The organism is Nocardia puris, assembly GCF_003315035.1.
In the GTDB taxonomy this organism is placed as follows: Bacteria; Actinomycetota; Actinomycetes; order Mycobacteriales; family Mycobacteriaceae; genus Nocardia; species Nocardia puris.
The window spans coordinates 57,672-115,342 of record NZ_QNRE01000006.1; the positions used below are offsets into that span (position 1 = coordinate 57,672).

General features: G+C 70.5%; 20 protein-coding genes (2 of these 20 cut by a window edge). 1 reads left to right on the forward strand and 19 read right to left on the reverse strand.

What is annotated here, in order from left to right:
- A protein-coding gene (locus DFR74_RS17545; protein WP_067510807.1) for a class I SAM-dependent methyltransferase crosses the window boundary here: on the reverse strand, positions 1-101 show its beginning. Its footprint begins 1,162 nt before the window's first position; only the first 101 of its 1,263 coding nucleotides appear in the window; it begins with the start codon at positions 99-101; its stop codon lies off the left edge, out of view.
- Entirely contained in the window at positions 98-1,120 is a 1,023-nt protein-coding gene (gene gmd, locus DFR74_RS17550; protein ID WP_067510808.1) for a GDP-mannose 4,6-dehydratase, read from the reverse strand. Before gmd ends, DFR74_RS17545 begins: the two co-directional genes overlap by 4 nt.
- An 86-nt stretch (positions 1,121-1,206) precedes the next feature.
- Between gmd and DFR74_RS17555 the strand changes: the two genes are divergently transcribed.
- Positions 1,207-2,061 (forward strand): glycosyltransferase, encoded by an 855-nt coding sequence (locus tag DFR74_RS17555; protein WP_084537821.1) that lies wholly within the window; start codon positions 1,207-1,209, stop codon positions 2,059-2,061.
- Here the strand turns inward: DFR74_RS17555 and DFR74_RS17560 are convergent.
- The 17 genes from DFR74_RS17560 to rsmH form a co-directional block, all read right to left on the reverse strand.
- Positions 1,943-2,665, reverse strand: a complete 723-nt coding sequence (locus DFR74_RS17560; RefSeq protein WP_198161770.1) for an NAD-dependent epimerase/dehydratase family protein — start codon at positions 2,663-2,665, stop codon at positions 1,943-1,945. The genes DFR74_RS17555 and DFR74_RS17560 overlap by 119 nt on opposite strands.
- Positions 2,665-3,075 (reverse strand): cupin domain-containing protein, encoded by a 411-nt coding sequence (locus tag DFR74_RS17565; RefSeq protein WP_067510809.1) that lies wholly within the window; start codon positions 3,073-3,075, stop codon positions 2,665-2,667. The genes DFR74_RS17560 and DFR74_RS17565 overlap by 1 nt, the downstream gene beginning before the upstream one ends.
- Positions 3,076-3,090: 15 nt before the next feature.
- Positions 3,091-5,058, reverse strand: coding sequence for an acyltransferase domain-containing protein (locus DFR74_RS17570; protein WP_067510810.1), 1,968 nt, complete (start codon positions 5,056-5,058; stop codon positions 3,091-3,093).
- Positions 5,055-17,768, reverse strand: a complete 12,714-nt coding sequence (locus tag DFR74_RS17575) for an SDR family NAD(P)-dependent oxidoreductase (RefSeq protein ID WP_067510811.1) — start codon at positions 17,766-17,768, stop codon at positions 5,055-5,057. Before DFR74_RS17575 ends, DFR74_RS17570 begins: the two co-directional genes overlap by 4 nt.
- Entirely contained in the window at positions 17,765-40,657 is a 22,893-nt protein-coding gene (locus DFR74_RS17580; RefSeq protein ID WP_170160772.1) for a type I polyketide synthase, read from the reverse strand. Before DFR74_RS17580 ends, DFR74_RS17575 begins: the two co-directional genes overlap by 4 nt.
- 1,170 nt (positions 40,658-41,827) lie before the next feature.
- Entirely contained in the window at positions 41,828-43,075 is a 1,248-nt protein-coding gene (gene ftsZ, locus DFR74_RS17585; protein WP_067510813.1) for a cell division protein FtsZ, read from the reverse strand.
- Between the two features lie 368 nt (positions 43,076-43,443).
- Complete coding sequence (locus DFR74_RS17590; RefSeq protein WP_084537822.1) at positions 43,444-44,175, reverse strand: cell division protein FtsQ/DivIB; 732 nt, start codon at positions 44,173-44,175, stop codon at positions 43,444-43,446.
- 34 nt (positions 44,176-44,209) lie between these two features.
- Positions 44,210-45,649: a UDP-N-acetylmuramate--L-alanine ligase gene (gene murC / locus DFR74_RS17595; RefSeq protein ID WP_067510828.1), complete on the reverse strand. Its 1,440-nt coding sequence runs from the start codon at positions 45,647-45,649 to the stop codon at positions 44,210-44,212.
- Between the two features lie 73 nt (positions 45,650-45,722).
- Positions 45,723-46,853, reverse strand: coding sequence for an undecaprenyldiphospho-muramoylpentapeptide beta-N-acetylglucosaminyltransferase (gene murG, locus DFR74_RS17600; RefSeq protein ID WP_067510814.1), 1,131 nt, complete (start codon positions 46,851-46,853; stop codon positions 45,723-45,725).
- 253 nt (positions 46,854-47,106) lie between these two features.
- Positions 47,107-48,597 carry a putative lipid II flippase FtsW gene (gene ftsW / locus DFR74_RS17605; protein ID WP_067510815.1) on the reverse strand — a complete coding sequence of 497 codons (1,491 nt, stop codon included), beginning with the start codon at positions 48,595-48,597 and terminating at the stop codon, positions 47,107-47,109.
- Complete coding sequence (gene murD, locus DFR74_RS17610) at positions 48,594-50,057, reverse strand: UDP-N-acetylmuramoyl-L-alanine--D-glutamate ligase (protein WP_067510816.1); 1,464 nt, start codon at positions 50,055-50,057, stop codon at positions 48,594-48,596. The genes ftsW and murD overlap by 4 nt, the downstream gene beginning before the upstream one ends.
- A 50-nt stretch (positions 50,058-50,107) precedes the next feature.
- The gene (mraY, locus tag DFR74_RS17615) at positions 50,108-51,181 is read right to left on the reverse strand and encodes a phospho-N-acetylmuramoyl-pentapeptide-transferase (RefSeq protein WP_067510817.1); all 1,074 of its coding nucleotides are present in this window, start codon (positions 51,179-51,181) and stop codon (positions 50,108-50,110) included.
- Between the two features lie 76 nt (positions 51,182-51,257).
- Positions 51,258-52,820, reverse strand: coding sequence for a UDP-N-acetylmuramoyl-tripeptide--D-alanyl-D-alanine ligase (locus DFR74_RS17620; RefSeq protein WP_067510818.1), 1,563 nt, complete (start codon positions 52,818-52,820; stop codon positions 51,258-51,260).
- Positions 52,817-54,430 (reverse strand): UDP-N-acetylmuramoyl-L-alanyl-D-glutamate--2,6-diaminopimelate ligase, encoded by a 1,614-nt coding sequence (locus DFR74_RS17625; RefSeq protein ID WP_113975163.1) that lies wholly within the window; start codon positions 54,428-54,430, stop codon positions 52,817-52,819. The genes DFR74_RS17620 and DFR74_RS17625 overlap by 4 nt, the downstream gene beginning before the upstream one ends.
- A 217-nt stretch (positions 54,431-54,647) precedes the next feature.
- On the reverse strand, positions 54,648-56,540 hold the full coding sequence (locus DFR74_RS17630) for a peptidoglycan D,D-transpeptidase FtsI family protein (protein ID WP_113975164.1): 1,893 nt from the start codon (positions 56,538-56,540) through the stop codon (positions 54,648-54,650).
- Entirely contained in the window at positions 56,537-57,424 is an 888-nt protein-coding gene (locus DFR74_RS17635) for a hypothetical protein (protein ID WP_195126533.1), read from the reverse strand. Before DFR74_RS17635 ends, DFR74_RS17630 begins: the two co-directional genes overlap by 4 nt.
- Positions 57,421-57,671, reverse strand: the end of a protein-coding gene (rsmH, locus tag DFR74_RS17640; protein WP_067511072.1) for a 16S rRNA (cytosine(1402)-N(4))-methyltransferase RsmH. 736 nt of this gene lie beyond the right edge of the window; the window shows 251 of its 987 coding nt (coding positions 737-987); the start codon falls outside the window, past its right edge; its stop codon occupies positions 57,421-57,423. The genes DFR74_RS17635 and rsmH overlap by 4 nt, the downstream gene beginning before the upstream one ends.

A 57,671-nucleotide genomic window follows, 5' to 3' on the forward strand; every position in this document is an offset into this window, starting at 1 on the left:
GGGAACACCCCGGTCAGGGCCATGGCACCCAAGTCGACCACGGTGTCGAGCCGGGGGTTCGCGCACACCCGGCAGCGCTCGACGCGCTCGGCGGTACTCACGCGTGCTCCAGATCGTGGGCCACCATCAGCTCCACCAGTTCGGGGAAGCTGGTGCGGGGCCGCCAGCCGAGCTTGGCGCGCGCTTTGCTCGGATCGCCGGTGAGGTGGTCCACCTCGGCCGGCCGGAAGTAGCGCGGATCGACCTCCACCAGCACCCGCGCGGTGCGCCGGTCTATCCCCTTCTCGTCGAGACCCTCGCCCTCCCAGGCCAAGTCGATCCCGACGGCGGCGAACGCCAGCTCGCACAGCTCACGCACGCTGTGGGTGCTGCCGGTCGCGATCACATAGTCGTCGGGCTCGGGCTGTTGCAGCATCAGCCACATAGCCTCGACGTACTCCTTGGCGTATCCCCAGTCGCGGCGGGCCTCCAGGTTGCCGATGTAGAGGCGGTCCTGTTTGCCCTGGGAGATCCGCACCGCCGCGCGCGTCACTTTCCTGGTCACGAAAACCTCGCCACGGCGCGGGGATTCGTGGTTGAACAGGGTGCCGTTGACCGTGTACATGCCGTAGGCCTCGCGGTGGTTGACGGTGATCCAGTAGGCGTAGAGCTTGGCCACCGCGTAGGGCGAGCGCGGATGGAACGGCGTGTCCTCGCGCAGCGGAGCGCTGCTCAGCCCGCCGTACAGCTCCGAGGAGGACGCCTGATAGAAGCGGGTCGCGATGCCGGTCTTGCGGATCGCGTCCAGGATGCGCAGCGTACCGATCGCGTTGGTCTCGGCGGTGAACTCGGGGATCTGGAACGAGATGTGCACGTGCGACTGCGCGCCCAGGTTGTAGATCTCGCCCGGCCGCACCTCCTCGAGCACGCGGTTCAGGCTGCTGGAGTCCATCAGGTCGCCGTAGTGCAGGAACAGCCTGCGCTGGGCGTGGGAATCCGGATACAGGTGATCTATACGTTCGGTGTTGAAATTGGACGCCCGCCTTATGATGCCGTGTACTTCATAACCCTGTTGCAGCAGGAATTCGGTCAGATACGAGCCGTCCTGACCGGTTATCCCGGTGATCAAAGCCTTTCGCATGAGCCCTCCACGCAGAGAGTAACTTCCGCTCCCGAAGCGGGTCAATATCTTTCTTTCCAGCCGGGCCGCCGGTAATATCGGGGCGCATGAATGCGGCCCGTAACCGAACCCTGGTGATGATTCCCACGTACAACGAACGTCGCAATGTCGGGCCGTTGCTCGATCAGATTCTCCAGCAGGGAGACGACTTCGACATCCTGTTCATCGATGACAACTCACCCGACGGCACCGGCGAGATCCTCGATGAACTCGCAGTTCAGCACCCTAAAAGAGTGCGCGTACTGCACCGTGCGGGCCGGCAGGGCGTCGGCTCGGCACATAAATTCGGTATTCGCTGGGCGTATGCGAACGGTTATTCGGAACTCATCACCATGGATTCCGATTTCGCACATCCGCCGCTTTATATTCCGCGGCTGCGAGCAGCCGCGGAAAATTATGACGTGGTCGTGGGATCACGATATATCGAGCCGGACAGCCTCGCCGACTGGACTCCCTTCCGCAAGATTCTCACCCGAGTCGGCCATTTCCTGACGGTGACGTTGCTTCGCATGCCCTACGATGCCACCGGGGCATTCAGATTTTACCGGCTCGACCATGTTCCCGCGAGCGCTTTCACTCTGGTGCGCTCGGAGGGCTACTCGTTCTTCTTCGAAAGTCTCTACCTCCTGTCGGCGAACGGTTTCGGGGTCGGGCAGATCCCGATCCACGTGCTGAACCGGACGGCGGGCGAGTCCAAGATGCGCACCCGCGACGTCGCCACCAGCGTGCGGTTCCTGCTGGTGCTGTGCGCGGAGAAGTACCTGCGCCCGTCCCGCCATCGGATCACCGTCCTCGCGCGCCGCCGGCCCGCCACCGGGCCAGCCAATCGACGACGGCTTCGGCACGCGGCCAATCCGTTTCGGTACCGGTCGTCGGATACTGGTCGTCCACAACGTCTTTGACGAACTCCGATCCCGAGCCGGCGCGGTCGCGGACCTCGGCCAGGGTCACGTGGGTCCGCGCGCCGATCTCGCGGAGCCCGGACCCGTCCGCGTGCGCCGCGATCCAATCGGCGCACCACCGCACCGGAGCGAAGCTCTGCCGCGACCGGCCGCTGGCGTAGACCGGCAGGTCCGCCGCCATATCGGCCAGCACCCCCTTGCGGTAGTCACCGCCGTACATGGGTCCCAGCCGCACCACGAAACATCCCTCGTCCGTGCACAATCGCTCGGCCTCGGCCCGGTGGCGCCCATACACGGTGCCGGGTTGCGTGCGGGCCGACATGCTGCTGATGTGCACGAAATGCCCGGTGTGCCACTCCTTGCGCAACCGCGCGGTGAGGGTGACCGTTCGCGCGTGGTCGTCGTCCGGATGTTGTTCGGCCCAGAACCTTTTCGACGGGCACGCCGCATTGACCAGCACGTCGTACTCGCCCTCGCGGTGCCGCTCGTAATCGGCGCGCACCACGGGCACGACAAGGTAGCCGCCGTGCGCGCGGAACGCCTCGGTGAGCGCCGACCCGACGTAGCCGCGCGCGCCCACGATGGCCACCCGTGGCGGCGACATCACTTGCCTTCCAGCGTGTGTGGCAGCGGCGCCACCTGCACGATCGGCGGATCGCACTCGTCCCACGGCTTGGTGAGCATCGCGATGAAGGTGAGCGAGGTGATCGAGTACACGGTGTGCACCACCCCGATCGGCGCGCGTGTGCAGATCCCCTTGGAGAGGTGGATGAACTCCTCGGGGCAGTCGGGGTCGGTGTGGTCGTCCTTGGAGACCAGCACGCCCTCCCCCTCGACGATCAACAGGTACTCCACGAAGTGCGGGTGATAGTGCAGGCCGCGGACTTTGCCGGGATGCATGTAGATGAGGTTGAACTCGAGCAGCGGCTCCGGGGGAACCCAGGTGAATATGCCGCCACGGCCGTCGCGGACGGTGTCCAGATTGCACGAGGGCTTGAGGACTTCGACCTTCATGACTGCATCCCTTCGTCAGGCGGGTGTTCGTGCGGTGCGTAGTGCGGTGAGGGCGTCGGTGACGGCGGCGGCGAGCCGCGCGCGCTGCTCGGTCAGGTAGAAGTGGCCGCCGGGCAGCAGCCGGCTGGACCGCGCGCCGGGCAGCACATCGCGCCAGGCGTCGAGTTGGGTGCGGGTGACGGTGGGGTCGTCCGTGCCGCCGAAGAGGTGAGCGGGACAGTGCGGCGGCGGTAGCGGCATGAATCGGTAGTCGTCGTAGATCTCGAAATCGGTACGCAGGGCGGGCAGGAACAGCGACATCACTTCGGGGCTGTCGCGCACCTCCGCGGGGATTCCGTCGTAATGCGCGATGGCCGAGAGGAATTCGTCGTCGGCGAGCGTGGACAAGCGGCCCGGACGCGGGAGATGTGGTGCGGCCGAACCCGACAGGAACAGGGCGTGCGGGGGCGTCCGGCGCGCGACCTCGTAGGCGGTGAGCGCGCCCAGGCTGTGCCCGAAGAACGCGCAGGGGAGGTCGAACAGGTCGCCGGTCGCGCTCAGCCCGGCGGCCACCAGATCGGCGAAGCGGCGGATCGGCGCGCCGTCGCCCGTCCTTCTGCGGGCGGGCAATTCGACGATGATCAGTTCGGCCCAGTCGGGCAGCAGATCCCGCCACGGCGCGTACGCGGCCGCTCTGCCGCCGGCGAAAGGCCAGCAGACGAGGCGGACCTCCGGAGTTCCCAGGGGTTTCCGGTGCAGGCGCAGACCGTCGCGGTTGCCCTCCTGGCCACCGGGTATCGCGCGCCTGTTCGCGGCGGGCTCGAACGCCTCGGATGTCGGGAACGACTCGACTGTCGCCGAAGATGCACAAGGTCCGCGTGTCGCTGACCGCGATGCCGGGCCGCCGGGCGCAGCGTCCGGAAGTGCGGAGCGAGCATCGAGGGAACCGGCGACGGACATGGGCTGCGGTACCACGCCCCGGTCCGCCACCGGAGAGCCAGGACCTGGTGGGAACTTCGCCGCTGCCCCCAGCTGCCAGGGCTCCCCGACAGGAGCGGCCATCCCCTGCACACCGAGTCCGCCGCCTGCCACACCGCGCGGGAGTGTGCTCAGGTCAGTCACTTTCGAAATCGCTGTGACCGGAGTTCCGATCGCACCGAAGAACTTCGACAACGGGCTGGAGGGGCCGATCTCGCAGATCTCGCCACCGGTGGCGGTGAGCACGCGCATGTTGTCCGTCCAGCGGACCGGAGCGCTGATCTGGCGCACCAAGTGGTCCACCAGGGTCTCCGGGCGATGGAACTGCCCGGTGTAGTTGGAGGTGACCACGGTTGCCCGGTCCGGACGCAACCGTGGGACGCAGTCCGCCAGATGGGCGGCGAATTCCGGCTCGATGGCGCTCATGAGACGGGAGTGGAACGGCGCGCTCACCCGCAGCGGAACGAACCGCAGCGCGGGCAGCCGTTCGGCGAGCAGGCCGCGGGCGGCGGTGACGGACTCGGCGGTGCCGCTGATCACGACCTGGTCGGGTGAGTTGTCGTTGGCGATCTCGGCGCCCGCCGCAGTGACCAGCTCCGCCGCGTCCGTGGCCGCGATACCGGGGAGAATCAGCGCGGCCATCGCGCCCTCTCCCTCCGGCACGGCCCGCTGCATGAGCCTGCCCCGGGTGCGGACCAACCGAACCGCGTCCGCGAGGTCGAGCACGCCCGCCGCGACCAGCGCGGTGTACTCACCCAGGCTGTGTCCACCGAAAGCTGCTGGGCGCAGACCGGTTTCGGCGACAGCGACCCGATACGCGGCGATCTGCATGGTCAGGACGCACGGCTGGGTGTACTCGGTGCGGTGCAGGCGCGGATCCCGCTCGGCGCAGATCGCGTAGAGGTCTTCGCCCACCGCATCACTCGCCTCCGCGAACACCGCTCGCGTCGCGGGGAACTCGGCGTAGAAATCGACGCCCATGCCCGTGCGCTGCGCACCCTGCCCGGGGAACACCACCACCGTCATCGCGCCACCTCCACGGGTGCGGGCAGGTATCCGACCTCGGCGCAGTGCGCGAGGTACACGCGCACCAGATCGGCAACGGGCGGACACGTGATCCCCGCCGCCCCGAGTACGCGCCGCGTGTACGTCGAATCCGCGTAGGAACTCTCCTCGTAGTGGATGGTGCCGAACAGCTCGATGCCGTACTTGAACATCTCCAACGTCTGGCTGTCGTAGGTCTCCTCGGTCCCGCGCCTGCGGATGCGGCGCTCGGTGGCCTCGCGGTGGAACTGTTCCAGCGCAACGAGTTCCACGTCGTAGCCGGCGTCGCGCACGTACTGCACCACGTCGTAGTAGCGACGGATGTCGGGGTTGGTGAGGTGGTAGGTCTCCCGATAGGTGGGGCGCCGCAACGCGATGTGCACAATGGCGGCGGTGACGTAGTCGACCGGGGTGATGTCCCAGTGCACCGGTGTGAGCATGGTGCGCCCGGTCTCGATCATCGTCTTGAGGATGTCGTAGTAGGCGCCCTTCACGCTGACCTCGGAGAAGGGGTAGCGCCCGGTCACGCTGTCGCCCATGATGTTTCCCGGCCGCACGATGTCCCAGAGCAGTCCGCGCGCGCTCGCGGCGCGGATGAGTTTCTCCGACTCGTACTTCGTCCGCTGGTAGGGCAGGTGGTCGTAGCCCTGGCCCAGCTCCAGATCCCGTTCGGTGAACGGCGGATTGTTGAAGTTCAGCCGGTCGCCGAGGGCGCTGAAACTGGAGACGTAGACCAGGTACTTGCCCCGGCTGCCGAGCGCGAAATCGACCGCGCGCCTGGTCCCTTCGACGTTGATCGGCGCGAGGGCGTCGTAAAAGGTGACCAGCGTGGTGCGTCCGGCGGCGTGGATGGTCAGATCGGTGCTCTCGGCGAGATGCCGCCAGGTGTTCTCGTCCAGGCCGAAGCGGTCCTCGGACACATCGCCCAACACGGCGGTCACCCGCCGCGCGAAGGCCTCGTCCAGCGTGCCGCCGGGGTCGTAGGTGCTCAGGAAGTGTTTGATGCGGCCGGTGGCGGTGTCGACCGAGGTGCCGCGCACCAGGCAGGTGATCCGGACGGTGCTGGTGGCCAGCAAGTCGTGCAGCAACTTTCCGCCGAGCACGCCCGTGACGCCGGTGACGAAGACGGACTCCACCGGGACCGGGGCGTCGAGCGTGAGCGTTTCGACCGACTCGACTGGTGCGGTGGTCTCGCTCGCTGCCGACGGCGCGGGTGCCGCCGCCGTATCGCCCACGATGATGCCCTCGTCCACCAGGTGGTCGGCGAGCGACCGGATCGTCGGATACGCGTCGGTCGCCTCCGCGGGGATCTTCACGCCGTGCGACTTCATCAGCCGGTTCACCATGCGCACGGTCGCCACGGAGTCGAATCCGAAGTCGAGGAACTCGGCGTCCACGTCGAGGTCGGTGATCTCGGATTTCGTGATGTCGGCGAAGATTTCGCGGATCTCCTCGCGCAGGCGGACGCGGAGGTCGGTGGTGTCGGGCGCCGCCGTGCCTGATCCGTGCGTGGAATGCGACTGCCTGACAACCTCATTCGAAGACGGCGCCGGATTCACACCGTTCGCAGGCGCCGAGGCATGTCCGTTCGTGGTGCTCACCGGGACCGCTCGCGTCTCGGCGCTGGGCACCGCGCGAGAGTGAATGATGCTGGTGGACAGCGGCCTCGATGCCTCGGGTCGCGCGGGCCGGCGGTAATCCTCCGGCACGATCCAGTGCCGGGTGCGGGCGAAGGGATACGTGGGCAGACCGACAATGCGCCCGAAGGGCCGCTCGGACAACTCTTCCCAGGGCACGGTCCAGCCCGACGCCCACAGTTCGGCGACGCCCGGCAGATTGCCCGAGCGCAGCAGCGCGCGCACATGCGCACGGTCGGCCTCGGATTCGCCGGGCAGTTCGTCCACATCGCGGTGCGTGCGCGCCACGCCGCGGAACACCGCCAGACCCGCCGCGGCTTGGTCGGCGGCGGCGTCCTCGAGCAACCGGACGAGTTCGGCGGTGTCGGCCGCGACGACGGCTAGGCGATGGGTGAACGCTTCGCGCCCCACCGCGAGGGTCCACGCGACATCCGCCAGCGGGAGCGGGTGCTCCCGCAACCGGGTCGACAGACGCACGATCGCCTCGCGCAGACGGGTCGCGTCCCGCGCGGACAGCACGACGATGTGCGCGGATTCCTCGGGAACAGAGGATGATTCGCGCGGCTCGGGTGCGTCGGTCAGGACCACGTGGGCGTTCGATCCCCCCGCACCGAACGAGCTGACGGCGGTGATCCGCGGGCTCCCGTCGGCCGGGCGCAGCCACGGCGTGGGCTCGCGCACAACGCGGAACGGCGTCGACGCGAAGTCGATGGCCGGGTTCGGCGGGTCGCCGTGCAGGTTCGGCGCCATCGTGTCGGCGCGCAGTTGCAGCAGGGCCTTCACCACGCCGGCCGCGCCCGCCGCCGCTTCCAGATGTCCCACCGACGATTTCGCCGATCCGATCCCGCAGCGCGCGCCGCCGGCACCCGACAGGCCGAAAGCGCGGGTGAGGGCGGCGATCTCGATCGGATCGCCCAACGCAGTGCCGGTGCCGTGCGCCTCGACGTAGCCGATGTCGCGCGGGTCGACGCCGGCCTGGTCGAGCGCGCGGCCGATCACGGTCGCCTGGGCGGCCGGATTCGGCACCGTGAACCCGTTGGTGTGGCCGCCGTGGTTGATCGCGCTGCCGCGGATCACCCCGTAGATGCGGTCGCCGTCGGCCCGCGCGTGCCGCAGCGGCTTCAGGACCAGCGTCACCACGCCCTCGCCGGGGACATACCCGTCGCCGCCGGCACCGAAGGTGCGGCACCGGCCGTCGGTGGACGCCCATCTACCGTAGCCGAGCAGCAGGTATTTGCCCGGATGGATCGACACGTTCACCCCGCCCGCCAGCGCGTAGGCCGATTCGCCGCGCCGCAGGCTCTCGCAGGCCAGGTGCAGTGCGGTCAGCGACGCCGAGCACGCGGTGTCGACCGCGAGGCTCGGCCCCGTGAATCCCAAGTGATACGAGACGCGGTTGGCCACCGCGAAATAGCCGGAGATCGGCACGCCCACGAACGCCTGGTACTCGGCGTAGCCGACCCCGGCGAACACCCCGGCGTCGGCCAGTCCGCGAGCCCGCGCGCTCGCGCGCAGCCGCTCCGGCGGGTAGCCGGCGTCTTCCAGTGCGGCCCAGGATGTTTCGAGGAACAGGCGCTGCTGGGGATCCATCTCCTCGGCGTCCCTCGGCGTGATGCCGAAGAACTTCGCGTCGAACTTGTCGACGTCGTCGAGGAATCCGCCCCACCGCGCATAAGTGGTGCCCGGCTCGTCGGGATCCTCGGACAGGAACTCCCGGTGGTCCCACCGCTCCGGCGGCACCTCCACGATGCAATCGCGCCCGGCCACCAGATTCGCCCAGAACTCCTCGATATCACCGGCCTGTGGGAACTTCCCCGCCATCCCGATCACCGCGATCGCGTCGGCGTCGGGGTGGACTCCGTCGGTGCGGGCGGGCGACACCTCCCCCATCACGTCCGTGTCCTGTGCCGAGTACACCCGCACCACGCTCGCGGAATCATTCGACCGCCCGGCGACAGTGTCGGCAGCGGCGTCCAGTTCGGCGCTGACGACCGTACCCCGTCCCGGTGTGGTCGCCGACAGGGATGCGCTCGCGATGCCCGGCGCACCGAGAGATCCGGCGTCGACCACACCTGCTCCCGGCGAGACCGCGTTCGGCACGGTTGCCGCAGCGGCTGCGCCGGTCGAGTTCCCCATCACGCCAGGCGCCTGCGAAGCACCCGCCGACGCCTCCAACTCACTGTCCGGTTGGAGCGCGACAACAGCCGCGTCCGGCGCCACACTCATCGCCCGGGTCGCGCGGACTCGGTCCGGGTATTCCTCGGCCAGGTAGCCCGCCAGATCGCGCACCGTCCGGTAGTCGAAGAACAGCGTGCTCGGCAGCGGGCCGAAATGGTCCTGCATGCGGTCGGTCATGGCGCTGATGAGCACGGAGTCGATGCCGAAGTCCGACAGCGGGATCCGGGTGCGGATCCGCGCGGGCTCCAAGCGGCAGTGCGCGGCGAGCAACGACTTCAGATAGGTCTCGGCGACCGCCCGCAGGGATTCCGCGCCGGAGGGCTGCACCTGTTCCGGGTTGGGTTGGGCATCGAGTGTCGTGGGTTCAGCGGGTGCTCCACCCGCCGCCGAGAAGTCCTGCGTCCCGAGTTCTCCAGGACTCCCGCTCGGGGATCCCGGCTCTGCGGTCGCACGGGCGGCGCGATAGCCCCGCGTCTGTCCGTGTGGTTCAGGGGCCACTACGCCTTCCGCGCGGGCATCCCGCATCCGAGTTTCGGCGAGCTGCCCATTCACCGCACTGGGGGCCGCCGGGGACTCCTGCGCGCCACGCTGTTCAGGAATGCCGGCGCGACCGGTGGGCGCTCCACCTTCGTGAGCCGCCTGTGCCGTCGGCGGTGCGACCGCGTCCGGGGCCCAGCACCGTTGCCTGTCGAATCGGTAGCCGGGCAGGTGAATTCGACGCACGCGGGGATCGGACCAGGCTGCAAGACGCACGTCCGCTCCGGTGACCCACTGGCGGGCTGCGGCTTCCGGGTCGGTGTGGAGTTCCGGGGCACCCGATTGCCGCGCCTCGTCCACCTCACCGACGAAGACTCCGGCAGGTTCGGCACCCACCGCCGCGGCGGCGAGCCGCGACAGCAGGGTGGCGCGCGAGTCGGCCACCACCGCGAGCCGGAACTCGAAGCGGGCCCGGCCCACCGCCAAGGTGTGGGCGACATCGCCCAGTCGCTCTTCGGGATTGCGGTCCAGGTGCGCGTGCAGTGCCGCCGCCGCCCGGCGCAGGCTCTCCGGGCTGCGCGCCGACAGCACCACGGTGTGCGGTCCCGGCGGGCCGGGCTCGGTGGGTGCGTCGGCGGGTGGTGCCGACACCACGAGATGGGCGTTCGTACCGCTGAATCCGAAGGAGCTGATGGCCGCGGTCCGCAGCCCCTCGGGCCAGGGCCGCAGTGCGGTGTTCACTACGAACGGCGAATTATCCAGTCCCAGACGCGGATTCACGGTCTGTACGTGCAGTGTGGGCGGGATGAGTCCGGCGCGCAGGCCGAGCAGCACTTTGAACAGGCTCGCCATGCCCGCGGCGTGCGAGGCGTGACCGATGTTCGACTTCACCGAGCCGATCGGGATCGCGGGGCCGGTGTGCCCGGCGAACGCGGCGGTCAGCGCTTCCACCTCGATCGGGTCCCCGAGCCGGGTGCCGGTGCCGTGCGCCTCGATGTAGCCGATCGAGGAGGGATCGATGCCGTTGCGGCGGTACACCTCTCGGTGCAGCTCGGTCTGGGATCGCACGCTCGGTGCGGTGATGCCATTGGTGCGGCCGTCGTGGTTCACACCGATTCCGCGAATCACCCCGTGTATCCGGTCACCGTCGCGTCGCGCCGCCGCCAGCGATTTCAGGACCACCGCGCCGACGCCCTCGGCGATGACGAACCCGTCGGCGTCGGCGTCGAAGGTCGCGCACCTCCCCTGGCGCGACAGCATGCCCATAGAAGACGCCAGCAGGTGGTATTCCGGCGTCACGAACACCGCGACCCCGCCCGCCAGCGCGAGCTCCGATTCCCCCGACGCGATGCTGCGGCACGCCTGGTGCACGGCGACCAGGGCCGATGAGCACGCGGTGTCGAGGCCGAAACACGGCCCGGTGAGGTCGAGATGGTACGCGACGCGCGCGGGCAGGATAGCCGGGCTGTTCCCCGTGAACGCGTGGTGCGAGCCGACGCCGACCTGATCCCGCAACAGCGTCGCGTAATCCGATCCGGGCGATCCGGCGAACACGCCGCATCGCTTGCGTCGCAACGACGTCGGATCTATCGCGGCGTCCTCCAGCGCCAACCAGCTGTGCTCCAGGAACAGCCGCTGCTGCGGATCCATGTGGTCCGCTTCGGCGGGCACGATATCGAAGAAGCCGGGATCGAAACGATCGACGTCGTCCAGGAATCCGCCCCACCGGGAGTAGGTCTTGCCCGGCGCCGGCGCCCCCGGCCGATAGTGCTCGCCCAGCGACCACCGCGACCGAGGCACCTCTATCACCGAATCCACACCCGATTCGAGGTTGTGCCAGAACTCCTCGAGATCCGCGGCGCCGGGGAATCGCCCGGACATCCCGATGATCGCGATGTCGGTGCGGGAGTCGGCGACACCGTGCGCGGGCTCGGCATTCGTGTTCGCGTCCACATGCTCGCGCCGGTCGGTGGTGGTTGGAGAATCGGCCTGCGCACCTGGCCGGCCGTCGGAACCTCCAGCGGATTCCGCCGCTGATTCGAGCCCCGGCTCCCTCCCGTACGCGTGCTCACGATGGACGCTCCCCTCCACACGTGCGCGCGTATCGGCTCTGCGGCCCAGAGGAGCCTCCGGACCCGTTTCGGCATCAAAGTGCCGTGCGAACACGCGCGCCGGGCCAGCGGGTAGACCGGCATCCGCGGCAACGCGCGCCACAGTGCGATCGGCCGGCGACTCGGCACTCGGTTCCGCGACACGCGAACCGTCCCGTGGCCCGGCAACAATAGTTGAACTCGAAACTGTTGGGCGCGCGCCGGATTCAATCACGGTCGCACCGAGTGGGCGGGCACCGTCGGCAAACATCCGCCCGGTCAGCTCGCGAACCGAGGGATGGTCGAACACCACTGTGGGCCGAAGCGCGGAACCGTAACGGGCGTTGAGGGTTTCGATGATCTTCACGGCGAGAATGGAGTCGACGCCGTACTCGGAGAACGGGAGATCCGGTCGAATCTCGGTGACGCGCACATCCATCGCGGCGGCCACGACGGCGACGATCTCGCGTTCGAGGCTGCCGGCAACGGCACCGGGCACCGACTCTGGCTGACCGGCGAATCCGCGCCCCAGCCCCTCGCGATCGACGTCGGCCACGGTTGTCACCGCGGACGCGCTCGCGAATCCCACAACACCTCCGCTGTTTTCGCCGACGACCGTCGCCGGCGACGCCTCCCGCGCGCCCGCCGCTTCCCTTTCGGGCGCCAGGGCCGCGAAGAGACGGAAGCCGAGGTTCGGGTCGGTGGTCAGGCCCGGCCCGTAGGCGTGCGAGTCGGTGAACCCGGCCGCCGACAGGGCCGAGCGCCAACCGCTCTCGGACAGCAGCGGCGAGTCGGGCAGGCGCAGGTGCGGGTCGGTGCAGGCGTGCCAGCCGTCCAGCAGGCCGAAGGTCAGGGCCAACGCTTCCCGGTCGGCCACGGCCTCGGTGCAGGCGAGCAGCCCGCCGGGAGCAAGCAGGAAACCCGTGTGGCGCAAGGCTGTTGCGATGTCGCGGGCTGCGTGCAGGACATTCGCGCACACCACCAGATCGGCGGAGCCGGCGGCGAATCCCTGTGCGGCGGGGTCACGTTCGATGTCCAGCACGTCGAACCGGATGCGGTCGTCACCGCCGAAGACGCGACGGCCGTGCGCCACCGGACCGGCCGACACATCCGTGTACCGATATTCGAACGGCGTGCCCGCCGCCGTCAACGCGTCCAGCACCGCGCGCGTGGTCCCACCTGTTCCCGCGCCGATCTCGAGCACGCGCAGCGGTGCGTCGACGCGTCGATCGAGCACCACCCGGGTCACCAGATCCGCGACGAGGTCGTTGGCGAAGTCGTAGGCGGGATTGCCTCGGTAGATCGCCGAAACGAGCTCGAACTCCCCGCCGGGGAACAACACTTCGGTGGCCGTGAGCTCCCCGCGCAGGACACGTGGATACGCGTCGAGGCAGGTGTCGAGCAGGCGGGCGTAAGGCTCCGTGGCCGGGAACCGCGCGAGCAGATCGGCCCGCATCCACTCCGTTCCGGGCGGCGGCCCGGCCACCACCAGGGTGTCACCCGCACGATCCGCGAGCCCGTGATCCACGAGCACGCGCACGCACCTGTCGAACAGGCGGGAGAACTTCCGCTCGATGGACAGCGTATCCAGCAGGCCCGGCAGTGGGTGTGCGCCCGGGCCGAGACCAATACGCGCCAGGGTGCCGAACAACCTCAGTGCCGCGTATCGGGCGAGTTCGAGTTCCCCTGCCTCGACGGCGATCTGGCGCCGAGCACGGTCCCCGAAGCGCCGGAGCAGGTCCTGTCGGTCGTCGAGCGCGGTGATCCAGTACCGCGTCTCCTCGAACGGATAGCCGGGGAGCGGACGACGACGCACGGGGCGGCCGAGTGCGGACCAGTCCACCTCCGCACCGCGCACCCACCGCCGGGCGACCTCCTCGGCCGGCGCCGTCGCCGCGTACACACCGGCGTCCGTGGACGCGGTGCCGGTCACCACGGCGTTCTCGTGCCCGGCGACGAATCCCGCCAGCTCGTCCGCGATCTCACTCGGCGTCCGCGCGACCATCGCGAGACGGACCGGCAGCGCGGGCCTGCCCTGTCGCAGCGTGCGGAGGGAATCGCCGAAGTCGGCCTGATCCAGATCTCGCAAGTACGGCACCATCCGCTCGGCGTATCGGCGCAAGCGCTCTTCACTGTGCGCGGAGAGCACGAAGATCTCCGGGGCGCTGACAGTTTCGGGTGTGCGGGAAAGACCGGCCCGGTCCGGCAGATACTCCGACAGCACGACGTGCGCGTTCGCGCCGCCCGCACCGAATGCGCTGATCCCGGCCCGGCGCGGCAGCGGTCGCCCGGTGTCCGGTGCGGTCCGGCGCGACGGCCACGGCTCGGCGCGATCGGGGAGCCGGAAGGGCAGCGCATCGGCATCGATCGACGGATTCAACTGTGCCGCATACAGTGTCGGCGCGATGCGCTCGTACTTCAACTGCATCAGGATGCGCACCAAGCCCGCGATCCCGGCAGCAGCCTCCAAGTGCCCTATGGCGGACTTGGTCGATCCCATGAGCCGGTTCGTCCCGACGCCCCGGCCGAAAACCGTGGCGAGTCCGGCGATTTCGATCGGATCGCCCAATTCGGTTCCGGTGCCGTGCGCCTCCAGATAGTCGATGTCTGCGGCCTCGAGGCCCGCTTCGCGCAGCGCCGCGCCGATGACCTCGGCCTGGGCTCCCGGGTGCGGCACGCTGTAGCCCGCGGTGCGGCCGCCGTGATTCACCGCGCTGCCGAGGATCACGGCGTGCACGGTGTCGCCGTCGGCGAGCGCGGCCGACAGCGGTTTGATCAGGACCGCGCCGACCCCTTCACCGGGGACGTACCCGTCCGCGCCCGCGCCGAACGGCCGGCACCGCCCACCGGACGACAGCATGCCCAGATCGCCCAGCAGCGCGAACTTGTCGGGGTGCAGCAGCAGGTTCACCCCGCCCACCAGTGCCGTGTCGCAGTCGCCCGCCAGGATCGCCCGCCGGGCCAGGTGCAGGGCGGTCAGCGACGCCGAGCACGCGGTGTCCACGGCCAGGCTCGGCCCGCGCAGACCGAGCGTGTAGGAGACGCGGTTGGCGATCGACGACGGAATCGACGCCACGGTCGCCGGCGCACCCGCGCGCGTCGAATCCACGCCCAGCAACCGGTAGTCGCTCCAGGTGACTCCGGCGAACACCCCGACTCGGCTGTCCCGGATGTGCGGGTGGCCTGGGTGATAGCCGGCGTGCTCCAGCGCCGCGTACGCCTCGCGCAGGAACAGTCGCTCCTGCGGGTCCAGCAGCGGCGCGTGCGCGGGTGGGATACGGAAGAACCGGGGGTCGAATCCGGCTACGTCACGCAGGAATCCACCTACGGGGCGTGGCTCGGCGGCCGGCCACGGGTGCGAAGCGGGCATCTCCCCGACCGCGTCGACACCGTCGCGCAGGTTGACCCAGAACTCCTCGGCGTTCTCGGCTCCCGGGAAGCGCCCGCTGAAACCGACGATGGCGAGGGATGTGTCGTCATCGGGAACGCCTGCTGTACCCGAATTCCCCTGTCGATCGCCGAGCGACGAAGCCCGGCCTCGCTCCCCGGAGTGCGACACGACGTAACCTCGCTGCGGCACATCGTCATCCGCATGCGGACTCGACGCGAGGTCCTGGTCACGCGGCGCGTCGTTGGCCATCTCCCCAGGGTCGGGATGGTGCACGGCGGGAAACAGCCTGTGCCGCAACGAGTCCGGATCGCCCCAAGCGAACGCGAGGTGCGGGCGGTTCGATGCGATCGCGGCGAGCAGCGCACGCACTCCCGTTTCGACAGGGAGCAACCCGATTCCGTTGGCGCGCAACGCATCGATCTGTGCGGCGGGAGGGCGCATTCCCGCGCCGTCCCACACCGGCCAGCCGAGGGACACGACCCGGCGCCCCGCTCCCGTGAACGTCTCGGCGAACGCATCCAAGAACCGGTTGGCGGCCGCGTAGTCGGCCTGACCCGGGTTTCCGAGCACGGCGGATACCGACGAAAACAACACCAGCAGCGGAGATTCCGGGATGGCTCGCGTCAGATGAACAGCACCGGAGAGCTTCGGAGCGAGGACGGCGCGGGCATCGTCCCGGTCCGTGGTCACGAGCAACCCATCGCGCAGGACACCCGCGGCGTGGAAGATCGCGTCGACACGGCCGAAGGTCGCACGGGCGATCGAGGCCACCCGTTCGGCGTCGGCCGCGACACTCACGTCGGCGCGGACATGGACGGCTTCCCCACCCGCCGCGGCGATATCGGCGAGCAGCGCAGCGGCGGGGGCGTCGAGGGGCCTGCGCGAGACCAACACCAAACCCGCGCCGTAGGTGCGGGCCAGCCGGAGTGCCAGTTCTCTTCCGATGCCACCGAATCCCCCGCTGATCACAGCCACCGCACCGGCGTCGAAGCGCGGGAGCGACTCCGCGGGCGAAATCTCTTGTGGCGAAATCTCTGTGGGTACCCGTACGTGCCGATACCCATCCGCGTACCGGATCTCGACGTCCGAGTCCGCTTCCTCGAGTTCGGTGGCGACAATAGCCGGGATCTGTGCCGAGTCGGCGCAGACGATGGACCGCAGCGTCGGGCGCGGCTGCTCCAAGCGCAGGGTGCGCGCGAGTCCCGAGAACAGCGCGTGGGACGCCCATCCGGCCGGTTCCTCCAGCGTAACGGCCAGCAGCAGACGGAAAGGTGCACCGTCGCGGGCGGCCGCGCGGACGAGATCACGCAACGGCAAGTAGACGTTCTCGATCGAATGGGCGGTGTCGAGATCGGGGCCGGTGGACGCGATCGCCCCGAGAGCGTGGGCGCCCCAGAGATAGACCGCCGCGTCGAAAGAGAGCCGGCGGACGGTGAGGTCGTCCAGGAGCGCACGCAGGTGGTCCGGTCGAGCCGGATCGATCACATAGCCGTCCGGCTCCGCGGCGTAGTCGGTTCCCGGGCGCACGCGTACGAGGTTCGCCGCAGGGTCGGGATAGGCCGCGGCGTCGGTGTCGAACACGAGCAGACGCGTGGGCTTGCGTGCCTCCGAGACCGGTTGGTCCCGCCGCCATTCGTAGGCGAAGGCGATCAACTCGTCCGCGCTGCCGTCGGGCACGCCCGAAGTCGTGTTCGAGCCGGCGGACGAGACTGGTTGCGACTCCGCATCATCCAGCGCGGGGTCGACGGTCGAGACGGCACCCGATCGGTAGCGCTCACCCACCTGCTCCGCCAGGTACCCGGCCAGCGCCTCGATGGTCTGGTACTCGAACAGCAGTGTCGGATAGAGCGGTTCCCCCGCGCGCGCCTCGAGCGCCGCCGTCAGCCGCAACAGGCGACCCGAGTCCAAGCCGAGTTCGTAGAAGCCGACATCGGTGGCGATCGTCGCCGGGTCCACCGCCAGCTCGGCCGCGAGCACGGCGAGGAGGTCCGCCGTAATCAGTGCCCGTGGATCACCACCCACCGCGGGTCCCGAGGGCGTAGCGGACGGCACTCGCGGTCGGTCGCCGAGTCCGGTCACCGCCCCGAGCCCGAGGATGCGGTGGATATCGGCGGCACCGCGCACTCGCTTCGAGGTGAGCCGGTACTCCACCACGGGCGCGCCACTGGGATCGTCCAGGCGCACATCGGCTTCCAGTAGGTCACCGCCGCCCGCCGCCGCGCGCACGGATGCCCGCACGAGGACTTCTTCGGGCGTGGACCCGTGCACGCGCACGTCACGGAAATGGATGGGAATGAAGGCGCTGTCGTCATCGATGCCGAGTCGCGCGGGATCGATGAACGGCACGATGGTGGACGCGTCGAGGAACGTCGGGTGCAGAACGAAAGCGCCGAGGTGGGCGCGCGCCTCCGGCCCGAGCCACAGCCGGGCGCGGACGTGATCGCCGTCCCGCGTGAATTCCCCTCGGGCGCGCATGAAGTCGCGATGTTCGATGCCCCGCGCACCGCTCTGGGCATACATCTGCTCCAGATCGCGGGGCTGTACCAACGCGGTGCCGTCGAAGGGAACCGGCGAAAATCCCGGATCATCCACGGACACCGTGCATTCGGCCACCAACTGCGCCGCCCCGCCGTCGGCGCCCACCGGACGCGACGTGATCCGCACGCTCCCGCTCGCCGTGTCGACGTGGAACTCCAAGCGGGCGGCGGCGCCCGGCGCCAGCCCGACCGGACGGTGGAACAGCGCCTCGGAGATCGTCACGCGCTCCGGGGAGTATCCGGCCGCCGCCGCCGCGCGCAGGATCAGGTCGAGATGAACTACGCCGGGCAGGATGCGCACACCGTGCACCCGGTGGTCGCGCACCACGGGATCGTCGGCGTACAGGGTGGTCGCGAAGCCCGGGAGGGCGAGGCCGGTCATGACAGCGACTCCAAGCGTAGGAATGACGCCGCGACGGGCGCGGCGCTCTCGAGCGGCGCGGGACGCGGCACCCGCTGAGCGACAAGCGATCCCGAGGGGGGACCTGTCGGCGGCTCGGCGGCCGGCTGCCCGGTGGCCGATTCCACCGGGCCCCGTGCCTCCACCGGAACATCCTCCGACGACAGTGGCGCCGTCACCGATTCCCCGCGCGGCCGATCCACCGGCACGCCGAGGGGCACGCGTGGGTCCGCCGAACCAAACGGTTCCACGGACCCGAACCCCGATGTGACCGGCACCGGTCCGGCGGACTCCGCGCGCGGCAGCAGGAAGCTCCGCTTGCGGAAGGCGGGCGCGGGCAGCGGATTGCGAACCGCGTGGTGAGCCGGAGCCTGCGCGACGATGAGATGCGCGTTGGTCCCGCCGAAACCGAAGGAACTGACCCCCGCCACGCGCGCACGCCCATCGGCCGGTGACCACGGGCTCAGTTCTCGAGTGACCCGCAGCGGCGACCCCGCGAAGGCGAAGCGCGGGTTCAGATTCGGGCAGTGCAGCGAGGGCGGCAGTGCCGCGTGATGCACAGCGAGCACGGTTTTCACCGCGCCCGCGATACCGGCCGCCGAAAGCAGGTGCCCGATATTGGTTTTCACACTGCCGACCGCGCACGGGGGCAGGTCGCGGCGCTCACCGAGCACCGTGGCGAGGGCTTTCAGTTCGATCGGGTCTCCGATCATGGTCCCGGTGCCGTGCGCCTCCACGTAGGACAGATCGTCCGGCGAGAGCCCCGCCGCCGCCAACGCCGCGGTGATCACGTCGATCTGGGCCCGCATGTTCGGCGTGGTGATCCCCATGGTGTGCCCGTCGTTGCCGACCGCCGACCCGCGCAGCACGGCGTAGATGCGGTCACCGTCGGCCACGGCGTCGTCGAGGCGTTTGAGCATCATCAGGGCCGCACCCTCACCCGGGACGAAACCGTCGGCGGTCTGGTCGAAGGTGGCGCACCGTCCGTGCGGGGACAGCACGCCCGCGGCCGCCAGTGTCACGTACGGCATCTCGTCCAGCAGTACTTCCACGCCGCCGGCCAGCGCCGCGTCCAGTTCCCCGGAGCGCAACGCCTGGCAGGCCAGGTGCACCGCCACCAGCGAGGACGAGCAGGCACTGTCCAGCACGACATTGGCGGCGTGCCAGTCGAAGTGGTCGGAGATGCGGGCCGCGATGAAGTTCTGCCCGATACCGACGATGGTGTGGCGGTCGGCGACGGGGATGCGGCCGAAGTAGTTGGCCGTGCGACTGCCCGCGTACACCCCGATCCGCCGCCCGGCCAGTTCGTCGCGGTGATAGCCCGCGTCGTGGGTGGCGAGTACCGCGGATTCGAGCAGCAGTCGTTGCAGCGGGTCCATCTGCCACGCGGCCTCGTCGGTGATGCCGAAGTAGCCGGGGTCGAAAAGGTCTATCCCGTCGACGAATCCGCCCCACTTGCTGTTGGTGGTGCCCGCTCCCCCGCCGTTCGGGCGATAGAACCGCGCGGGGTCCCAGCGCAGCGGATCGACCTCCCGCACCGGGAATCCGCCACCGGCGAGCATGCGCCAGAACGACTCCGGATCGTCGCCACCGGGCAATCGGCAGCCGATCCCGACCACGGCGATCGGCTCGGCGGCGCGACGACCGGCGTCGGACTCGAAGGTCCGGAATCGCTGGCGCCCGGTCACATTCGGGGTGGATGGCTCGGACGCACTTGGCGAACCGTTGCCGTGCTCCGTCGAACGCCCGCCGCGAAGTCCGTTCGAGCCTCCTTCCGCCGGAACCGAATTCGTCCCGTAGCGCGCTGGATAACGCTCGGTGAGCAGGGCGGCGAGGTCGTTCAGGCTGGGGTATTCGAGGACGAGCGCCGGGTCGAAGGGTTCGCCGAGGAGCTCTTCGATGCGGCGGACCGCGGAGGCGATGAGGACGGAATCGGCGCCGTACTCCTCGAAACGGCGGTCGCCCTCGAAGCGCTCCGGGGGCAATTTCAGCTCGTCGGAGAAGACGGCTACCAGATCGGCGTACGCGCCGGATGGTGTAGCGCGCGATACCGTCGGTGCGACACGGTGTTCCGAGCGGGACACGGCGGGCTGCGCGATGCGGGCGGTCCGCGCGCGCACCGGAAGGTTCAGCGGTGCACCTGTATACGGCATCGCGACCGGAAGGGTTCCGGAGCCGAGCAGCGTGTCGAGCAGGTCGAAGCCCTCGGCCGCGGTGAGGGTCGGCAGACCCGTCGCGCGGTAGGCGGTGGTCTCGGCCGCGCCGAATCCGGTGTCGCGGAACGACGGCCAGTTCACCGAACGGAACCACGGGCGGCCCGCCAGGTGCTGTGCCTCGGCGAAGCGATCCAGCCAGGCGTTGGCCATCGCGTAGTCGGAGAGACCGACCGCCAAGCTCGGCAGGACCGCCGACACCGACGAGAAGAGCACGAAGAAGTCGGGGCGGTCGGCCGCCAGTGTCTCGGCAAGCGCCCGGGTGCCCGCCAGTTTCGGCGCGAGCACGGCGTCGATGCCCGCCGCCGTCTTGCGCACGAACGCCGGACTCTCGGTGGAGACGGCGCCCGCGCAGTGCAGCACACCGCCGAACGGTCCCAATTCGGCGCGAATACCGGCGAAGAACTCCGCCAATGCCGTCGCGTCGGTGAGCGGGCCGAAGTACGTGCGCACCGTCGCCCCGCGTTCCCGCAGCCGCAGCAGTGCGCGCACCTTCTCGGCGACCGGACCCGTCTCGGTGGAGATCCGCGCCCAGTCGGATTCCGGGGGCAGCGGGTCGCGGGCCAGGATCGCCAGCCGCCGCGCGCCTCGTTCGACAAGTTCGGCGGCGAACTCGGCGCCGAGACCTCTCGTCCCACCGGTGATCACGTACGTGCGTGCGGGATCGATGACGAAACCGGGTCGTCCAGCCGTGATTTCCGTCAGATCGGCGGCCTCGCGGACACCGTGCCGGTACCGCACCCGCACCGCGCCGTCGTCGGTCGCGTACTCGGCGCCGAGCAAGGCGCGCAACCGCTCCGGGTCGAGCGTGGCCACGGGGTCGGCGGTCAATTCGACCGTGCGGGTGCGCACGTCGCGTGACTCCTCGGCCAGACCGGCGACCAGACCTGCCAGTGGTGCGGTGGACGGGTCGCCGGCGGAGAGGTGCACGAGGACCAGAGGTGCGGTGCGTGCTTCCAGCAGGCCGCGATACAGGCCGATTCGACCGAAGTCGACGGACGGAACAGCTTGTGCGGGAACGAGATCACACAGGTCGATGACGTAGTCGGGTCCGTCGGCGGTGGCGGCGCGACCACGCTCGACGCCCGCTGCGAAGTCCGCGCGATCCACGCCGTGGGTACCCACCCGGATCATCCGCGCCGGATTCGCGGTCGCGGCCAGGGCCGTCACGATCGCGGCCGGGGTGTGCTCGTCGTAGACGATCACGGTCGCGGCCGGTAACGCGCCGGGGGTCGCGTCGGCGCGAGTCCAGTGTGGAACAAGTAGCCGGTGGGGCGCCGACTGAGCGGAAGAGGTACCGTTGTGCGCTCGCGGGACCGATTCGTTCTCCATGCCATCGGCGCGAGCGGACAACACCTCGGCCGCGGGCTCGGTGCCCACCACGTCGGGGATCCAATAGCGTTCCCGCGCGAACGGATAGGTCGGCAGCGAGATGCGCCGACGTGAACCGCTGCCGCGCACGGCTTCCCAATCGACGCGCTCGCCACGCAACCATCGCGCTACCGTCGGATCGGCGGCCGCGCGGGCGGAATCTCGTGCACCGTCGCGGTTTTCGATCCAGGCGCGCAACTCGGCGCGCAGTTCGCCCAGATCACCGGCGACGAACGCGGCCCGAGCCGTGCCCGGCGCCCGCCCGACCTGCATCGTGAAGGCGAGATCGCCCAGATCGGGTTGCCGGTCGGCGAGGAATCGCTCCAGATCCGCCACATAGGCGGCGAGACGTTCGGTGTCGCGCGCCGACACGGGCACGATCTGATCCCCGTGCCACGCCGTGCGGGGGCGGCGATCGACATACTCTTCGAGCACGACGTTGGCGTTCGCGCCGCCCGCGCCGAACGAGCTGACGGTGGCGCGGCGCGGCCCACCGGAGACCGGCCAGGCCAGTGCGCGGTCGGGGACCACGAACGGCGTGCCGCCGAAATCGATGTTCGGGTTCGGCGGCACGCTGTGCAGCGACGGCACGATGGTGTCGTGGCGCAACTGCAAGAGCACCTTGGTGAGCGCCGCGACGCCCGCCGCCGCCTCCAGGTGCCCGATGTTCGACTTCACCGATCCGAGCGGGATCGTGCTCGGCGCACCACCGAATACCTGTGCCAGACCCGCGATTTCGATGGGATCACCGAGCGCGGTGCCGGTGCCGTGCGCCTCGATGTAGGACACCGTCGCGGGATCCACGCCGCCGGCACGCAACGCGCGCCGGATCACCGCCGCCTGCACCGTGGGGTTGGGCACGGTGAAGCCGTTCACCCGGCCGCCGTGGTTGACGGCGGTGCCCTTGATCACAGCGTGGATGGTGTCGCCGGCCGCTTCGGCATCGGCCAACGGCCGCAGCACCAGTGCACCGACACCCTCGCCCGCCACATAACCGTCCCCGTCCGCGCCGAACGAGCGGCAGCGCCCGTCGGTGGAGGCGAACTGCCCCTGGCTGAGCGCGACGAACTTGTACGGGTGCAGCGACAGGTTCACCCCGCCGACGACAGCCAGCCGCGTCTCCCCGGTGCGCAGGCTCTGGCAGGCCAGATGCAGCGCGCTCAGCGACGACGAGCACGCCGTGTCGACCGCCATACTGGGCCCTTGCAGGTCGAGGGCATGCGAGACCCGATTCGGGATGCTCCAGAACGTCGAAGCGGGCAGCGTGCCCCGGCCGAGCCGGGACTCCTCCGCGCCGAACATCTGGTAGGTGCCCCACATCACGCCGACGAACACACCCGCGTCCTCCGGGCGCAGACCCACGCGAGCCAGCTCGCCGCGGTGGTAGCCCGCGTCCTCCATCGCCGCCCACGCCGTTTGCAGGAACAGGCGCTCCTGCGGGTCCATCACCTCCGCCTCGCGCGGCGAGATGGCGAAGAAGAGCGGATCGAAACAGTCGACGTCGTCGAGGAATCCACCCCACTTGGTGTAGGCGGTGTGGGGGTGGTGCCGCCCGGGGTGGAAGTACCGGCTGTGATCCCAACGCTCAGTGGGTATCTCGGTGACGCAGTCCCGCGCCTCCGCGAGCACCCGCCAGTATGCGTCCAGGTCGGGCGCGCCGGGGTACCGGCCGCTCACCCCGACGATGGCGATGTCGCCGCTGCCGACGGCGGGAGTCCACAGCGCTGCCGCCGACGCGGCCGTCGCGAAGTCCGGGGTCGCGTGCATCCCTGCGGCAGAGGGGATCTCACCGACAGGATCGCTCTGCCGGTGGAACGAGACAGAGTCCGAGCGCAGATGTGTCGCGCCGATGCTCACCGTGTCGGATTCCGCCCGGGGTGGCCTGACGCTCGCGCCGGGGGCGGGCGTGCTGTTCCGGTGCGATCCCGGAGCCGCACGGGTGCCGAGATCCGCGAGGTGGTCGGCTACCGCGCGGGGAGTCGGGTACTCGAAAGCCAGGGTGGCGGGGAGGCGGTGGCCGGTGGCGCGGGAGAGGTCGTCGCGAATCTCCATGGCGGCCACCGAATCCAGGCCGAGCTCGTGCAGCGGGCGGTCGAGGTCGGCGTCCGGGGCCAGCCCGAGGCAGCGGCGGACCAGTGCCTCCAACTCCGACCGCAGATCCGTGGACGCGCCGGCGGGATCGGAGGCCGGGAGGCGGAGTGGATCGGGTGCGTCACCCACCGGGTTGTCCACCGGTCCGAGCAGGTCCAGAAGTACCTCAGGCAGGTCCGGTGTGCGCGCGGCGGCGGGATCGATCGGGAGAACGGTGAGGGTGCCGGAAGCAGCGGAATCGAGTGCACCGCCGAGTGTTTCGAGCGCGTCACGCGCCAGCAGCAGACCGTACCCGCGCGCGGCGAGCCGGGCGACATCGGTGTCGGACAGCTGCCGCACCATACCCGTGTCCGCCCAAGGTCCCCAGGCGAGCGCGAGCGCGGGCAGCCCCGCCGCGGCCCGCGCCTCGGCGAGTGCGTCGAGGTAGGCGTTGGCGGCGCCGTACGCGGCCTGCCCTGGCAGGCCGACCACACCGGCGGCGGAAGAGAACAGGACGAAGAATCGCAGCGGCAGGTGCGCGGTGAGATCGTGTAAGTGCCGCGCGCCGTGCAGTTTCGGGGTCAGAACGGACCGCACGCGGTCGGCGTCCAAGCCGGTGAGCATGCCGTCGTCACGCACGCCTGCCAAGTGGACGACACCGTCCAAGGGGGCCAATTCGCGTGACACCCGTTCCAGCACCGCGGCGAGGGCGTCCCGATCGGCCGTGTCGGCGGACCAGACCTCGACCCGGGCGCGTTCGCGCAGGCGGTCGATGGTCGCGTTGTCGGTGTCGGACGCACCGCGGGATAGCAGGACGAGGGTGCGGGCGCCGCGGTTCACGAACCATTCGGCGAGGGTGAGGCCGATACCACCCGTGCCGCCGGTGATCAGGATCGTCCGATCGGGAGCGGGTGCGGGCGGTGCGAATCGCGCGGGTTCTATTGGGGCAAGCGCGGTTTCGGGGGCGAGCCTGGGCACGTACCGGCGTTCACCTCTGAGGGCCGTCTGTCCGAAGGGTTGGGTGCGCTCCCGCAGAGCAGACGGTGGAGCCGAATGGCCGGCCCCGATCGACGGCAGGCTCTCCAGTGGCCCGACCGACGTATGGCCACTCCCGGCAGTCGACAGGCTCGCCAGCGGCTCGAGCGACGAATGCCCGCTCTCGGCAGTAGGCAGGCCCCCCGGTGAGGCGGAAGGGGTAACGGAACCCTCGGACCAGGTCTTCGGCACACCTTCCGGTAGGTCGGACTGTACCGCCGGACCGCCGAAAGCCACCTCGTCCACGAGCCGTGACATCGGAGTGTTCGCGTCGTAGTCGATTACATGGCAACCGATTTCCGGGTGCTCCAGTTGCACCGAGCGGGCGAATCCCCACAGAGCCGCGCCGTCGGGAAGCACATTTTCGACGGGTTCGACGGGTTGCGCGTTCCGCGTCAGTACGCGCAACGCCCCGACACCCGCCCCCACCGCCGCCTGGGTGAAGTGCAGTGCGCCCACTACGGCGTCGGTGGCTTCATCCGGTCCGAACCCGGTGATGCCGGGCGCGTAGACGATTCCGCTGATCGGGGTGTGTCCGTCGCCCGCCGCGGCGAGCAGGGCCCGCACGGCCGCCGGAGAAGCAAGGTCGACTCTCAGCTCACCGTTAGGTTCGAACGACAGACCACGACCAGGTCGGGCCACGGCTACTTCCGCACCGCGAGAACGCAATTCGGAGGCGATGTCCGAGCCGAGCGGCCCGTCCGAAACCACCAGCCAGCGGCCGGATACCGGCCCGGTCGGCGCGGGATCGACGGCCCGCCAGATCATTCGATACGAGCCGCGAGCTGTGGTGATCCGGTCCGAACGCTCTGTCGTCCGCATGACGCGGACCCCGTCTGCCGTCAACACCGGCCCACCTTCCTCGTCCAGCAGTCGCACCCGCGCGACCACCACCCGCTCCCCCTGCTCGAACACCCGCACGTGCGCGTATCGCGTGCGACGGAGGGTGGCGGCCGCGATGACGCGGTCGATCGCCACCGGAACCCACGTGTGGGCCCGGGATTCGGGCGCCATCGCGGCGTAGAGGGTGTGCAGTCCGGCGTCGAGCAGCACCGGATGCGTTGGTGTTCCGTCGAATTCGCCGCACGACAATGTGGCCAGGGCTTCGCCGTCGATGCGGCGGAGACCGATGATGCGCCGGAATGCCGGGCCGTAGTGGAGGCCCGAATCGGCCAGAGCCGCGTAGAAGTTCGACGGATCCTGGTGGTCTTCACATCGGGCCTGAAGGTCGTCGAGCGACGAACGCTCCGCCGCGGAAGTCTCGTGGGTCAGGCGAGCCCGCGCATGTACTTGGCGGCCGTCCGGGTTCTCGCTCGACACCGCCACCGCGAAACCGGCCGCCTCCGGAACGAAACGGAGGTGTACCAGGTGTCGTCCGGTCAGGGTCAGCCCGGTGACTATGACGAAATCATCGAGCGCGAGCGGGTGGTCGACAGTCAGTTCCTGTGCGGCGGTATAGATCGTCGTGACGAACCACGCGCCGGGCACGACGATATCGCCGCCGAGTCGGTGGTCGCCGAGGTATCCGGGGGCGGCCGCGTCGAGCGTGAGGGTGAATTCGATCTCCGGCCCTGAAGTAGCGGCGCGCACTGGGCGCGCCATCCCTCCCTCGAACAGACCAGACCTTGCGCCCGCCGAGGGGGCGGCGTCGATCCAATAGCGTTGCCGCTGGAACGGATAAGTCGGGGCCGGCACCGACCGGGCGTGGTGGCCCCGGAACACTCGCTCCCAGTGCAGCGCCGCCCCTGCGGTGTACAAGTGGCCGAGGGACGTGCTGATCGCCGTGGCGTCGTCGGTGCCCCGGTGCAGGGAGGGCACGAAAGTGGCGCTCTCGGGCAGGGTTCGACGGCCAAGGACCGATAGTGTCGCCGAGGGCCCGACCTCGAGGAACAACCCGATCCCGCGCTCCGACAACGCTTCCAGGCCCGGCGCGAAACGCACCGGCTGCCGGGCCTGATCAGCCCAGTAGCGCGGGGTGAACGGTCCGGTCATCAGGGTCCCGGTGACCGAGGAGACGAGGGGTAGGGCGGGTTCGGTCGCGGGTAGGTGGGCGGCGGCCGCAGCCAGATCGTCGAGGATGGGATCCATGCGGGCGGAGTGGAACGCGTGCGATACCGGCAGCGGAGCACAGCGAATTCCCTCGTGCCCCAATTCTTCTCGCAACGCGGCTAGGTCGTGGCGACCGCCCGCGACGACGATCTGCCGCGGGCTGTTGTACCCGGCGACCGACAGCGCCGGGTATCGGCCCAGGTGGGATTCGACCTGCGTGGCCGAGGCGTCGACCGCGAGCATGGCGCCGTCACCGGGCAAGCTCTGCATCAACCTGCCCCTCGTCGCGACCAATCCCAGCGCGTCGTCGGGGTCCATCGCGCCCGCCGCGCAGGCCGCCACGTACTCCCCCACGCTGTGGCCGAGCACGGCGGCGGGCGTCAGGCCCCAATCCCGCCACAGGCACCACAGCGCCCACTCGACGGCGAAGAGGGCCGGCTGGGCGAACACGGTCCGCTCCAGTCGATCCGCAGCGGGGCCGTAGAGGGCGTCGAGCAGGCCGATTCCATCTTCGATCGGGCCCAGCACGGTATCGCAGTGCTCGAGGGCTTCGCGGAACACCGGTTCGGATTCGAACAGGCCGCGAGCCATTCCGGGGTACTGCGAGCCCTGTCCGGTGAACAGCACTCCGATCGCCGGAACGGCGGCGCGGTCGACTCGACCGCGCAGGACAGTGCCGGAGGTGAGTTCGCGCGCGGCAATCTCGGCGTCCTGTGCGACGACAGCGATGCGGTGCTCGAAATGGGTGCGCGCCACGGCCGCCGTGCACGCGAGATCCTCGAACCGTGATTCGTTGCTATGCAGCGTGTTCGACCATCGGTCGGCCAGCTCGGCAAGGGCAGTCTCGGTGCGGGCGGACAGGACCAGCAACCGGGCCGCACCAGACCCGGTCGGTGTTGCGACGGCAGGTCCGGCGCCGGATGCGCGCTCGTACGACGGTTCCGGCGCGGACAGGATCACGTGGGCGTTGGTGCCGCTCATGCCGAACGAGCTCACTCCGACCGCCCGTGGTCCCGTCGTGTCCGGCCACGGGTGTGACGTGGTGGCCACGCGTAACGGCACGCTGTCCCAAGGGATGTGGGGGTTCGGCGGGTCGGCGTGCAGGGAGGGTGGGATGTGGCCGTGCTCCAGCATGAGCACCGCTTTGATCACGCCCGCCACCCCGGCGGCCGCCTCGGCGTGCCCGATGTTCGACTTCACCGAACCGATGAGCAGCGGATGGGTCCGCGCGACCCCGTAGACGTCCGCGAGCGCGCCCGCTTCGATGGGATCTCCCAGAGGCGTTCCGGTGCCGTGTGTTTCGACGTATGCGATCTGATCCGGATCCATACCCGCCCGGGACAGCGCGTCGGCGAGCACCCGGCGCTGAGCGGACCCGTTCGGGGCCGTCAGCCCGTTGGAGCGACCGTCGTGGTTCACCGCGATGCCGCGCACCACGGCCAGTACCCGGTCGCCGTTGCGGCGCGCCGACGAAAGTCGGGTCACCACGAGGACGCCGCATCCGTCGGCGCGGACGTATCCGCTGGCGGCGGCGCCGAACGCCCGGGAACGGCCGTCGGGTGACAGTGCGCCGATCCGGCAGAACCCCAGGGTGGTCTCCGGGGCCAGTTGCAGGTTGACACCACCGACCAGCGCGAGGTCGCATCGACCGGCGCGCAGGCTGTCCGACGCCGATTGGAGCGCGACAAGCGACGACGAGCACGCGGTGTCGAGCGTGAGCGCCGGACCACGCAGGCCCAGCGTGTAGGCGAGACGGCCCGCAGCCACGCTGGGCGCCGAGCCGATCACCGAATACGCCCCGACCGCTGCCGGATCGAGTGCGGCCGTGCGGGTTCCGGGGTACTCGCTGAAGCACAGCCCGACGAAGACACCGGCGTCGCTGCCGGACAGGCCACCCGGCGCGCGACCGGATCGCTCCACCGCCTCCCACGCCGTTTCCAGCAGCAGCCGCTGCTGCGGGTCCATCGCCCGCGCCTCCGCCGCGCCGATCCCGAAGAACTCGGCGTCGAATTCGTCGACACCGTCGAGGAATCCACCCCACCGCGTGTACATGGTGCCCAGCGCGGCCGGGTCGGGATCGAAGAAGCGGTCGATATCCCACCGTTCCGGTGGCACTTCCGTCACGGCGTCCCGCCCGTCGCGCAACAACTGCCAGAACTGTTCGGGGGTGCGTACGCCCCCGGGGAATCGGCAGGCCATGCCGACGATGACAATCGGGTCGTCGTCGGCCGAGTCAGCCGCACGATGCGGTGCACTACCGGCCGCGCGATTCCGCTCGCCTCGATACCGCTCACCCTCATCCGCGCTCGGCTGGTTCAGCGCGAACGACCCTGCCGCACCAGGTTCCGGCGTCCGTGGCCGCGAATCACCCCGCGGGGGCACAGGTGTCACCGAAGTGCTGACGATGCCATCCAGCGGACCAGGTTGCGGCACAGGGTGCTTCGACGATCCCATCACGTCGCCCAGGGCGCGGCTCTTGCGTTGCAGTAGGCCGGCGATTTCGCGGACCGTCGGGTAGTCGAAGACCAGGGCGGCGGGTAGTGGGGCTCCGAGTTCGGTGGCCAGCGCGGCGCGCAGTTCCATGCCGGTGAGGGAGTCGACACCGTTGTCGTGCAGGGGCTGGTCGGGGTCCAGGGGTGCGCTGCGGTCGAGGACGCGCATGGTGACCTGTTGGACCACGGTGATCCAGTGATCTATGCCGGGTTCTCGGTGGTTGCTGCTCAGGGACCGGGGCTCCCCGGGTGACTGGTCGGCGGTGCGCGTGGCTGCGCCCCGGCCGGAGACGTCATCCACCGATCCGCCGGACGCACGCGTAGTCGACGGGTCCGCGCTGGGCGAGGGTTGTGCGGGATAGTTCGCGTACCAGCGGTCGGGGACGAAGTCGAACACTCCCGGCGCCGTCGCGGCCGTCGTCAGGAAGTGGTTCAGCGCGAGAGTGGCGTCGGGCGCGGTCAGGGGCGGTAGGCCCGCTCGGGTGAGGCGAGCGAGGAGGGCGTCCTGCCCGGCAGCCATGCCGACATCGGCGAACGGGCCCCACGCGACGCTCAGCGCGGGAAGGCCTTCCGCACGGCGTCGCCATGCCAGGGCGTCCAGGGCAGCGTTGGCGGCGGCGTAGTTCGCCTGGCCCGGGGTGCCGAGGACGCCCGCGACGGACGAGTACGTGAGGAAGAGGCGGAGGCTGTCGCCGCGCGTGAGCTCGTCGAAGTGCCTTGCGGCGGTGTACTTCGCGGCGAGCACCGCCTGGAACCGCTCCCAGGATTGTCCGGTGAGCACACCGTCGTCCAGTACGCCCGCGCAGTGCACGATGCCGTGCAGTGGCGGGAGCCCGGCGGCGGGCAGGCCGCCGAGCAAAGCGGCCACGGCGGCGCTATCACCGACGTCGGCCTGCCGCGTCACGACGCTGATTCCCTTGTCCCGCAAGGTGTTGACCAGCGATCTGCCGGTCTCGTCCGGCGCGCTCCTGGCGACGAGCAACAGGTGCCGGGCGCCCCGCTCGGCCAGCCAGCGCACGGCCGCCGCACCCAGCCCGCCGAAAGCCCCGGTGACGATGTAGGTTCCGTCATCGGTGATCGTCGGCAGGACTGCGGCTTCGGAGCGCACGACCACCCGACCGGGATGGTCGCGCTGCCACACCTTGCGCAATGCGGTAGCCGCCTCGGCCGCCGGGTGCACGGTGTGCGGCAAGGGACGCAGAACTCCTTCGTCTGCCAGCGCCGCGATCCGCGCCAGCGCGACGCCGAGACGGTCGGTTCCGATCTCGGCGAGATCGAGCCTAGGGAGCCCGGCACGGTGAGGACCTTGGTGCGGTGCATGATTCGCCGCGCCACCAGCCCGGCCGACACCGGAGTAGGTCTGGCCGTCATCAGGGCCGGAACGCATCAGCCGGCCTTCAACGGTGGCGCGTAGCTCGGCCTCCGTGCGAGGGCGCACTCGCTCGGCATCGCTGAGACCAGGCCGCATCTCCTCGACCTCGCCGACGGGCACGTTCACCCCCTCGGCGACAGGGCGCACCTGTTCGGCGTCGAACACCTCGACAAGCTGTCCTCGCGGGTTCAGCAAAGCCAGCCCGGTGTCGGCGAATTCCGGGGTCACCGCGCTCAGCACCACGTCGAAACCTGCGCCGCCGGAGCGGTCCCACATGTCCGCGACGAAATCTCGTGCACGCCAATCCGGTACGGCCCCCAGATCATGTCCGTGCTCAGCGGCCCACCGGCGCAGCGCGGGGGTCACGACCAGTTCGGCTCCCAGGTACACGGCGACCTGGACGGCGGCGATGCCGAATCCGTCGGCGGGGGCGTGCACCATGACCCGGCCGCCCCGGCGCAGGTTGCCGAGGTCGACCAGCGCGCACCATGCGGAGGCGAAAGCGATTGGCAGGGTGGCGCATTCGGTGTCCGAAAGGTGCGCGGGTGCCGGGGCCACCAGCGTGCGGGGGACGTTCACCCATCCCGCGAGGCTTCCGTCGGCCAGTGCCACCACCCGGTCGCCGATCGCGAGGCCGGTCACCTTCGCGCCGACCGCGCTGATCCGGCCCACGCATTCGCGCCCCAGCGACGCGGGGCCGCTGGTGCGCAAGCCGCGCGCCGACCACACATCCGAGGAATTCACTCCCGTAGCGGTGACCTCGATCTGGACTTCGCCCGGCTCGGGTGAGCGTCTGGGGGCGGAAACGATCCGCACGCGGTCGAGCTCTCCCGACCGATCGGCCTGAATCCGGTAGTCCGTGTCATCGGACGCGAGGCCGGGAGCCACCCGCGCGGACAACACCCGGTCATCGCGGAGTGCGAGTTCCTCGCCGGAGGACGAGAACAGCGCGGCGGCAAGCGAATCGGTCGACGGCAGCCGACCGTGCTCCAGATCGAGAAGGCGGCAGCGCAGTTCGGGGTGTTCGGTGCGCAGCACCCGGCCGATGCCCCACAGCAGTGCCTGCTCGGGGTCGGGGCGGTCGCCGGGCACCACTCGCTGCGCACCGGTCGTCACCAACCAGAGTGCTCGTGGGGCGGCGCCGGATTCGGCCAGGTGCGTGACCAGCCGCAGAACGGTGGAGACGAGCACAGGGATAGGGGTGCCGGTCCACGCGACCACTACTCCGACCGGACTCGGAGGGGAACCGGGGAGGACGCGCTCGTCACGTCCCGCGACCGCATCCAGAAGGCCGGCGAGGGGTGAGTCGGACGGCGGATCATCGGATTCGGTGGGCGTCTCGATGAGCACGGCGTCGGCGTCGCGTGCCGTGAGGTGGTCCGCGATGGCCGCGCCGAGTGTGCCCCCGCCCAGTACCCACCACCGTCCGGTCGCCTCGACGGACTGCCGCGCCTCGGCCGGCTCCCAGGCGATGTGGTGGAGGAGATCGGCAATGCGGCTGGCGGGCGAGGAGATACGCGTCGCGTCCGAGTTCGTGGCGTCGAAACGCACGAGTGGGTTCCGGCGTTCGGTGCCGGCGACGCCCTCGGGGTCAACGGCCGCCATGAGGCAGATGCCGTCCGCCCGAACCAGGACATGCCCCTCGGCGTCACTCAGCGTGAGATCACCGACGACGACACGATCTCCCGGCTCGGTGATGCGGACCCGAAGAGTGAGCCGGTCGGTGCCGGACGCGGGCTGGGCCAGGATCTCGAGCCGGTCGATGGCCGTCGGCAGGAAGAGGTTTCGTTGCGTCCCGTCGGCGGTGAGGGCGAGGCCGTGCAGGCAGCTGTCCAGCAGGGCGGTGTCGACGGTCGTGGGCGCCCGCAGTACGGCGGTCGCCTCGTTCGGTCCCGAACGGTGGAAGCGCAAGCCGCGCCGGTGATCCGGGCCGAGCGTGAGTCCGTGCGCGGCGATTCGATCGTAGTAGGTGCTCCAGGGGTCCGCGACGGTGCCGAGGACGGTGTGCCGCCGATCGGAGCCGAGGTTGCCGGCAGCGCCCCCGGGTTCCTCCCGCAGACCTCCGACAAGGTAGGGGACCACCTCGATTGCACTGGGGCGCAGAACAGCTCGGGCCACCACTCCGCCGTCGACGTTCTCCGACCGGAACACGACCGCATAGCCGGTGTCGTCCGGCGTCAGCTCCAGCCCGACAACGGAGGCTGCGCGCACGGCCAGGGGTGTCACCAAGGTGAGCCGCTCGATGCGCCACGTGCCGGGCAAATGCGCCGCCACATCCCCGAGCCGCGCACACATCCACGCGGCGGGAACGGTGGGAATGCCGTGCAGCCTATGGTGATCGAACGATTCCGGAACGATCGGCAGTTCGTACACCTCGCCCGACGCCGCCGGCCTCCCCCGGACCTGGCGCACGTCCTCGAGGTCGAGCCAGTGCCGCTTGCGCTGGAAGGGGTAGTGCGGCAGGTCGAGCGAACCGCCGCGATAGTCGGGATACTCGCCTGCCCAGTCGATTTCGTCGCCGCCTAGGTATCGACGCGCCAGCGCGTCCTGCGCCTCCGAAGGACTCGCACCGAGCCGGAGCAGCGCGCCGGGCTCCGCGGCACCGGACCCCACCGCGCGCAGACCGGCCGTCGCCTGATCGAGATCGTCGAACAGCAGCACGACCCGTTCGGCGAAGTGCGTCCGCCCGGCGTTGGCCGCCGCACACAGTCGACGCGGATCGGTGTCGGGGTGGGCGTCGAGGAAGTCCGCGTATCTGGACGAGAGTTCCTTCAGCGCGGGCACATTCACCGCTGATACGGCTAGCAGATGAGACCCCTTGTGCAACACCGGGACAGCGGCAGTCTGCTCCCGTGCCTCGTCCGTAGTCGATGGCGCCTCTTCCAGAATGATGTGCGCGTTCGTGCCGCTGATGCCGAACGCGCTGATCCCCGCGCGCCGCACCCGCTCTCCCCGCGCCCACGCGCGACCGGTATCCGCCACCCGGACACCGAGGCGATCCCAATCGATATGCGGGTTTCCCGTCCGGAAGTGCAGCGACGCCGGAATGTATTCATGGCGCAGGGATTCGACGACCTTGACGATATTGGCGATTCCGGCCGCCGCCTGGGTGTGGCCGAGGTTGGATTTCACCGAGCCGATCCACACGGGCCGATCCGCAGGCCGGTGTTCGGCCAGTGTCGCCGCGATCGCCTCCACCTCGACCGGGTCGCCGAGCGCTGTCCCGGTGCCGTGCGCCTCCACGTAATCGACCGTGTCACCGTCGATTCCGGCGTCGTCGAGCGCCGCGCGGATGACGCGCTCCTGCGCCGGACCGTTCGGGGCGCTCAGGCCTTGGCTGCGGCCGTCGGAATTCACCGCCGTACCGCGGATCACCGCCAGCACCCGGTCACCGTCGCGGCGGGCGTCGGCGAGACGCTTCAGTATCAGCGCGCCCGCACCGTCGCTCCACACCACGCCGTCCGCGCGGGCGTCGAAACTCTTGCAGCGCCCGTCGGCGGCGAGACCCCGGGCGCGGGCGAAATAGATGTCCAGCGACGGCGTGAGAACCACGGTGGCGCCGCAGGCCACGGCGAGATCGCTCTCCCCGGCGCGCAGGCTCCGCGCCGCGAGGTGGACCGCGACCAGCGAGGACGAGCAGGCGGTGTCCACCGTCAGACTCGGCCCCTGCGCGCCGAGGAAGTACGACAGCCGCCCCGACGCCACGCTCGCCAGATTGCCGGTGCCGAACCACGCGTCCGGCGCGATGTTCGCGCGCGCCATCCGCTCCGCGTAATCCTGCGACATGAGCCCGGTGAACACACCGGTGCGACTGCCCGCCACTGCGTGCGCCGGAATTCCCGCGTGCTCCACTGCTTCCCAGGTGACCTCCAGCAGCAACCGCTGCTGCGGGTCGAGCATCCTGGCCTCGCCCGCGCTGATACCGAAGAACCCGGCGTCGAAATCCTCGACACCGTGTACGAATCCCCCCCACCGGGTGTAGGTCTTGCCGTCGGCGTCCGGGTCGGCGTCGAAGTACGCGTCCACATCCCAGCGGCTGGGCGGGACCTCCGACACCGCGTCGGTTTCGGAAATCAGCAACTGCCACAGATCATCCGGGCCGTGAACGTCGCCGGGATAGCGGCAGCCGACACCGATGATGGCGATGGGGTCGGTGACCGATGCCTCGGGCGCCTCCGCGGAGACAGCGGCGGTGACGATGCGGGGAGCGGCAACGGCACCCGCCGTAGTAGCTGTGCCGGTCGCGGCAGCGGTCATGCCGGTAGTTCCGGTGTCTGCTGTGTTGGCGACGGCGGCAACGTTCGCGGCGTCAGGCTCGGCAATGTGAGCAACTTCGGCGGCGGGGGGTGCGGTGGCAGCCGGCTGGAGTGCGGCGGCGAACGCAGCAGCGGCGGGAACGGCGACGGCAGCGGCCGCTGCGGATTCAGGGACGGCGCCATCGGCCGCGTCTACGGTGTCGGCAACAGCGGCGCCCGGGGCCGCGGCGGTGAGTGAGCTGGCAGCAAGAGCGGGCGGGTGGGGCGCGAGTTGTGCTCCCGGCTTGAATGATTCAGCGCTCCCGGCAGCCACGAGCTTGGCGAGTTCACTCGCGACGGCGGTGACCGTCGGGTGGTTGAAGAGCAACGTCGCGGGGAGGCGGACGTGCAGCTCATCGGAGAGGGTGTTGCGGAGGTCGACCGCCATCATGGAGTCCATGCCGAGGTCCCGCAGCGGGGTGCGAGGCGGGACGCCGTCGGTGCGACCCAATGCGGCGGCGGCGTGGCGCTCTACCAGGGCGGTCAAGTCGGCGTGTGCGCGTACCGGGGCGGATTCGGGGTGCGGATCAACCTGACGGGTCGTGTCCGATCCGGCGACAGGGTCCTGTGCCGGACGCAGCCTCGGCAGAGTGACCGCCCCCGTCTCCATGGCGGACTCTGCACCAGCCAACCGTCCCGACGGGTGGGTCGGCTCCGTCTCCATGGCGGACTCCGGGACGGCGCCCTGTGCCAGCGACCGGACCGCACCCGGTGCGGCCGAAGACTCCGACTCCACGGCGAACCCCACCTCGGCCCCTTGTGCCAGCGAAGGGACCGCATCGGGCATGGCCGAAGGCTCCGATGCAGCGGGCCGATCCAGCTCGCATTCGAAGCGCGACTCTGCTCGAGAAGGGCGCGAAAGTGATTCCTCAGCAGTCGATTCAGTCGCACCGATCATCGGTGACGTGCTCGAGACTTGGGGGGTGGGAGTCGGGGCGAGTAGTCCGCTCGGGTCCGGGTGGACCGAGTAAACACCGCGGGCGGTGAGTAATCGGTGGAGGATATGTCGGCCCGCGACGGGGTCGAGCAGGCCGACACCTTTGCGGTGCCAGGCCGCGACGGCGGTGGGGATCAGAGCTGCCGCCATGCCGGTGGCTGCCCAGGGTCCCCACTGGATGCTGACGGCCGGGAGTCCGTCGGCCAGGCGGAGTTCCGCCAGACCGTCGAGGTAGGCGTTGGCGGCGGCATAGTTGGCCTGACCGGCCGTGCCGATCACCGCGCTCACGGAGGAGAACAGGACGAACAGGTCCAGCGGCAATCCGGCGGTGAGTTCGTGCAGGTGCCAGGCGCCGCGGGACTTGCCCGCGAACACCGCGCGCACCCGTTCGGGGGTCTGCTGGATGAGCGGCGCGTCGTCGGTCACGCCCGCGCAGTGCAGGATCCCGCGCAGCGGGGGCAGGTCGTTGCCGAAGCGGGCGATCAACGCCGCCAGCGCGGAGCGGTCGCCGAGATCGAGCGTCACGGTGTCGATGCGGACGCCCGCGGCGCGCGCTCGCGCGATCGTCGCCGACGCGCGCTCGCCGGGAGTGTTCCGCCCGACCAACACCAACGTCCGGGCCCCGCACTCGACCAGCAGCTCCGCGACGTGCCCACCGAGCGCGCCGAATCCGCCGGTGATCAGGTAGGCCGCGTCCGGACGCACGGCGGCGTCAGGCGCGGGCGGGGAATGCTGGACGCGCACAGGGACGTAACGAACTCCGGCCCGGAGGGAAACCTCGGGTGTCTCTGCGTCCGAACGGAGTTCGTCCACCAGGTGCGCGGCACCCAGTTCGTCACCCGGCACATCGATGGTCCGGCACCGGAGTTCGGGAAGCTCGGTGCGTACGACCGCGCACAGTCCCCGCAATGCGTCTGCCGCAGGCCGGACCCGATCGCCGGGCAACACCGCGGTCGCGCCCGTCGTCACCACGAACAGCGGACCCGCGTCGACGGTGTCGGCGGCGGTGCGGACCAACGTCAATAGTTCCGACACCGCTGTGGCGGCTGTGTCGGGATCCTCCGCGTCGCCCGACAGGACGTACACGAGGGCGTGGCCGCTCAGGTTCTCGGGACCGAAGGAACTTCCCGGCGGGGTGAGTGAGGGTGCCGCGTCGCCGGATTCGTGGGCGGAACCCGGTGCGACATATCCGGCACCTGCTCCGCTTTCGGTTGCCGGAGCCGCCGAATCCGCGAAACCACCCGCCACCGCCCCGTGGACGAGAACGCGGGAGGTCGGCCGGTCAGCTCCCCGTGCGGCAATCCGCACGGCTTGACCGGCCGAACACAAGCCTGCGGCAACGGTTTCCGCGCCGGTGCCGAAGACGAGCCAAGAGCGGGTGGTCGCGGCGCCAACACCTGCCATCCGCCGCCATCGCACCGTACGGATCGGAACCGCGTTCGTGGTGCCGGTCGCTGAATCGGGCGCACTCTCATCACGCGGCAGCTCGACGGCGAGTGCAGTCCGAGCGGTTTCTGTTGCCGCGTAGGTAATTTCGTCCATCTCGGCGACGAGGTTTCCGAACCCATCGAACAAACGCACACTCACCGTCGGACCGGTCCGCGTCGCCACCGCACGAGCGATCGACCCCTCGAACGCACCGTGGAGGCGCAGCCTGCCGATGCCGATCGGAAGGTGCGCCGCGCCGCCGCGTTCATACAGCGCGAGTCCCGTCTGCACCGCCGCGTCCACCAGGCAGACCAGTGTCGCGGTCGGGTCGACTGCCAGCGCGGCCGGGCGCTCGAGCTGGGCCGTGATTCGCGCGCCGTCGCCGCGCAGCCCGGTGATCCACCGGAACGCCGACCCGAACTCGAGCCCGAATCCCGCACACCACCGGTAGAACTCGTCGGAATCGCGCACCGTCGATCCCCCGGCCCGCGTCGAATCCTCGCGATCCGCAGCATGATCCGCTCCGGATCGGACGAGCAGAGCGGTGGCGGCACCGGCGTCGAAGGCGACCTCGATGCCGTCAGCCGCTGCCGAAAGCCGCGGCGGGGTGAGCTGTTCCACGGGGAGCGCGCGCGTGACAGCGAAGTCCCTCAGCTCGTGCCCTTCGCCCACGGCCCGCAGCGCCGTCACCGCCAAGTAGGCGGCGGGGACGATCGCCCACCCCCGATATCGATGTTCCGCCAGGTAGGCCGGGGCTGCTGCGCCGCCGATCGGTACGGACGCACGGCCGACCTGGGCAGTAGCGCTGTCGACCGGAACAGGAGCACCACGGGCTGGGCCGGTGACGCTGCCGGCCGGAGCAACAGTGTCACCTACCAGGTCGAAGGCACTACCGACCGGAACATCGCCAGCCGGAGCGGCGGCAGCAACGGCCGCACATCCTACCTCCGCCGCCCGATCGGACACCACGTAACGCCGACGTTCGAACGGATACGTCGGCAGACCATGCCGCCGCCGCACCTCCCCGGGAAACACCGCACCCCAATCGATTTCACCCCCGCGCCGATAGATCTCCCCGAGGCTCGTCAGAGTCGGCGTCTCGTCGACGGCGGCGCGATGCATCGTCGCGAGCCACCGGGCCGGATCACCATCGAGAACTTGCCTGCCGAAACCGAGCAGGACGGGGTGTGGCCCCACTTCGAGGTAGAGGTCGGTATCGAAACCCTCTGCGGCTCGGAGCGAGTCGGCGAAGCGCACCGCCGAACGGGCATGGTCACGCCAATGACGCGAGTCGAGCGAATCGACCTGTACCCCCGCGATATTCGAGACAAGGGGGATCGCCGGAGTACGCGGAGAGCCGAGCACATCGGCGGCGGCACGTTCGAACTCGTCCAACACCGGATCCAGCAGCGGCGAGTGGAACGCGGTATCCCCCGGAAGCTCCACCGCGCGCACGCCTCGAGCCTCGGCCGCATCCCGCAACCTCCGCACACCGGACGCCGACCCCGAGACCACGAACTGGCCGGGTGCGTTCACCGCGGCGATCGCGACGGAATCCGCCAGCTCGGCAAGCCCTTCCGCGAAATCCTCCGGTGCCGCGAAGAGTGCCGCCATCGCCCCGCGCGGGGCACCCTGCATCAACCGTCCGCGCACGACGGCCAGCCGCACGCCTTCCTCCGGACCGAACGCACCCGCCACGGCGGCGGCGACCAACTCACCCAGGCTGTGCCCGACCACCGCCACCGGCCGCACACCCCACGACTCCCAGAGGCGTGCCGCCGCCCACTCCACCGCGAACAGGACCGGCTGCGCGTACTCCGTGCGCGCCAGCGCGACATCGTCGGCGTCGAACAGCAAGTCCCGCAACCGAAGTCCGCCCGCGAGGACACCTGCCGCACGGTCACAGCGCTCGAACTCGTCGCGGAACACCGGAAATCGCCCGAACAGCGCCCGTCCCATCCCCGCGTACTGCGATCCCTGCCCCGTGAACAGCACCGTGATGCGCGGCGCGCGTTCGTATTCCGGCACGGGCACCGCCGCGCCCAACGCATCGACGGCCTCCTCCACCGACCGCGCGACCGCGACGCGCCGCCGGGAGAAATGCTGCCGCCCCAGCGCGGCGGTGGCCGCCACCTCCGGCAACGGGAGATCCCCTGACACCAACCGCGCACGGTAGCGCTCCGCCGACGCGGCCACCGCGGATTCCGTGCGGGCCGAGAGCACAAGCAGTTCCGGCCGTTCCGGCACCGCTTCCCCGTCCGGAAGCGCGGGCGCCTCCTCCAGCACGACATGCGCGTTGGTGCCCGCGAACCCGAACGAACTCACCCCGGCCCGGCGCGGCACCGCACCCGACGGCCACGGCACATCCTCGCGTGCGATCTCGAACGCGCTGCCCGCCAACACGATCCGGGGGTTGACCGTTCCGAATCCGGGCTGCCGAGGGATCGTCCCATGCTCGAACATGAGCACCGTCTTGATCAGCCCGGCGATACCCGCGGCGGCCTCCAGGTGCCCGATCTGCGCTTTCACCGAACCGATCCGGACCACCGACTCGTCGAGGCGCGCGGGGAACACCTGCGCCAGCGCCTCGATCTCGATCGGATCACCCAAGGGTGTGCCGGTGCCGTGCGCCTCCAGGTAGTCGATCTGCTCGGCCACGCATCCGGCGTCGGCGAGGGCGGTGCGCACGAGTTCGGTTTGCGCCACCGGATTCGGCGCGGTCAGCCCGAGGGAACGGCCGTCGTGGTTCACCGCGGAACCCCGGATCACGGCCCGGATGTCGTCGCCGTCCGCGACGGCGCGCGAGAGCCGCTTCAGCACGACCACCCCGGCGCCCTCGCCGCGCACGTAGCCGTTGGCGGCGGCGTCGAACGGGCGGCAGTGCCCATCCGGGGAGAGCGCGCCCATGCGCGCGAGCGCCTCGGTGGTGAGCTCGGATTGGAGCAGGTTCACGCCACCCGCGAGCGCGACCTCGCACTCCCCCGCGCGCAGACTCGTCACCGCCTGGTGCACGGCGACCAGCGACGACGAGCACGCGGTATCGATCGCGACCGCGGGACCGCGCAGGCCGAGCAGGTACGACACCCGGCCCGCGACGATGCTCGGCATGGTTCCGGTGAGGGTGTGCGCGTCGACCGAGCGCACCCCGTCCGGGGTGATGGCGCGCTGGTACTCCTGCCAGCTGACGCCGAGGAACACCCCCGCGCGCGACTCGCCGGCACCGGGCGCCAGGGCCGCGTCTTCCATCGCCTCCCAAGCGACTTCGAGGATCAGCCGCTGCTGCGGGTCCATCGCGGCGGCCTCGCGCGGCGCGATGCCGAAGAAGTCGGCGTCCAGCACGTCGACCGGTCCGGCGAGCAGTCCGGCCCGCCGGTTCGCCCCGCGCGGCGCATCGTCGGCGACGGGCACACGGGCGGACGGCGTTTCGACGATGGCGTCGGCGCCCGCGGCCAGCAGCGCCCAGAATCGGTCCGGATCGTCGACGCCGCCGGGGAATCGGCACCCCATGCCGATGATCGCGATCGGCTCGCGCCGGGCGGACTCCAGTTCCTCGATGCGACGCAGTGCCTTGGTCAGTACGACGCGTAGTTCATACTCCCCGTCCGACATGAAGCACCACCACACTCTCAGGCCCTGCTTTGTGATCCGCAACATACTTCGAGCCCTTGTACAGCGTCAACCGGAAGACACGTGCCCGAAGTTTGCCCGCGCAGCGAACCGGTCAACCGACCATGGCCGAGCGGAATTGCCCGCCTCTCGAAATTGATATCGAAACCTACTCTGCGCCAACGCAATACGGACATTTTGGACGCGGACGTAGGTACTGCGCAGTACTCCGGCGCGCCACCCGAGCGAGACCAACCGGCATGTGCCACAGCCGACTCCGAGCGCTACCGATCGAATAATCGTACGGTCGAACCACTTTCGAGCAATGCTATATGCACATAACTCACATACCGGACTCGGGTGCGCTCTGCATATGAGACAGCTCGGACACTCTGTGCGATATGTCCGGAATAAAGTTCCCCAGATGATCATCGGAGCGCCAAGTCTTTTCACACCGAACGCCGAATCCCACACGTCTCGCCCGGCCGGCAAGACGAGCCCGCGACCGATCCCTCCCCTGCCCGCGACGAATACGTCACCACCTGCTCCACAACCGGGACACCGCGACTCCCGAAGTCGCCCAACGCAATATCGACGCACGTCCGATCGGTCGATCAGCCACCGCCGCGATCACACCGCGAGGCACAGGTTTTCCGCACCGCTGCGGTCACGGAGTCACCAATCCGCGCCACGCCGGACTCCGCACCGAATGGCAGGGATCGGACGGAATCAGCACCCGCCCCGACAGGTGTACCAGACTGTCGATCCGCCGGGCGTCCCGCCGAATCTCCTTCGGCAGTGCGAGAACCCGCGACTCACCGCGTGATGCCCCAATGTTCATGGGCACCAGCAGCCCTAGGGATCCGCCCCTTCTCAGGCAGTCGAACACCCACCGCGGTCACCTCCACGGCACCGCGAATCCGCGCTCACGGACCGGAAATACGGACCGTCGACCACGGGCGAGACGCCGGCTCGCGGCCTCCGGACAGCGCGGCGGCGCGAAGTTTACTGAGCCCCCGGAATCGACCCGTGCCCGACATCACCGCAACCGAGGACACACCGCAGTCTCACCGCTTCGGCAAACACGAAAGTCCGGCCCGGTGCCCCCTCGCCGGAGGGGTACACGAGCCGGACCATAGAACACCTCTCCCGGAGCGCCGGGAGACAGCGCACTCAGCGCTTCATGAAGATGGGCACATCCACATCGTCATCGTCATCGCCACCGTTGTCGGGCGGCTGGATGTGGGACCGGTTGTTCTGAGCGACGGTCGGTTCGGCCATCCGCGCCCGCTCGGAATCGCGGTAGCTCGGCACCGCGCTGCGGGTGGTGCTGGTCTGCGAACTCGCACCGATATCGGCGCCGCGCGTGGACGGCGCATCGCCGGCGCGGCCGCTCTGCCCGATCTCACCCGCACGGCCCGCGCCGATCTGACCGCGCGTCGTACTGCGGTCGTACACCTGGTTTCTGGAAGGTCCGCCCCCGTCGAAGCCCGCCGCGATCACGGTGACGCGCACCTCGTCGCCGAGCGAGTCGTCGATGACGGTACCGAAGATGATGTTGGCCTCGATGTGCGCGGCCTCCTGCACCAGCGAGGCGGCCTCGTTGATCTCGAACAGACCCAGATCCGAGCCGCCCGCGATCGACAGCAGCACACCGTGCGCGCCGTCCATGGACGCCTCGAGCAGGGGCGAGTTGATCGCCGCCTCGGCCGCTTTCACCGACCGGCCCTCGCCGCGCGCCGAGCCGATGCCCATGAGCGCGCTGCCCGCGCCGGACATGACGCTCTTGACGTCGGCGAAGTCGACGTTGATCAGACCGGGAGTGGTGATCAGGTCGGTGATGCCCTGGACACCGTTGAGCAGCACCTCGTCGGCGGAGCGGAAGGCGTCCATCAGGCTCACCGCGGCGTCGCCGAGCTGGAGCAGCCGGTCGTTGGGGATGACGATGAGGGTGTCGCAGGACTCGCGCAGCAGGTTGATGCCGACCTCGGCCTGGTTGCCGCGGCGCTTGCCCTCGAACGAGAACGGCCGCGTCACCACACCGATGGTCAGCGCGCCGAGCTTGCGCGCGATGCTGGCCACGACGGGCGCGCCGCCGGTGCCGGTGCCGCCGCCCTCACCCGCGGTGACGAACACCATGTCGGCGCCCTTGAGCACCTCTTCGATCTCGTCCTTGTGATCCTCGGCGGCCTTGCGGCCGACCTCGGGATCGGCACCGGCGCCGAGACCGCGGGTGAGCTCACGGCCGACGTCGAGCTTGACGTCGGCATCGCTCATCAGCAGCGCCTGCGCGTCGGTGTTGACCGCGATGAACTCGACTCCCTTGAGTCCCTGTTCGATCATCCGGTTGACGGCATTCACGCCGCCGCCGCCGATACCGACGACCTTGATCACCGCAAGGTAGTTGTGCGGGGGCGTCATGGGCTCTCGCCTTCCTTCGATCTAAAGCCTGTCATGTGCGAATACTCGGCATGTCCGCCGCGGGCACCCTTTCGGATGCCGTGCCCGGGACCGTTTCTCTCACGATCCGCGATCCGGGCAAACCCTAAACCTCAACCATAGGGTTAGCGTAATGTCAAGTATCCGACTGGTGCGGAACGCTATTCGCAGCCGCGGCGATACGGGCGCAGGCGCGCCGAAACGAGTGACAGAATCTTGTGTGATCCCTCTCGTTCGACCCCGTGCCCACCGTAAAGCCGGTCGGTTGCCCCCCGGACCCGTTTCCGGCGGACACGACCGAATCGCCGGCCGCGGTCCCCCGAAATTTCCCCGGGCGCAATGGGTATTGATCACTTTACCGTGACCAGATTCGGACTCGAAACGTCGAACACCGTTCCCTCCCGCGTGAGCAGCGGCATCACCACGGCCGCCTTGCGTTCGGCATCGTTCGCACCACCCCACACTACCGTGCGCCCGTCTTTCAGGGTCAGCGAGATATCCGAAATCGACCGTGCGACAACCTCGCCCACCTGGATGTTCAGCGCGGGCGGCAGCGCGCTCACCACCTGCACGGCCGCGACGGTCACCGGATCGGCGCCGCCGGGATGATCGGTGATCAACTTCGGCACCCCCACCGGCGGGGGCTCGATCGCGAATTCCACGCTGTCCGAGTCGAGCAGGTGCGCGCCCTGCGGACTCTCGAAGAACAGCACCGCGATCCGCTCCTCGACGGTCACCCGGACCGTCGACGGATACACCCGTTGCACGCGCACGGAATGCACCTTCGGAATGGCCGCGATGCGCCGGGCGATCGCGTCGGTATCGATGCGCAGCATGGAACGGCCGTCGGGAATCTCGAGCCGCTCGCGCACTTGTTCCTCGGGCACCGCGGCGATCCCGGTGATCTGCACCTCGCGCACCGAGAGCACCGGGGTGAACCACGCGACGACGAGTGCGATCGTGAGCACGCACATCCCCAGCAATGCCCAGATCCGGACCCGGCGCAAACGTCCGGGCCCGTCGGGCGTGCGCCAGCGTTCGGCGTCGAACAGTTCGGCGGCCCACCGCGTCGCCCGGCTCATGTCCGCGCCTTCGCGACCGGCGGCACGGCGACCCTCACCGCCCGTACTGGGGCCGCGCCCGTAGCCCGTCGAGAATCTGGCTGCCGAGCATGGTGACATCGCCCGCGCCCATGGTGATCACCACGTCGCCGGGCAGCGCCAACCCCGCCACCTCACGGCCGACCCGCGACATATCGGGCTGGTAGTGCACCGGCACGGTGACCGACTGCGCCACCAGCGCGCCGTTCACGCCGGGCAGCGGTTTCTCCCTGGCGCCGAACACGTCGAGCACCATCACCTCGTCGGCCAAGCTCAGCGCCGCGCCGAACTCCTCGGCGAAGGTGGCGGTGCGGCTGTAGAGGTGGGGCTGGAAGACCACGATCACCCGGCCGCGTCGCGAGCGGGCGCCGTCGCGCGCCTCCTGGCGGACCAGTTCGGCCGCCGCGCCCAGGACCGCCCTGACCTCGGTGGGGTGGTGGGCGTAGTCGTCGAAGACGCGCACGCCGTGTTCGCGGCCGACGAACTGGAACCGGCGGTGCACGCCGCCGAAACCCTCCAGGCCCTGGATGATCTCGTCCACGTCAGCGCCCGCCGCCCGCGCCGCCAGCAGCGCGGCCAGCGCGTTGAGGGCCATGTGTTTGCCGGGGACCGAGAGGCGCAGGGTGCGCGGCGCGGGTTCGTCGTCGAGCTGGAACTGGGCCAGGCCGCCCACGTCGCGCGGCTCCCAGCTGTGCAGGCGCACACCGACCGGCACCGGCGCGTCGGCGAGTTCGCCGGAGCCGTAACCGAGCACGCGCACGTCCTTCTCCGCCAGGCGCGGCCCGACTCGCTCGGCCAGGGCGCGCGAACCCGGATCGTCCAGGCACACCACCAGCAGCCCGCCCTCGGCGAGCCGGTCGGCGAAATCGTCGAAGACCTGCACGTAGGCCTCGTCGGAGCCGAAGTAGTCCAGGTGATCGGACTCGATATTGGTGACGACCGCGACATCCGGGTCGTACTGGAGCAGCGACCCGTCGCTCTCGTCGGCCTCGGCCACGAAGATCTCACCGGTGCCGTGGTGGGCGTTGGTGCCCGCCTCGTTGAGTTCCCCGCCCACCGCGAACGACGGGTCGAACCCGCAGTGCTGCAACGCGACGATGAGCATCGAGGTGGTGGAGGTCTTGCCGTGGGTGCCCGAGACCAGCAGGGTGCGGTGCCCGCGCATGAGCGAGGCCAGCACGGCGGGGCGCAGCAGCACCGGGATGTCGCGCCGATTCGCCTCCATCAGTTCCGGATTCGTCTTCGGGATCGCGGCGTAGGTGGTGACGACGGCGGTCGGGCCGCCGGGCAGCAGGTCCAGGGCGCTCGCGTCGTGGCCGATGCGCACCTGCGCGCCGCGCGCCCGCAGCGCGAGCACGCCGCGGCTCTCCTTGGCGTCGGACCCGGACACCGCGCCGCCCCGCGACAGCAGGATGCGCGCGATGCCGCTCATTCCGGCGCCACCGATGCCGACCATGTGCACGCGTTCCAGCGCGGGCGGCAGGCCGGAGCGCTCCTGGTCCTCCGGCGCGCCCGCGGCGCTCGTCCGGTCAGCGGGCACGCGCCACCTCCAGCGCGATGCGCGCCACCGCGTCGGCGGCGTCGCGATGCCCGGCGCCCGCGGCGGCGCGGCCGGTCTCGGTCAGGCGTGCTTGGTCCATGAGCAGCGGTATCACCTCGTCGATCACGTACTTCGGTGTGAGTTCCGAATCGGGGACAATTCTGCCACCGCCCGCGGCCACCACGGGGCGCGCGTTGAACTCCTGCTCACCGTTGCCGTGCGGCAGCGGGACGTAGAAGGCGGGCAGCCCGACCGCCGACACCTCCGCGACGGTCATCGCGCCCGACCGGCACACCACGGCGTCGGCGGCGGCGTAGGCCAGATCCATCCGGGACAGATACGGCACCGCGACATACTTTGCGGCGCCCCCGGATTCGGTCACGTCCAGGGTGTTCTTCGGGCCGTGGGCGTGCAGGACCGAGATCCCGGCGGCGGCCAGCTGCGGCGCGGCCCCCGACACGGCCTCGTTCAGGCTGCGCGCGCCCTGTGATCCGCCGAACACCAGCAGGACCGGTCCCTCGGCGGGCAGGCCGAAGTGGGCCCGCGCCTCGGCGCGCAACGCGGCGCGGTCCAGCGAGGTGATGGCCTCGCGCACCGGGATGCCGATCACCCCGGCGCGCGGCAATCCCGAATCCGGCACGGCCGCGAGCACCCGGGCGGCGCGGCGGGCGCCCACCTTGTTCGCGATGCCCGCCTTGGCATTGGCCTCGTGCACGACCACCGGCACGGCGCGCCTGCGCCGCAGCACTCCCCCGCCCGCGGCGAGGTAGGCGGGCAGGGCGACGTAGCCGCCGAACCCGATGATCACGTCGGCGTGCACCGCGTCGATCACCGCCCGCGTGCGCGCCACCGACGCGCGCACCCGCGCGGGCAGGCGCAGCAGATCGGCGGTGGGTTTGCGCGGCAGCGGCACCGGCGGAATCAGTTCCAGCGGATAGCCGCGCTCGGGAACGAGTTTCGTCTCCAGGCCGCGCTCGGTGCCCAGCGCCGTCACCGTGACCGACGGGTCGAGGCGGCGCAGCGCGTCGGCGACGGCCAGCGCGGGTTCGATATGGCCTGCCGTGCCGCCGCCCGCGACGATCACCGACAATCCCCGCGCACCAGGTTGTTCCACCGTCACCGTCCGCTACCTCCTGCGTGCCCCATGCTCGCGCCGTGCGCTCCCGGGGCGATCCCTGGCCCCGTCACTGCGCCGTCGCTCGCGCAGTGTTGGATCAGCGGCACTCCCGGGGCCTTGCGTGGCCACACTGCGCTACCTCCTCCAGGCCCGTCGCTCGCGCAGTGTTGGATCAGCGGCACTCCCGGGGCCTTGCGTGGCCACACTGCGCTACCTCCTCCAGGCCCGTCGCTCGCGCCGCGGTAGCACGGTGCTTTCACCTCGATCTTCCCCGTTCTCCAGCGTGTGGCATCGGATAGGTGGGCTCCCAGGCCCGGGTGGCGCGGGCCGAACTGGTCCCGCGGCTCTCGGACGATCGCCGTCGCGGCGGTGCATCGGAGCGCCCGCGGGGCGGCAGCGCCTGGCGCGACCGCTCGGGGGGTTTGCCCTTGCTCGCGGCGCGGGCGCGCTGGGCGGCGGCCTTGGCGACCGAACGCGCCCGCGCCGCCTCGGCTTTCGCGGGCGAATACGCCTCGGGCTTGGGCAGGCGCAGCAACCGGCTGAACCGCCCGTCCTGCCCGTTCTCCAACGCCGACACCGCCTCGGGCTCGTGCCGGGCGGCGTTGGCGATGATGCCGAACATGAACAGCGTGATCGCCAGCGACGACCCGCCCGCCGACACCAGCGGCAACTGCAGACCGGTGACGGGCAGCAGCCCCACCACGTAGCCCACGTTGATCAGCGCCTGCGCGGTGATCCAGGTGGTGGCGGTGGCGGTGAGCAGCCGCAGGAACGGGTCGGCCGAGCGGGCCGCGATGCGCAACCCCGTGTAGACGAACAGCGCGAACAGGCCGAGCACGAGGGCGCAGCCGAGGAAGCCGAGTTCCTCGCCGATGATGGCGAAGATGAAGTCGTTGTGCGAGTTGGGCAGATAGCTCCACTTGGCGCGGCTCTGGCCCAGGCCGCGCCCCCAGATCCCGCCGTCGGCCAGCGAGAACATCGCCTGCCTGGCCTGATATCCGATGCCCTGCGGATCCTCGCCCGGATTGAAGAATGCGCGCATGCGGTTGGAGCGATACCCGGCCGAGAGCGCCAGCACCGCGGCGGCCACCGCGCCCGACACCACGATCGCGACGAACAAGCGCATCGGCAGCCCGCCGAACCACAGCAGCGCCGCCAGCACGATGCCCAGCGCGATGGTGGTCGACAGGTTCGGTTCCAGCACCACCAGCAGGCACACGAGCATGCCCGCGGGCACCAGCGGCACCAGGATGTCCTTGAGCGGGGCCTGCTCGGAACGGCGCGAGGCCAGCAGGTGCGCGCCCCACACCACCAGCGTCACCTTGACGATCTCCGAGGGCTGCACCGAGATGGCGCCCAGGTCGATCCAGCGCCGGGAACCCTGCACCTCGGTGCCGATGCCGGGAATCAGCACCAGCACCAGCGCCACCACCGACAGTGCGAACATCGGGAACGACCACTGCCGCAGCCTGCGCATCGGGATGCGCAGCGCGATGTAGAACAGCACCGCGCCGATCGCGGCGAACATCGCCTGCTGCACGAACAGCGAATACGCCGAGCCCCCTTCGGCATACGCCTCGACGCTCGACGCGGACAGCACCATCACCAGGCCCAGCACCGTCAGCAGGATCGCGATGGTGACGATCAGATGGAACGACGCGAGCGGACGCGCCAGCCACGCCAGGAACTTGGTCGCCGCGGGCGCCTGCGCGCCCCGCGTCCGCCGCCGCGTCGTCGTCTCGGTCATGGTTGCCGCCCGATGTCCCCGTCTTCCAGCGCGTGCACGGCGTCGGCGAAACTGCGTCCGCGGTGGGTGTAATCGGCGAACATGTCCAGCGACGCCGCGGCGGGCGCCAGCAGCACGGTGTCGCCCGAGCGGGCGAATCCGGCGGCGATGCGAACGGCCTGCGCCATGACGGCGTCGGCCTTGTCGGTTCTCGACGGGTCGTCGGCCATATCGGCATCGTCCCCCGCGTCCACCTCGACCACGGGGACCTCGGGCGCGTGTCGCGCCAACGCGGCCGCGATCACCGGCGCGTCGGCCCCGATCAGCACGGCGGCGACGAGCCGGTCGGCGACCTCCTCGATGAGGTCCTCCACGCCCGCGCCCTTGAGCTGACCACCCGCGAGCCAGATGACGTGCGGGTGCGCCAGGATCGACGACCGCGCCGCGTGCGGGTTGGTGGCCTTGGAGTCGTCGACGAACTCCACACCGGCCAGATCGCGCACGAAGGCCGCCCGATGCGGGCCCACCTTGTGCTCCTGCAGGCCCTCCTTCACGAACTGGGGCGCGACGTCGATGGCCCTGGTCAACGCCGAAGCGGCCAGCGCGTCGGCGACGCCGGCCGGGCCCTGCGGGCTGATGTCGCCCACCTCGGCCAGGATCGCGGCCTTGGTGAAAGCGCGGTCGAGCAGTTTGCCGTCGACCACGCCGAGCTCACCGTCGGCGGGCACGCCGATGCGGAACCCGACCGTGCGGCGGGCCTTGGACTTACGCGCCAGCGAGGCCGCCACGGGATCGTCCAGCCCCACCACGCCGACCCGTCCGAACAGCGCGCGCGCCTTCGCGGCGGCGTAGGCGTCCAGGCCGCCGTGCCAGTCGAGGTGGTCCTCGGCGACGTTGAGCACCACGCCCGCCTCCGGTCGCACCGAAGGGGCCCAATGCAATTGGAACGACGAGAGTTCCACGGCCAGCACCTGCGGGCCGGGGCTGCGGCGCAGCGCGTCCAGGATGGGCAGGCCGATATTGCCGCACGCGACGCTGGGGATGCCCGCGGCGCGCAGGATCGAGTGCGTCATCTGGGTGGTGGTGGTCTTGCCGTTGGTGCCGGTCACCACCAGCCACTTGCGGACCGGTCCGTAGATCCTGGCCTGATCGACCCACCAGGCGAATTCGACGTCGCCCCACACGGGGATGCCCTCGGTCACCGCGGCAACCAGCACCGGTGAATCGGGACGCCAGCCGGGGCTGGTGATGACGAGCGCGAACCGGCCGAGCCCGCCGCTGGGCGAATCCGCCGCGGCCGATTCGAGTTCCACGTCGGTGGTGACCTCGAGGCCCAGTTCCGCGGCCTCGGCCAGCGCTTTGGCACCGGCGTCGGTGACCACCGGGTGCGCGCCGATATCGCGCAGCGGTTCGATGAGGGAACGCCCGGAGACGCCCCAGCCCGCGACGAGCACGTCGCGCCCGCGCAGGAATTCGAGCATGGGGCCGGGAGAGCGCAGAGCCCGTGGAGAATGTTCGACCATCGCTGGAATCACCCGACCGCGGAGAGGTATTCGCTGTAGAACACGCCGAGCCCGATCGCCGTGGCCATCGCGGCCAGCAGCCAGAACCGGATGATCACCGTCGTCTCCGCCCATTTGCTGAGCTCGAAGTGATGGTGGAACGGCGCCATCTTGAACAAACGGTTACGCGTGGTGCGGAACACCGCCACCTGCAGGATCACCGACAGCGCCTCGGCCACGAACAGCGCGCCGATCACGGCCATCAGCAGCTCGGTGCGGGTGGTGATGGAGATGCCGGCCAGCAGGCCGCCCAGGGCCAGCGAGCCGGTGTCGCCCATGAAGATCTTGGCCGGGGCCGCGTTCCACCACAGGAAGCCGATACAGGCGGCCGCGCCGGCGGCGCAGACCAGCGCCAGGTCCAGCGGGTCGCGCACGTTGTAGCAGCCGACCTCGGGCTTGGTCTCGCACGCGTGGTAGTACTGCCAGAACGTGATGATCACGTAGCCGCCCAGCGCCAGGCTCATCGAGCCGGCCGCCAGGCCGTCCAGTCCGTCGGTGAGGTTCACCGCGTTGGACCAGGCCACCACCAGGAAGCTCACCCACACCAGGAAGAAGACGCCGAACGAGATCGTGGTGATGTCGCGGACGATCGACAGGTATTCGCTGGCGGGCGTCAGGCCGGAGTCGCTGCGGAACTGCAACGCCAGCACACCGAATACCACGGCGGCGCTGAGCTGGCCGATGTACTTGCCCGCCGCGGTGAGACCGAGGTTGCGGCCCTTGCGGATCTTGATGAAGTCATCGATGAAGCCGACGCCGCCGAGCGCGGTGGCCAGGCCGAGCACCAGCAGACCCGAGGCCGACGGGCCGTCCGCGTCGTAGCCGATGCCGATCAGGTGCGAGCCGAGGTAGCCGGCCCACATGCCGATGAGGATGGCGACGCCACCCATGGTCGGGGTGCCGCGCTTGGCCTGGTGGCTGGCCGGGCCGTCGACCCGGATCTCCTGTCCGAAGCCCTGTTTGGCGAAGAACTTGATCAGCAGCGGCGTGAGCAGGATCGACACCGCCAACGCGATCGCCGCCGCGAAAAGAATTTGTCTCACAGCCGCGCCTCGCTAACGCTCGGCTCCGCCGTGCGCCAAAGCGCCGCTGTGTCCATGGTTCGCTCGCTGCGCTCCCTCACGACTGGGCCCCGCTATCGCTCGGCCCCGTCTCGCGTTCCCTCACCTGCACTGCCTCCGTGCTGCTTCCCCTGCGTCCCCGCGCGCGATCGGCGCCGGTCAAGTGGTCGGCGACGGCCCACAGGCCCACCGACTTCGATGCCTTGACCAGCACCACATCGCCCGCTTCGACCTCGTCGTCGAGCAGCGCGATGGCCGCGCCGATATCGGGCACGAGGACCGATTCCTCGCCCCATGAGCCTTCCATCACCGCTCCCTGGTGCATCGCCCGGGAGGGCCTTCCGGTGCCGACCACCACCAGGCGGTCCACATCCAGGCGCACGGCCAGCCTGCCGATGCCGTCGTGCTCGAGCACCGACTCCTCACCCAGTTCGGCCATCTCGCCGAGCACGGCCCAGCTGCGGCGCGGCGCGGCGCCCGCCTTGGCCATGGTGACCAGGGCCTTGAGCGCGGCGCGCACGGAGTCGGGGTTGGCGTTGTAGGAGTCGTTGACGACGGTGACGCCGTCGTCGGTGTCGCGCACGTCCATGCGGCGTTCCGAGGCGGCGCGCGCGCCCGCCAGCGCGGTGGCGACCGTATCCAGGTCGGCGCCGCAGGCCAGCGCGACGGCGGCGGCCGAGAGCGCGTTGCCCACCTGGTGCTCGCCGTGCACGGCGAGCGCGATCTCGACCGAGCCCGACGGGGCGTGCAGGGTGAACCGGGCGCGGGCGCCGTCGTCCAGGCGCACATCGGTGGCGCGCAGGTCGGCGTCGCCGGACCGGCCGACGGTCACCACCCGCGCGGACGTGCGGCTCGCCATCGCGGCCACCTGCCCGTCGTCGGCGTTGAGCACGGCCACACCCGTGGCGGGCAACGCCTCCACGAGTTCGCCCTTGGTCTGGGCGATGGCCTCGCGGCTGCCGAACTCGCCGAGATGCGCGGTGCCGACATTGAGCACCACGCCGATGCTGGGCGGCGCGACGCGCGCGAGCGCGGCAATATGGCCCGGTCCGCGCGCGGAGAGCTCGAGCACCAGGAAGCGGGTGTTCTCGTCGGCGCGCAGCGCGGTCCACGGGTGGCCCAGTTCGTTATTGAACGAGCCGGGCGGCGCCACCACGGGCCCCAGCGGCGCGAGCACGGCCGCCAGCAGATCCTTGGTGGAGGTCTTGCCCGACGAGCCGGTGACGCCCACGACGGTGAGACTGCCCGCCGCGGTGAGCTTTTCGACGCTGGCGCGGGCCAGTGCCGCGAGCGCGGTGAGCACCGCAGCCCCGGAGCCGTCCGAATCATGGCTCACCGCCATCGAATTCGCGGGCACCGCGCCGGGATTCGGCGTGACCACGATGGCCGGCACGCCGACCGGACGCGCGGCCAGCACCGCGACCGCACCGGCCGCCACGGCCGCGGGCGCGTAGTCGTGCCCGTCGGCCCGCCCGCCGGGCAGGGCCAGGAAGAGATCACCGGAACCGATTCGGCGCGAATCGAATTCGACCGAACCGGTCACCCGCACCTCCGGGTCGGGAACGTCGTGCAGCGTGCCGCCGACGACGTCCGCGATCTCCCGCAGTGTCATCTCGATCATGAAACCGTCAAGTCCTCCGCGTCCGACCCGTGCGGACTCCGCTCCCATCGCTGTCCCGACCGCCGCGCCAGCGCGCTCGCCAGCACCTCGCGATCGTCGAAAGGCAGCTTCACACCGTCGATCTCCTGACCGGTCTCGTGGCCCTTGCCCGCGACGAGCACCACGTCGCCGGGCCGGGCCCAGGCCACCGCCGCCTCGATGGCGGCGGCGCGGTCGCCGATCTCGCGCACCTCACCGCGTTCGCCGACGGGCACCTCGAGCGCGCCGTTGTGCAGGGCGGCGCGGATGGCGGCCGGATCCTCGGTGCGGGGGTTGTCGTCGGTGATGACGAGCAGGTCCGCGCCGCGCGCCCCCGCCGCGCCCATGAGCGCGCGCTTGCCCGCGTCGCGGTCGCCGCCCGCGCCCACCACCACGGCAAGGCGGCCGGGGGCGTCGGGGTTGTCGGCGGCCAGGTGCAGGCGCAGGGTCGCGATCACCGATTCGAGGGCGGCGGGCTTGTGCGCGTAGTCGACCACGGCCAGGAAGTCCTGCCCGGCCTCGACGCGCTGCATGCGGCCCGGCACGTCCACGGCGGCCAGCGCGGGCGCGGCCACGGCCGGATCGACCCCGGCGGCGGCGCACACTGCGACGGCGAGCAACCCGTTGGCCACGTTGTAGCGGCCCGGAAGGCGCAGGCGCACTTCGACATTCGCGCCCGGCCCGGCCGCGGTGAAGGACTGTTCGCCGCCGTGCGCGTCCACCGCGCCCGCGACGTGCCAGTCCCCCGCGCCGGTGGTGCTCACGGTGGTGGGCGCGGGCAGCGCGGCGGCCAGGCGGCGGCCCCACTCGTCGTCGACGACGATCACGGCGGTCCGCGCGGCGATCGGCGAGGTGGGTTCGAAGAGCCTGCGCTTGGCGCCGAAGTAGTCCTCGAAATCGCGGTGGAAGTCCAGGTGGTCCTGGGAGAGGTTGGTGAACGCGCCCACCGCGAAGCGCACGCCGTCGACGCGGCCCAGCGCGAGCGCGTGGCTGGACACCTCCATCACCACGGCGTCCACGCCCTGCTCCACCATCAGCGCGAACATGGCGTGCAGCTGCGGGGCCTCGGGCGTGGTGAGCGCGCTGGGCACGCGCCGCCCGCCGATCCTGGTCTCGATGGTGCCGATCAGCGCCGTGCGCAGGCCCGCGGCGGCCAGGCCTGCCTCCACCAGGTACGAGGTGGTGGTCTTGCCGGAGGTGCCGGTGATGCCGACGATGGTGAGCGTGCGCGACGGCTGGCCGTACAGCTCGGCGGACAGCTCCCCGAGCACCGCGCGCGGCTGCTCGCGCACCAGCACGGGCACGCCGAGCTCGCCCGCCAGGGCGGCGCCCTCGGCGTCGGTGAGCACGGCGACGGCGCCGCGTTCCACCGCCGTGCGGGCGAACCGCGCGCCGTGGGCGCGCGCGCCGGGCAGGGCGGCGAACAGGTCGCCGGGCAGGACGGCGTCGGAACGCTGTTCGATGCCGGTCACCGCGAGGTCGCCGGGGATCGGCGACGACGGGCGGGCGCCGGTCAGCGCCAGCACGGTGGTCAGCGGTGTCGACAGCGGGTCGACCGGCCGCAACACGGGCTGGCTGGACTGCGTGGGCACCTCGCTCCTCTCTCGTTCTCGGTTCTGTCGAGCATTGTGCGCGGGCACGATCGGTGGTGACGAGTCAGGTTACCGACGCGCGCGCACGGGCGGTCAACGTGCCTCGGTGTAACCGCCCACACCGCCCGCTCCCGGTCGCGGCGCCCGGTTGGGGGCGCGGTGGCGGCGGGCCGGGCGGCGGCGGGCGAACCGGGCGGACAGCGGGGACGACAACGGCTCACGCACCGGCCTGGAGCACGAACTTCTGCGGTTCGGTGACGGTGGGCGGGATGCGGTCGCGCTGGATGGCCCACGAGGCGATGCTGTGGAACAGCGGGGCGGCGGACTGGCCGCCGCTGCCGTCGGCGCTGCGGACCGGATTGTCGAGCATCATGCCGATCACGTAGCGCGGGTTGTCGGCGGGCACCATGCCGGAGAAGGTGATCCAGAAGCTGGAGGTGGAATAGCACTTGCAGCGGGGATCGATCTTCTGGGCGGTGCCGGTCTTGCCCGCGACCTGGTAGCCGTCGATGGCGGCGGGCCAGCCGGTACCGTTCTGGTTGGCGTTCATCGGGTCGCGCTGGGTGACGGCCTGGAACATGGTGCGCAGGGTGCGCGCGGTCTCCTCGCTCACCACCCGCACGCCGTCGGGCTGGGTCTCCTCGGTGCGGCTGCCGTCGGGTGCGACCTTGGCGCGCACGATGCGCGGCGGGATGCGCAGCCCGTCATTGGCGATGGCCTGGTACATCGCGGTCATCTGCAGCGTGGACATCGAAAGGCCCTGTCCGATGGGCAAGTTGGCGAAGGTGCCGCCCGACCACTGGTCCAGGGCGGGCACCTGGCCCGCCGTCTCGCCGGGCAGGCCGACGCCGGTGCGCTGGCCGAGCCCGAAGCGCTGCACCATATCGGCGAAGCGCTCCTCGCCCACGCGCTGCGCCAGCATCAGGGTGCCGACATTGGACGACTTCGCGAATATTCCGGTGGTGGTGTAGGGCTCCACGCCGTGGCCCCACGCGTCGCCGACGGTGACGCCGGACATGCTGATCGAGCCGGGCACCTGGTGCACCTCGTCGGGGGTGGTGAGCCCGTATTCGATGGCCGCGGCCGCGGTGATCAGCTTGTTCACCGAACCCGGTTCGAACGGGTCGCTCACCGACGGGTTGTTCGTCTTGGCCGAACCCCAGTTCTGCGGGCCGAGTTTCGGGTTGAAGGTGCTGTCGTTGGCCATGGCCAGCACCTCACCGGTCTTGGCGTCCAGCACCACCGCCGAGGCGCCCGCGGCGCCCGACATCTCCCTGGCCTGCTGCACCTGCTGCTGCACGTAGTACTGCAGGTCGGAGTCGAGGGTGAGTTCGACGCCGTTGCCGTTGACCGCGGGCTGCTTGTCGCGCCAGCTGCCCGGGATGACCGCGCCGTCGGAGCCGCGGTCGTAGGTGTGCGAGCCGTCGGTGCCCGCGAGCACCGAGTCCAGCGAGGATTCCAGGCCGATCAGGCCGTGGCCGTCCCAGCCGGTGGCGCCGATGATATTGGCGGCCAGCGAACCGCCCGGGTATTCGCGCAGGTCCTGGCGTTCGGCGCCGACCTCGGGGAATTCCAGGGTGATCTCGGAGGCGATGCGCGGGTCCACGTTGCGCACCAGGTAGACGAACTGCTCGTCGCTGCGCAGCAAGCCCAGCAGGTCCTTCTCCGAGGGGGCCTTCGCGCCGAGCTTGTCGTGGATGGTCTTCGCGATATCGCGCAACCGCTGTTCGGGATCGGGCGCCTTCTCGTTCTTCGCGCGCTCCTCGGCCAGCATCTCCCGCACCCGCACGGGCTGGATGTGCAGCGCCTTCGCCGACACGGTGAACGCGAGCGATTTGCCGTGGCGGTCGGTGATCGGGCCGCGGGTGGCCTCGTCGGTGAGCCGAACGGTGCGCTGGCTGGCGGCCTGTGCGGACAGCCCCGGCGCGGAAATGCTCTGGATCCACAGCAATTGGAGCGCGACGACGGCCAGCGCCACCAGCATGACGAGGCGGCCGACGCCGAGGCGCAGCCGCAGCGGACGATCCGAGGGCGCGCCGGTGCGCGGTCTCGCGCCGCCGGATGGCACCGGCCCGCGCCGCTGGCGCGGCGCGGGCCTGGTGCGGGTCATCGGACGGCCCCCTCGGGGGCGGGCGGAGCCTGCTGCTCCGGCGGGGCGTCCACCGGCGGCGGCACCGCGGCCGGCCCGTCGGCGGGCGGGGCGGCCACGGGCTGCGGGGCGGGGGCCGGCTGGGGCACTTCGGCCGCGGGGGCGGGGTTCGGGTTCGCCGGGTCCGGGGCCGGTGCCGGGTTCGCCGGATCCGGCGCGGGCACCGGGCTCGCGGGATTCGGCTCCGGAACGGGACTCGCCGCGTTGGGCGCCGGTACCGGGCTCGCCGGGTTCGGCGCGGGTGCGGGATGCTCACCCTCCGGAGTGCGCACGGTGGACACGGGGATCACGCGCTCGCCCTCGGCCAGCACGTGCCCCGGCTGCGTCGCCGGGCCCGAGCGCGGCGTCTGATTGAGCGGCGGCACCGGCGCGCCCTGCGCGGGCGTTTCGTCACCGATCACCGTCACGGTGCCGTCGGGTCCGAGCACCAGGCGCGCCGGGTCCTTGGCGGGGATCATGCCGAGTTCGCGGGCGCGCGCGGCCAGTTCGGGCGCCGAGTCGGCGGCCGCGACCTCCTGCTGCAACGCGGCACGCTCGTCGGCGAGCTGCCGGTTGAGCTGCCTGGCGTCGCTGAGCTGGTAGCTGTCCTCGGCGGCGCGCGTGGTGAGCAGCAGGGTGAGCGCCAGCCCGCAGGCCAGCATGGCGATCATCGCGGCGACGAACGGGATCCGCGCCGCGGTCACCGAGGTGCGCGCGGGCAGCCGCGGCGTGTCGGCGCGCTGTTCGGCGCGGAGCTTGCGTTTGGCGTAGGCCCGTTGCGCCGCACCGGATTTCACCCGTTCGGCGGCCTGGACCCGGCGGGCGACCCGGCCCGGCGACTCGACCGTGCGCGTACGGATACTCATGGTGTCGTCGCCTCCTTCTCCTGGATCCGCTCCGCGGCCCGCATGCGCACCGGCGCGGCGCGTGGGTTCTCCTCGATCTCGGTCTCGGTGGCCTTCTCCGCGCCGCGGGTGAGCATCCGGAATTCCGGGCCCATCCCGGGCAGTTCGACCGGCAGGTCCACCGGCGTGCGCGACGCGATCCGCGGCGCGAACTCCTGTTTGACGACGCGGTCCTCCAGCGACTGGTAGGACATGACGACGATGCGGC

Excerpts from the sequence above, each read along its gene's own strand:
- gmd (WP_067510808.1), bottom strand. The coding sequence starts at position 1,120 with ATGCGAAAGGCTTTGATCACCGGGATAACCGGTCAGGACGGCTCGTAT.
- DFR74_RS17555 (WP_084537821.1), top strand. The coding sequence starts at position 1,207 with ATGAATGCGGCCCGTAACCGAACCCTGGTGATGATTCCCACGTACAAC.
- DFR74_RS17560 (WP_198161770.1), bottom strand. The coding sequence starts at position 2,665 with ATGTCGCCGCCACGGGTGGCCATCGTGGGCGCGCGCGGCTACGTCGGG.
- DFR74_RS17565 (WP_067510809.1), bottom strand. The coding sequence starts at position 3,075 with ATGAAGGTCGAAGTCCTCAAGCCCTCGTGCAATCTGGACACCGTCCGC.
- DFR74_RS17570 (WP_067510810.1), bottom strand. The coding sequence starts at position 5,058 with ATGACGGTGGTGGTGTTCCCCGGGCAGGGTGCGCAGCGCACGGGCATG.
- DFR74_RS17575 (WP_067510811.1), bottom strand. The coding sequence starts at position 17,768 with ATGACCGGCCTCGCCCTCCCGGGCTTCGCGACCACCCTGTACGCCGAC.
- DFR74_RS17580 (WP_170160772.1), bottom strand. The coding sequence starts at position 40,657 with ATGTCGGACGGGGAGTATGAACTACGCGTCGTACTGACCAAGGCACTG.
- ftsZ (WP_067510813.1), bottom strand. The coding sequence starts at position 43,075 with ATGACGCCCCCGCACAACTACCTTGCGGTGATCAAGGTCGTCGGTATC.
- DFR74_RS17590 (WP_084537822.1), bottom strand. The coding sequence starts at position 44,175 with ATGAGCCGGGCGACGCGGTGGGCCGCCGAACTGTTCGACGCCGAACGC.
- murC (WP_067510828.1), bottom strand. The coding sequence starts at position 45,649 with ATGGTCGGCATCGGTGGCGCCGGAATGAGCGGCATCGCGCGCATCCTG.
- ftsW (WP_067510815.1), bottom strand. The coding sequence starts at position 48,597 with ATGACCGAGACGACGACGCGGCGGCGGACGCGGGGCGCGCAGGCGCCC.
- murD (WP_067510816.1), bottom strand. The coding sequence starts at position 50,057 with ATGCTCGAATTCCTGCGCGGGCGCGACGTGCTCGTCGCGGGCTGGGGC.
- DFR74_RS17620 (WP_067510818.1), bottom strand. The coding sequence starts at position 52,820 with ATGATCGAGATGACACTGCGGGAGATCGCGGACGTCGTCGGCGGCACG.
- DFR74_RS17630 (WP_113975164.1), bottom strand. The coding sequence starts at position 56,540 with ATGACCCGCACCAGGCCCGCGCCGCGCCAGCGGCGCGGGCCGGTGCCA.
- DFR74_RS17635 (WP_195126533.1), bottom strand. The coding sequence starts at position 57,424 with ATGAGTATCCGTACGCGCACGGTCGAGTCGCCGGGCCGGGTCGCCCGC.